Origin of the sequence: Pseudomonas shirazensis (assembly GCF_050496565.1) — a bacterium.
In the GTDB taxonomy this organism is placed as follows: Bacteria; Pseudomonadota; Gammaproteobacteria; order Pseudomonadales; family Pseudomonadaceae; genus Aquipseudomonas; species Aquipseudomonas shirazensis_A.
Genome location: NZ_JBNWAE010000002.1, coordinates 224,237 through 278,347 on the forward strand (window position 1 = coordinate 224,237; position 54,111 = coordinate 278,347).

The following is a 54,111-nucleotide window of genomic DNA, read 5'->3' on the forward strand; positions in this document are numbered from 1 at the left end:
GGGACGAGCGCCCTGGGCACAGCCTGCAAGGGCGCCAGGTGCTGATCGTTGGCACCGGGGATATCGGCCAGCGTGTGGCGGAGTTCCTCGTGCCATTTGGCGTGACCCTGTACGGTGTTGCCAGCAGCGCCCGCGAGCAGGCGCCGTTTGTTGAAGTGGTTGGGCTCGATCAATTGCCACAGCGAGTCGAGCAGGCTGATTACGTAATCAACCTGTTGCCTGATACCCCGGCCACCCATGACCTGTATAACGCCGCGCTGTTCAAACGCTTCAAGCCCAGTGCGCTGTTGATCAACGCTGGCCGTGGTGTTTCGGTAGTGGATGCCGACCTGGTTGCAGCGTTGAAGGAAGGCCATCTGGCCGGCGCGGTGATTGACGTATGCCGGCAGGAGCCGTTGCCGCAGCAGCATCCGTTCTGGACGGCGTGGGGTTTGCTGCTGACCGGGCACAGCTCCGCACCGACCTCGCCGACGGCGATGGTGCGTTTGTTTGTCGATAATCTGCGCGACTATACCGCAGGGCAGGCACTGCGCGGCGAGGTGGATTTCCAGCGCGGCTATTGATCGGTAGCGCGGGACGCGTGTAGCAAGCGCCGCCCCGCGCTGCGGGCAGATCAGAGGCTGAAATCGCCTTCTGCGGCCAGCTCGGCCAGCGGCTTGCGCGGGCTAGGTACTTCACGGGCCTGCAGGCCTTCGGCGAGAGTAGCCTTGTCGCCCAGCTTGCCGATCGCGACCATCGCTTGCAGCTCATAGCCTTCGGGGATCTTCAGTTGTTCGCGGGCGAGCGCCTGGTCAAAGCCGGCCATGCCATGAGTGTGCCAACCGCTGAGGCTCGCTTGCAGCGCCAGGTGGCCCCAGGCCGAACCGGTATCAAAGGCGTGCCACAAGGCTGGCGATTCTTCGGTGGCGCCGGGGGCGGTGAAGCTGGTCTTGGAAATCACCAGCACCAGCGCCGAGGCATGCTGAGCCCAGCTGCGGTTGAACGGTACCAGCAGCTCCAGGTAGCGCTGCCAGTTTGGCGTGTCGCGACGGGCATAAAGGAACCGCCACGGCTGCGAGTTATAGGCCGAAGGCGCCCAGCGCGCGGCTTCAAAGAAGCTCAGCAAGGTTTCTTCACTGATCGGCTCGGGGTTGAATGCGCGGGGCGACCAGCGATTGATGAACTGTTCGTTGATGGCGTAATCGGCAACGCGTGGGTTGGCGCTCATGACAGCTCCTGCAAGACACAAGGGGGAGCCGGCACGCTACTGCGTCTGGCCACCCCTGACAAGCGGTCTGGCTTTGCCCAAGGCCAGGCTCTAGACTGGCGCCGCCGCCTGCTGCGGCCCAAGAACAACTGCGAGAAACCGTGTGATGATGGCCCCGACTGCGCCCTTCTGGCAGCGCAAGACCCTCGATCAACTCGACCCGCAAGAGTGGGAATCACTCTGCGATGGCTGCGGCATGTGCTGCCTGCAGAAACTAGAGGACGAGGACGACAACAGCGTCTACTACACCCGCATTGCCTGCAAACTGCTCGATCTGAACAGTTGCCAGTGCAGCGACTACCCCAATCGCTTCAAGCACGTGCCCGACTGCATTCAGCTCACGCCGGGCAAGGCCGATCAATTCAAATGGTTGCCGCCGACCTGTGGTTATCGGCTGGTCAGCGAAGGCAAGGACCTGCCTGCCTGGCACCATCTGGTCTGTGGCGACCGCAGCCAGGTGCATGAGCAACGTATTTCGCAGTCCGGGCGCATGCTCAGCGAGAACGATGTGGCTGAAGACGACTGGGAAGACCATTTGATTTTTCGCGCCGGCTGAGCTGCGCGGTGACTGGCCTGTGCCGAACAAGGAGTTTGTCTATGCGTTGCCCTGTGCTGCTGGTTCTGGCGCTGGCTTGTTCGCCAGCCTGGGCCAAGAAGGTCGATCTGGATTATCAGGTGCGCCTGCTGCCCAGCAGTGGCCAGGCCGAAGTGCGCCTGACCCTGGCGGATGGCAGCGCGGTGCGTAGCCTGGATTTTGCCTTGGGTAAGGCCAATGCCTACAGTGGGTTTCAGGCCGATGGCCAGTGGTCGCAGCAGGGCGAGCGCGGTGTGTGGCGCCCGGCAGCGGGCAAGACCAGCCTCAGTTACCGCGTGCGGCTCGACAGTACTGCGCCGGGAGGTGCCTTTGAGAGCCGCATGACCGCGCATTGGGCGGTGTTCCGTGGCGACCAACTGGTGCCGCCGGCACGCCTCGATCAACAGGACGGCACCGAGCTGGTGGCGCGCCTGGCAGTCGAGCTGCCGCCGGGCTGGAAGAGCGTGGAAACGGCCTGGCCGCGGATCGGCCCGCACAAGTTTCGCATCGATGATGTCTCGCGCCTGTTCGATCGGCCGACCGGCTGGATGCTCGCCGGTAACCTCGGCAGCCGCCGCGCGCGCCTGGGCGAAACCGACGTCACCGTCGCGGCGCCGCAAGGGCAGGGCATGCGGCGGATGGATACGCTGACGCTGCTGACGTTCGTCTGGCCTCAGCTACAAGCGGTGTTCCCGCGCAATCCACCCAAGCTGTTGCTGGTTGGCGCACGCGATCAGATGTGGCGGGGTGTGCGTGGCGAGCACAACTCATTGTTCATCCACAGCAACCGCCCCTCGATCAGCGAAAACGGCAGCAGCCCATTGCTGCGTGAGCTGGTCCAGTTGTTTGCGCAGATCAAGGTGCGCGATGACAGCGACTGGATCAGTGAAAGCCTGACCGACTATTACGCGACCGAACTGCTGCGCCGCGCCGGCGGCATCAGTGATGATCGCTATGAAGCCTGGCAGGCACGCCTGCACAAGCAAGGGGCCAAGGTCATTCGGCTGGTGGCCAGGCAGGCTAACGCCGGGCAGATCGCACGCGGCGTGCAGGTGTTGCAGGCACTGGATCGGGAGATCCGCCTGCACACCCAGAACAAGCGCTCACTGGACGACGTCACCCAGGCGTTGATGCGCATGCCGAGTGTGAATACTGCAGAGTTCATCCAGATCAGCGAGAGCGTGCTTGGCCGCAGCTCTGACGTGCTGCAGAGCAAGCTACTACGCTAGCCCTGCTTCCACGCGGTTTGTGTAGGAGCGGCCTTGTGTCGCGAAAGGGGCGCGTAGCGGCCCCAAAAATTTTGAATCACTCCCAAATCGCCGGGCCAGCTTCGCTGGCCTTTCGCGACACAAGGCCGCTCCTACACAGGGCGCGGTGTTACAACTTGGGGGTGTGGATGCCGTCGTTAACGGTGACAGTTGCACCGCGGGTAGCAGCGTCGGCACTGGCGCGGAGCACTTCCAGCTCGGCGGCGCCACGGTCAATATCACCCTTCAGACGCTGGTATTCCTGACGATGACGCAGCCACCAGGCCTTGGTCGCACAACGGCCCTTGACCCCGCGTGCCAGCGCCAGGCCGCCAACGGCAACCTGCAGCAGGCCGATGACGCCGCCATGGCGCATACCTTTGCTGATCATCAGCGCGCCACCGGCCAGGGAACTGGCGCGTTCCCAGCCATGCACGTTCTTTTCCTCGGAATGGGCATTGGAATCTAGATCAAGCATGAGCAAAGCCTCCAGGTAGGTTGGTAAATAACTGACCCTGGCTGTTGTCGCGCCGTTCATTTCATATGCCCAGCGGCCTGCCTGTTACTTGAATTTAGGCCCCGAGCGGGTGTTCAGGCCCTTGGCCAGGCGGTCGTAAAGCACCACGTTGACGGTTGCCGCAAGGTTCATGCAGCCTTCGGTGGGGATATAGATGGTTTCTTCGCACCAGGCGCGCACATTCTCGTCGAGGCTGCCGTCTTCCGGGCCAAAGATATAGATGGCGCGATCAGGGTGGGTGTATTCCGGCAGCGGGCGGGCGCCCTCGACCAGCTCCACCGCCACCGGCGTGCAGCCCAGCGGGATGATGCGCTGCAGGTCGTCGATGCCGATCAGCGGAATGTCGTAATGCACCCGCTTGGTGTCGGTGACGAAATCACGCGCGCGCTCGTAGCGCTTGCCGGTGTAGAACACCGAGCTGACGCCGTAACAACCCGCAGCGCGCATTACCGAACCGACGTTCTCTGCAGACTTGGGGTTGAACAGGCCGATGCAACTGTACCGTTTATTCGCCACGTGCCGGGGCCCTTCGCAAAAAAGACGCGATTATACGGGGTTGCCCGGCCGCTGTGGGGTCAGTCTTTCTTGAGCAGGCCGGCCAGCCCGGCGAACGGGTTGTGCGTGGCCTTGGCGATGCTCGGGGTGGCCGTCGAGCCTTCGCTGAAGTACTGCTGATCGGTGTAGCGCGAGTGCTCGTTGTCGTGACAGTACAGGCACAGCAGCTCCCAGTTGGAGCCGTCCTGGGGGTTGTTGTCGTGGTTGTGGTCGCGGTGGTGCACGGTCAGCTCGCTCAGGCGCTTGCCGGCGAACTCACGGGCGCAGCGGCCGCAGACATGCGGGTACATCTTCAGGGCCTTGTCGCGATAGCCCATTTCCTTGTCGCGCTTGGCGTCGGCGATGATGCGGTCCAGGCGGGCGGTGGCGGAGAGGGTGGAACTCATGGTGTGACCTTTCTTGTAATCAGGCTGATGACGGTTATGGCGTTGAGTCTAGCGTGGTTACAGGCCAGGCGGACAGGCAAAAACCTGCAGATGGGCGTAGCCTGTAGATGAATTTTCGACAGGAGGTTGCCGATGCTCCACGCGATCCTCAGCGCACTGATCCTGCTGGCCGCGCCGCTGGCCGAAGCTGCCGGGCAACAGCCACGTATCAGCACGCCGGTGCCCGGTGCTCCGGGTACCGCCACGCCGACGCCTTACCCGCAGATCACCCCGAGCACGCCACCCAAAGCCTACGACAATCAACCTGGTGGCCCGCTGTTGCCACCGATGCCGCTGCCTAGTCCGCGCCGGGACGAGCCGCTGCCCGGCTTGCAGCAGGACGCGCCCAGGCCGCAGGGCAAGGACGACTAGACCTGCGCCAGGCGCTGGCCGTCCTGCATGCGCAGGCGTTTCGACAGCGCCACGGCGAGTGCGCGAATGATCCGCGCAGCGATGCGCGGTGCTTCGTTGAGCATCTTCTCCAGCGAATCCTTGCCTAGCGTCAGCAGCTGGCATTCGCTGGCCGCTACGCAACTGGCCGAGCGCCGCTCGCCGTCGAGCACCGCCATTTCGCCAAAGGCGCCACGGCGCAATACGGCGATTTCGACGGCCCGGCCAGTGCTGTCGGTCTTGCGCACCGACACCTGGCCGCGGTGCAGGATGCACATGAACGTGCCGGCGTCGCCCTCGGCAAAGATAGTCTCGCCGGCGCTCATGTTGCTCAGGCTGAAATACCCGGCAGCGGCAGCAAATTCGCTGGCCTGCAAGGAGTCGAACAGGCCGCAGTCCATGAGCATGTCGCGGATTTCGGCATTGAGGTGGGAATGGTCGGACATGGTCTGGTCTTCTGCGCTTGGCGCGGCGGCGTTGATCACGCGGCCACGCAAGATTGTTCACGGTTGTGCATAGGACAACAGAAACCCCGGTTTACACCACGCCCAGCTCATTGAGTACGAACGCATATTCCAGCGCCACATCGCGCAGGCCTTGATAGCGTCCGCTCATGCCGCCATGGCCTGCACCCATCTCGGTCTTGAGCAGCAACAGGTTGTTATCGGTCTTGAGCGTGCGCAGGCATGCGACCCACTTGGCTGCTTCCCAATACTGCACGCGGCTGTCGTTGTAGCCGGCCACTACCAGCATTGCCGGGTAGGCCTGAGCCTTGACGTTCTCATAAGGCGCGTACGCCTTGATCCGCGCGTGCACCTCGGGCTCTTCGGGGTTGCCCCACTCGTCGTACTCGGTCACAGTCAGCGGCAGCTCAGGGTCGAGCATCGTGTTGAGCACATCGACGAACGGCACCTCGGCAATCGCGCAGCGGAACAGCTGCGGGCGCAGGTTGAGCACCGCGCCGATCAGCAATCCACCGGCGCTGCCGCCGCTGATCGCCAGTTGTTGCGGGCGGCTGACACCGGTTGCGATCAGGTGCTCGGCGCAGGCGATAAAGTCATCGAAGGTATTCTGCTTGTGCTCTTGCTTGCCGGCGCGGTACCAGGCTTCACCCAGCTCGCCACCGCCGCGCACATGGGCAATGGCAAAGGCCACGCCGCGCTCCAGCAGGCTGAGCCGCGCATGGGAGAACCATGGGTCGAGGCTTTCGCCGTAAGCGCCATAGCCATAGAGGTAGAGCGGCACCGTCTTGCCGACGTCTTCGCGGCGGCGCACCAGGCTGATCGGCACCTGGGTGCCGTCGTTGGCGGTAGCCCACAGGCGTTCGCTGACGTAGGCGTCGGCGTCAAAGGCACCGAGCACCGGGGTTTGCTTGAGCACCGTCTGCGCACCGCTGGCCAGCTCCAGCTGACGCACCTGGGCCGGGCGATTAAGCGCTTCGTAGCGCAGGCGGATGCGCGTGCTGGCGAATTCCAGGCTGTCTTGCACGTACAGGCTGTAGGCCGCATCCGGCAGCTCGACGCGGTAGGGCGCCAGACCTTGCGGGCGTACTTCGATGATCGGCAGGCCGCCTTCACGCAGGCTCAGCGCCAGGGCACTGGCGTTCAGGCTGAGGCCTTCGAGCATGATGTAGTCGCGGTGGGCTACCAGCACCTGCCACTGGGCACGGCTGGGCACTGCCACAGAGGGCGCCTGATACAGGGCGAAGTTGATGCCGTCCTGGTTGCTGCGGATGAACCAGCGCCAGTCGCCATCGAGCTGGCCGTGATCGGGGAAGTATTCATGACCCTCTTCACGCGCGGCCAGGCAGGTGAACTCGGCCAACGGCGTCTCGGCATCCAGCACCCATGCTTCGCTGGTGGTCTTGCTGTTGAGCAGCAGGATCAGCTGGCGCTCGGAGCTGGCTCGGTAGCAGTGCAGAAAGAAGCGCCCGTCGTCTTCTTCGAACACGGTATGCGCGTCAGCCTCGCCCAGGCTGAAGCGGCGCAGGCGGCAGGGGCGATGGGTGTCGTCGAGCTCGGCGAAGAACAGCGTGCGGCTGTCGTTGGCCCAGGTCATGCTGCCGTCGCAGTCTTCGAAGGGCAGGGTGGTGATGGCGCCGGTGGCCAGGTCCTTGACATACAGGGTGTAGGTTTCTTCACCGTTGGTGTCGAGGCTGTAGGCCAGCAGTTGGTGGTCGGGGCTGACATTGAACGCGCCGAGCGACAGGAAGCCGCCGGCCGCCAGCTCGTTCGGGTCGAGCAGCAGCTGTTCGGCGCTGGCGTCGACCGTGTTGGAGTCATCTGTCGGGCGCGGGCAGCGGTAGTGGCGCGGGTACTCATCGCCAGCGGTAGTGCGGGTGTAGTACAGCCATGGCCCCCACGGCGAGGGCAGCGACAGGTCGGTTTCCAGAATGCGCCCTTTGATTTCCTCGAACAGCTGCTCGCGCAACGGCGCCTGATCGGCCAGGCAGGCCTCCTGATAAGCGTTTTCGGCCTGCAGGTAGGCGAGCACTTCGGCGCTGTCGCGCTGCTGCAGCCAGGCGTAGGGGTCGTTACCGGGGGCTTGCTGGGCAATCGGGGCAGTAATAGCGGGCATGTAAGGTCTCTGGCGAAAGCGAATAGGGCCGGGCGACAGTGGCGCCGGTGGTGACGGGCAGACAGGCGCCTGTGCCTAAAAGTGTTTATCATAGGCATCTCTTCGCCTGGCTTGCACGAACACCATGACCGAGAACGACTATACCCTTGCCTGGGGCCTATACGCGGTGGCCGCCATCGGCTGCCTGCTGGTGACCTTCAAGCTGACTGGCTGGATGTGGCGCTGGTTGCGTGAACCGCTGCGGGTGCTGGTTGCAGTGCTGCTGCTGACGCCGACGATTGTCGACCCAGTCAAGGAAAGCTTCGCCCCGGCCATTGCCATCAGCGCGCTGGATATCGCCTTCAAGGTTGGCAACAACGCCTGGCGCGCGGCGTCCGATCTGGCCATGTACGGCATGATCGCCTTTGCCTTGTATCTGTTGTTCGTGCTGTTGCGCTGGCCGCTGGAAAAACGCGCCCGTGAGCGCCGCGAGCAAGCCGAAGCGGCTGCCAAGCGCCAAGCCGCAGAAGACAGCGAAGTGCTGGTCGAGGCGCCGGTTGCCGCCGATCGTAACGACCGTTATCGCAATGATCCGCCGGCACCGGCCGCGCCTGGCCGTGGCCGGGTCGAGCCACGTCTCTGAGGGGAGCTGCAAGGCATGTGCGAATTGCTCGGCATGAGTGCCAACGTCCCTACTGATATCGTTTTCAGTTTTTCCGGGCTGATGCAGCGCGGCGGTCGCACCGGGCCGCACCGCGATGGCTGGGGCATCGGCTTTTACGAAGGGCGCGGCCTGCGCGTGTTTCAGGACCCAGCAGCGAGCAGCGAGTCGGAAGTCGCCAAGCTGGTGCAGCGCTACCCGATCAAGAGCGAAGTGGTTATCGGCCATATCCGCCAGGCCAACGTCGGCAAGGTCTGCCTGAGCAACACCCACCCGTTCGTACGTGAGTTGTGGGGGCATAACTGGTGCTTCGCGCACAACGGCCAGTTGCCGCAATTCAGTGGCCAGCGCACCTTCTACTGGCCGGTTGGCGATACCGACAGCGAAGCGGCCTTCTGCGACCTGCTCAACCGCGTGCGCGATGCCTTCCCCGAGCCGGTCGAGGTCGAGCAACTGCTGCCGGTGCTGGTCGAGGCCTGCGCCGAGCACCGCAGCAAGGGCGTGTTCAACTGCCTGCTGAGCAACGGCGACTGGCTGTTCTGCTTTTGCTCGACCAAGCTGGTGCACATTACCCGCCGCGCGCCGTTTGGCCCGGCCCGGCTCAAGGACGTCGACATGATCGTCGACTTTCAGGCCGAAACCACGCCCAATGATGTGGTCACGGTGATCGCCACCGAGGCCCTGACCGAGAACGAAACCTGGAACCGCTACGAGCCCGGCCAATGGGCCTTGTGGCGGCATGGCGAATGTATCGCCCACGGGCAAAGCTAAGGACGCGGCATGTTCAGAAGTTATCTGCGGTTGCTGTTGTTCACCTGCGGCCTGCTGGCGGGCATTCAGGTCCCCGGTCTCGTCAAGGACTACGGCCAGCGCGTCGAGGCCCGGGTGATGGAGTCACGCGAGGCGTTGTCCGGCTTCCAGGACACCGCCCAGCGCTTCTTCAAAGGCGACCTGCAGGCACTGCTGCAGCATTACCGCACCAGCGAAGATCCGGTCTTTATCAGCGATGCCAACAGCATCGAGAGTCTGCTGATCCGCAACCAGTTGTTGGAACGCGAGTGGCAGGCCATGCAGGGCTCGTGGTTGAGCCAGAGCTGGCACGTGCTGGCGCAGGCTGACCCGCAATTGCGTGAAGAGACCTTGAACAGCTACAGCTACCAGATTCTGCTGGTGCCCGAAGCCATCGGCTGGGGCCTGAGCGCAGGCTTTGTGCTGGCGTTCGTGGTCGAGAGCATGCTGGTGCTGCTCGGCTGGGTGATCCTTGGCGGGCGGCGCAAGGTGGTCAAGGAAAGCTGGCGGTAAGCGGATTCCTGCCACCAATGCTGGGGGCCGCTGCGCAGCCCCGACGTACTCAAGCCAATTTCAATTTCCAGCAGACCTTGCAATCCATCGGCGGTAGGCTGGCTGCTTGCCCCGGCGCTATGTGTCATACCCTGTTCAACTCGACTCGGGAGTCCGCCAGATGCAAACCCTGCTTCTCAACTGCGACATGGGTGAAAGTTACGGCATCTGGCGCATGGGCCTGGATGCCGAGGTCATGCCCTACATCGACTGCGCCAATATCGCCTGCGGCTACCACGCGGGCGACCCGAGCATCATGCGCCGCACCGTGGCCCTGGCCCTGCAGCATGGGGTGACCATCGGCGCGCACCCGGCCTATCCGGATCTGGTCGGCTTTGGTCGGCGCTCGATGGCCTGCAGCAATGAAGAAATCCGCGATCTGCTGCACTACCAGATCGGTGCACTGGATGGCATCTGCAAGGTGCAGGGCGGGCGCGTGGCGTATGTCAAACCGCACGGCGCGCTGTACAACGACATGATGGCTGACCCAGTCAAGCTGCGTGCCGTGCTCGAAGCTGTAGCGGCCTACGACAGCAGGCTGCCACTGATGCTGATGGCCACTGCGGATGACCGTGCGGCGCAGCAGATGGGCGAGGAAATGGGTGTCACCTTGTGGTTCGAAGCATTTGCCGACCGTGCCTACACGGCCAGCGGCCACTTGCTGTCGCGGCGCCTGCCAGGGGCGGTGCACCACGAACCTGCGTTGATCATCGAACAGGCGCTGCGCCTGGCCCGTGGCGAGGCATTGCGGGCAGACGATGGCAGCGCGCTGCAACTGAACGCCAGCACCTTGTGCGTGCACGGCGACAACGACAGCTCGCTGGCGGCGGTGCGGCAGATTCGCGAGGCCCTGGATGCGCTGGTGCAGCCATGAACCTGCGCCTCGAGGCGGTGGCCATCGACAGCCTGATGGTGCGCCTGTTCGACCGCATCGATGAAGCCAACATGCCGTGGATCCTCGCGGCCAGCCAGCGCCTGAGCAGTGCCTTGGGCGCCGATCTGGTCGACCTGGTGCCGTCCTATACCACCGTGATGGTGCAGTTTCGGCAGTCACCGACTGCGGCGCGAGGGCGTATTATCGAAGCCCTGCAAAATCTGCAGCCGGATGCAGGCGCGGCGGGGCGCAGGCACGAAATCGCCGTGTGGTATGACTCCAGCGTCGGCCCCGAATTGCCAGTGCTGGCCGCGCGCAGCGGGCTGTCCGAGGCTGAGGTGGTGCGTCTGCACAGTGAGCGCGAATACCCGGTGTTCGCCCTTGGCTTTGCCCCGGGTTTCGGTTTCATGGGGCTGGTCGACGAACGCCTGGCCACACCACGGCTGAGCACCCCGCGCAAGCGCGTGGCCGCAGGCAGCGTCGGCATTGCCGAGCGCCAGACGGCGGCCTACCCGGCAGTGTCGCCGGGCGGCTGGAACCTGATCGGGCGCACACCAGTACGCTTGTTTGACCGCGACCGCGAGGGCTACAGCTTGTTGCAGCCGGGAGATCGTGTGCGTTTCATCGCGGTGGACCACGCCGAATTCATCAGCCTGGGTGGCGACGACAGCCCGCTGGAGGGCCAGGCATGAGTCTGTTGATCGAGGCCAGCACGCCGCTGTGTCAGCTGCAGGATGGCGGGCGCTTTGGCGTGCGCCAGCTCGGCGTGACCCAGGGCGGGGCGCTGGATTGGGTGGCGCTGCACTGGGCCAACTGGCTGCTGGGTAACGCCTTGCAGGCGCCGGCGGTGGAAGTCCCCTTGGGTGGCTTCAGCGTGCTGGCCCAGCGTGACTGCTGCCTGGCCTTGGCGGGCGCTGATCTGGATGCACGAATCGATGGCCAGCCGCTCAAGCCCTGGCGCAGTTTTCATCTGCGTGTGGGCCAGCGCCTGAGCTTTACCCAGCCTCTGCAGAGTGCTCGCGCTTATCTGGCTGCACTGGGTGGTTTTCAGGCCGAGGCGGTGCTGGGCAGTTGCGCCACGGTTGTGCGCGAACAGCTGGGCGGGCTTGATGGCCACGGTTCGGCGTTGGCCAAGGGGCAGTTGCTGGCATGCGCCGAGGGCCTGCCGGCCGAGCGCGAGGTGCCGGCACAATCACGGCCGGTGTACGCCGCCAAGCCAGTGCTGGATCTGGTCATGGGTGCACAACTGGGACAGTTCAGCGGCACTAGCCTGTTCGAGGCGTTCAACCGAGACTGGACCCTGGACAGCCGCGCTGACCGCATGGGCATGCGCCTGCTCGGGCCGCAACTGGTCTACCAAGGCGAGCCGATGATATCGGAGGGGATTCCACTGGGCGCGGTGCAGGTGCCACCCGATGGCCAACCGATCGTGTTGTTGAACGACCGGCAGACCATTGGCGGCTACCCGCGTCTGGGTGCATTGACGCCCTTGGCGCTGGCGCAGTTGGCCCAGTGCCTGCCGGGGGGCCAGGTGCGCTTCAGGGCGGTGCTGCAGGAGATGGCGTGGCAGGAACAGCAAGCGTACCTGCAGCGCTGGAGCTGATCTGAACCGCGGGGCTATTTGGCCAAGTACTTCATGGCGTCCTCCAAGCCTTGCAAGGTCAGCGGGTACATCTTGTCTTCGATCAGTTCGCGGATCAGGTGGGTCGACGTGGTGTGCTCCCAGGCCTGCTTGGGATATGGATTGATCCACACCACCTTCTTGAATTTCTCCTTGATCCGCCGCACCCAGACATACCCGGCTTCCTCGTTCCAGTGCTCGACGCTGCCGCCGGGCTGGGTAATTTCATAAGGCGCCATGGCCGCGTCGCCGACGAACACCACCTTGTAGTCATCGCCGTACTTGTGCAGCAGGTCGAACGTGTTGAAGCGCTCGGCATTGCGCCGCAGGTTGTTCTTCCACACCGACTCGTACACGCAGTTGTGGAAATAGTAATACTCCAGGTGCTTGAACTCGGTCTTGCACGCCGAAAACAATTCCTCGCAAATGCGCACGTGGGCATCCATCGAGCCGCCGATGTCGAACAGCAACAGCAGTTTCACCGTATTACGCCGCTCCGGGCGCATCTGGATATTAAGCAGGCCGGCGTCGCGGGCGGTGTGGTCGATGGTGCCGTCGATGTCGAGCTCTTCGGCGGCGCCCTGGCGCGCGAACTTGCGCAGGCGGCGCAGGGCCAGCTTGATGTTGCGCGTACCCAGCTCGACCTGATCATCGAGGTTTTTGTATTCGCGCTGCTCCCAGACCTTGACCGCCTTGCCGCGGCGCTCGCCGGCGTCGCCAACGCGAATGCCTTCAGGGTTGTAGCCGCCTGAGCCGAACGGGCTGGTGCCACCGGTGCCGATCCACTTGTTGCCACCGGCATGGCGTTTTTTCTGCTCTTCGAGGCGTTTCTTGAATTCTTCGATGAGCTTGTCCAGGCCGCCCAGCGACTGGATCTGCGCGCGCTCCTCGTCGGTCAGCGAACGCTCGAACTCCTTGCGCAGCCAGTCTTCAGGAATCAGCGCTTCAAGGTGCCGGTCGAGGTTTTCCAGGCCCTGGAAGTACGCTGAAAAAGCCCGGTCGAACTTGTCGAAGTGGCGTTCATCCTTGACCAGAATGGTCCGCGCCAGAAAGTAGAACTCGTCCATATCGGCGAACACCACCCGCTGCTGCAGGGCATTGAGCAGGTCGAGCAGTTCACGTACCGACACCGGCACCTTGGCCGCGCGCATTTCGTTGAACAGGTTGAGCAGCATGACCGGCTCCTGTCAGCGATTACCGCGCCGGCTCATGAACGCCAGGCGCTCGAGCAACTGCACGTCCTGCTCGTTCTTGACCAAGGCGCCGGCCAGCGGCGGGATGGCCTTGGTCGGATCACGCTCGCGCAAGACCGCTTCGCCGATGTTGTCGGCCATCAGCAGCTTGAGCCAGTCGACCAGCTCGGAGGTCGAGGGTTTTTTCTTCAGGCCCGGCACCTTGCGCACATCGAAGAACACATCCAGCGCCTCGCTGACCAGCGACTGCTTGATGTTCGGGTAGTGCACATCGACGATCTTCTGCAGGGTGTCGCGATCAGGGAAGGCGATGTAGTGGAAGAAGCAACGGCGCAAAAATGCATCCGGCAGCTCTTTCTCATTGTTGGAGGTAATGATGATGATCGGGCGCTGCTTGGCCTTGATCGTCTCGTCGATTTCGTAGACGTAGAACTCCATCTTGTCGAGTTCTTGCAGCAGGTCATTGGGGAATTCAATGTCGGCCTTGTCGATCTCGTCGATCAGCAGAATGACCCGCTCATCAGCCTCGAAGGCTTCCCACAACTTGCCCTTTTTAAGGTAATTGCGCACATCGTGAACCTTGTCCACACCCAGCTGCGAGTCACGCAGGCGGCTGACCGCATCGTACTCGTAAAGGCCTTGATGGGCTTTGGTGGTGGATTTGATGTGCCAGGTGATCAGCTTGGCGCCAAACGATGCCGCCAGTTGTTCGGCGAGCATGGTCTTGCCGGTGCCGGGCTCGCCCTTAATCAGCAGCGGGCGTTCGAGGGTAACTGCCGCGTTGACCGCCAGTTTCAGATCATCGGTGGCGACGTAGTCGCGGGTGCCTTCGAACTTCATCAACCAATCCTCTGCAAGTGTCTGGGCCGGCCCAGGCAAGGCTATCTAAATGTGTACTGGACTATACGCCGCACCTGGGCAGCTGCAAACGCAGACCGGGTATTCAGTCTCTGAATGGTGCGTCGTGCCGCCGTTCATTCAGTGTCAGGCGCGGGCCTTTCATAGCGCGCACTGAACGCCTGGATGAAGCCATTGCGCAGAATCTGCAGAAACGCCTCGAAGCCGTTGATGTTCTGCTGATGCACACTGCCGCTGAGCTCGACGCGGGTGGCGAACTGATTTTCCGGCTGGTTTTTCAGCACCGTTTCAGTGGCGCCGACGACTGCTTCCCAGATCGAACGGAAAAAGCTTTTGTCTTTATTCTCGACGTCTTGCTGCCAGTTGAATACCTCCACATTGCGCAGCAAGGGTTTGATGTAGCCCTTGAGTCGACCTTTCTCGGCCTGAGCCTCGATCACCACGTCGCCGTTGCCAGCGTTGAAATCGAACTTGCCATAGGCACTGGCGAAGTCATTCATCTTGCGCAATTCAATGCCAGTGGCGCGCAGGCGGAACTCGAAATCATCGAAGTCGCTGAATGGATCAAAGGTTGCCTTGCTTTCGACCTTGGCATCGCCGAGCAGGCGCGCGGTGCCTTCGAAGCTGGCGTCGCGCCGGCCCTCGGCATCGCGCACATTGGTCAGGTTACGAATGCTCGCCTGCAACTGCGTGGCCTTGAGCGTTACCGGCGGCTTGGAGTTGAAGTTACGGAAGGTCAGTGTGCCGTCATCGATGCGTACTTCGTTAAGTGTGATCGGCAGCAGTTTTTCCAGCTGTTGGCGCCAGTCGGTGCCTTGACCGGTCTGCGAGTTTTGCTTGTTGCCACCGTCGACGAAGTTAAGCTCTGGGCGCAGGAAGGTCACTTCGGCCACCACCGCATGGTCGTACCACAAGGAATGCCAGCTCACCGAAAAATCGATTTTTGGCGCATCGACGAACGGCACCGGCACCTTGCCAGTGGTCTTGACAATCTTCAGGCCGTTGATCTGGTAGGCGCCGCGCCACCACGCCAGGTCGACGTCGCTGATCTGGCCGCGGTAGTCGCCCATGTCGGCCAGTTTTTCGTTGAGGTAGTCGCGCATCAGGTAGGGCAGGGCCAGGTGCACACAAAGCAGTATCACGAGCAGGCTGACCAGGGCGACCAGTGGCCGGCGATAGCGGGCTGTCATGAGGGCTCTCCAAAGCAGGTTGAGCGGTTGACCGCAGGCATCGCCGGGGAGTTCGAACGGGCTTTACGCTGCTGGCGGGCAAGCTTACCCTTGAGGCTTTCCCCGCTCGGTTAAGGACCCTGCCAATGAGCCGTATCTACGCAGACAACGCCCATTCCATCGGCAACACGCCGCTGGTGCAGATCAACCGCATCGCCCCGCGCGGGGTGACCATCCTGGCCAAGATCGAGGGGCGCAACCCCGGCTACTCGGTCAAATGCCGGATCGGCGCGAACATGGTCTGGGACGCCGAAGGCAGTGGCAAACTCAAGCCGGGCATGACCCTGGTCGAGCCGACTTCGGGCAACACCGGTATCGGCCTGGCGTTCGTCGCCGCCGCCCGTGGCTACAAGCTGCTGCTGACCATGCCCGCGTCGATGAGCCTTGAGCGGCGCAAGGTGCTCAAGGCGCTGGGCGCCGAGCTGGTGCTGACCGAGCCTGCGCTGGGCATGAAAGGCGCCATCGACAAGGCCAACGAAATCGTTGCTTCGGACCCGCAGATGTATTTCCAGCCTGGCCAGTTCGACAACCCGGCCAACCCGGCTATCCATGAAAAAACCACCGGCCCGGAAATCTGGAACGACACCGATGGCGCGGTTGACGTGCTGGTTGCAGGTGTCGGCACCGGCGGCACCATCACCGGGATTTCCCGTTACATCAAACACACCCAGGGCAAGCCGATCCTGTCAGTTGCGGTCGAGCCGGTGGCCTCGCCCCTGATCACTCAGGCGCTGGCCGGGCAGGAGCTCAAGCCCAGCCCGCACAAGATTCAGGGTATTGGCGCCGGGTTCATCCCGAAAAACCTTGATCTGTCGATGGTCGACCAGGTCGAGACTGTCAGCGATGACGAAGCCAAGGCCATGGCCCTGCGCCTGATGCAGGAGGAGGGCATTCTCTGCGGTATCTCTTGTGGTGCAGCGATGGCGGCGGCCGTGCGTCTGGCTGAAAAACCGGAGATGGCCGGCAAGACCATCGTGGTGATCCTGCCTGACTCGGGTGAGCGCTATCTGTCGAGCATGCTTTTCTCTGACCTGTTCACCGAGCAGGAAAACCAGCAGTAGGGTCTGGGCTTTTTTTGGCGTCTGGGAGATAGCTGGGGGCGCTTTGCGCCCCTATCGCGACACAAGGCCGCTCCTACACAGACCGCGTATGACCTGCTTGCGCGGTCGCTGTAGGAGCGGCCTTGTGTCGCGATAGGGCCGCGCAGCGGCCCTAGCTATCTCAAGCCTTACGCGCGTTTCGCTGACCCCGCGCAATACCCCCAGAAAGCCTTTATTACAAAATCTTCAACATTGCTATCCGGCGCCAGATGTTTTTACCACGGGCGGATGGGTTTATGATGTTCGGCTATCTGCAAGTGATGGCCTGATTTCCTACTCCAAGGAGTGTTGCATGAGCTTTTCCTTCGTCGCCAAGGCGGGTGTCCTGCTGGTGTTCTTCGGCAGCGTGCTGTACGTCCATTTGCGCGGCAAGGCGCGCTTGCCCGTGCTGCGCCAGTTCGTCAACCACTCGGCGCTGTTCGCCCCCTACAACAGCCTGATGTACCTGTTCTCCGGCGTGCCGTCCAAGCCGTATCTGGACCGTCAACGCTTCCCTGAGCTGGATGTGCTCAAGGACAACTGGCCGGTGATCCGTGAAGAGGCCATGCGCCTGTTCGACGAGGGCTATATCCGCGCCGCCGAAAAAGACAACGACGCAGGCTTTGGCTCGTTCTTCAAGAAGGGCTGGAAGCGCTTTTACCTGAAGTGGTACGACAAACCACTGCCGTCGGCCGAGGCGCTGTGCCCGAAGACCGTCGAGTTGGTCAGCAGCATCCCCAGCGTCAAGGGCGCGATGTTTGCCTTGCTGCCGGGTGGCAGCCACCTGAACCCGCACCGCGACCCGTTCGCCGGTTCGCTGCGCTATCACCTCGGCCTGTCCACACCCAACTCCGACAAGTGCCGCATCTACGTCGATGGCGAGCCGTATGCCTGGCGTGACGGGGAAGACGTGATGTTCGACGAGACCTTCGTGCACTGGGTCAAGAACGAGACCGACGTTACTCGGGTGATCCTGTTCTGCGACATCGAGCGGCCGCTGACCAGCCCGTTGATGACCCGCCTCAACCGCAAGGTCAGTGCCTTCCTCGGCCGTGCTACTGCACCGCAGAACACCGATGACGAGCGTGTCGGCGGGATCAACCAGGCCTATGCCTGGAGCAAGCGTTTCAGCAACAAGCTCAGCACCCGGGTCAAGCAGTTCAAGCGCGCCAACCCCAAGGCCTACCGCATTCTGCGGCCAATCCTGGCCGTACTGGTGGCCTACCTGCTTTATCGCTGGTTGTTCTGACTCAGCGAAACTCTTCGGGGATGGCGTGGCGTAACACGCCTTCCTCGAACTCCAACGTTCCAGCTTCGCGCTGGGTCAGCAGGTAATAGAGCAAGGTGTCGAGCGACTGCTTTGGCGGCACCTGCACCGCCAGCATCTTCACTGCCTGCTCCACTTCGCTGGGGCAACCGAACTCGCTCAGCGCTGCGCGGACCTGCTCCAACGCACCCGTCAACTTGACCAGCACGCGAAACACGCTGGCGCCGCCACTCTTGCTCAACGCCGCAAACCACGCCTCGCCATCAGCTTGGCTGACACTGATCAGGTCGCCGGGGGCGATGCCGTAGGCGTAGAACGGGATGCTGTCGATCAGGTAGCCAGCCTCTGTCTGCTGCGCCCACAGGCCTTCCACCGAAGCCGGTGGGTAGCCTTGCGCATCCTGCTCCAGGCGGAACAAAACCTTTTTGAACACCGGCGAGTGCTCCGTGCTCATGAACGCGCCTGCGCCAGCGCGCGCGGTGCAGGCCTGAGTACCAGCCACAGCGCGACGCCGATCAGCAGCCCGCCGTACAGGTGGCCCATCGACAGCGACTCATCCAGCAGCCAGGCGCCCCACAGTACGCCGAACACCGGAATCAGGAAGGTCACCGTACTGGCCTTGACCGGGCCGATTTCGGCCAGCAGGCGGAAGTACAGGATGTAGGCGAACGCCGTGCACAGCAGGCCCAGCCCGAGCAACGACAACCATACCTGCCAGCCGCCCCAGCTGGCAGGGGGCTGGCTGAGGGCGCTCCAGGCGAACAGCGGGCTCAACAGCAAGGTTGCGCCGAGCATGCTGCCCAGGGCCGACAGGCGGCTATCCAGGCCGCTGATCCAGCGCCGCGCCAGGTAGCCGGCAAAGCCGTAGCAGGTGGTCGCGGCCAGGCACGCCAGCGCGCCTTGCACCAGGGCCAGGTCCAGAGCCACCGGGCCGGCGCCGCTGAGGATGCCGACGCCGAGCAGGCCAAGGAAGATCCCCGCCAGCTTGCTGACGGTCATCGGCTCATGGAAGAACAGCGCGCCGATCAGCACGCCCATCAGCGGCGTGGTCGCGTTGAAGATCGCCGAGTAACCCGCAGGCAGCACCTGCGCCGCTACCGAGTAGAACGTCGCCGGGATGCCCGAGTTGATCATGCCCAGCAGCAGGCAGGCGCCGAGCTTGCCGTTAAACTGCCATGGCACCCGCGCCACGGCCAGGATCACGATCAAGCCCAGGCACGCGATCGAGACCCGGAAGAACGCTGTCGGCACGGTGCCGAGCTCCGGGGCGATGATGCGCATGAACAGGAAACTGGCCCCCCAGACAGCGGCAAGGGTCAACAGGCGGGCGAGGGCGATGGGGCTCACGGGGGTCTCCAGAATCAGGGCAGGGTGGGAGTGTACGTGAGTGCGCTGGGCAGGTTCTTGTCCTTTCTTGCTGCACAACTAAGCTGAGCGCTTGAACCCTGCAGAGGCATCGATATGTCCCAGCACTGGCCGGCCAGCGAAATCGCCCGCAGGGTACTCGATGGCTTCGATGACTACCGCGAGCACTTCCGGCAGATAACCCTGGGGGCGCGCGAGCGATTCGAGCGCGCTGACTGGCACGACAGCCAGCGGGCGGCTGCAGCGCGGATCAGTTTGTATGAAGAGAAGGTCGTCGAGGTCAACGGCTGGCTGCGCGAAGGATTTGCCGAGGCGGTATTGCTCGATGTCGCACAATGGCCGTTGGTCAAAAGCGCATACATTGGGCTCATCAACCCGCGGCTGGACGATGAGCTGGCCGAGACCTGGTACAACTCGCTGTTCTGCAGCTTGTTCAGTCATGACCTGATCAGCGACAGCTGCATGTTTATCCACACCACCCGGCCGGCCCTGCGCGACCATCAGCGCGCTGCACAGACGCGCATTTATCAAGCCAACGGCAGCTTGAGCGGGTTGTTGTACCGGGTGTTCGCCGTTTACCGATTCAGTGTTGACTATGCGGACTTGCCCAGCGATGTCAGCCGCCTTGAACAGCAACTGCGCAGCAGCTTGCCCGACTGGGTGTGCAAGGACCCGAGCCTCGCACTGGAGCTGTTTGCGCCGGTGCTGTATCGCAACAAGGGTGCCTATCTGGTAGGCCGTTTATACACCCGGGATGAGCAGTGGCCACTGGTGATCCCACTGCTGCACCGCGAAGGTCATGGCCTCGAGGCGGATGCGGTGATCACCGACGAAGCCGAGGTGTCGATCATCTTCTCTTTCACCCGTTCCTATTTCATGGTGGATGTGCCGGCGCCAGCGGAGTTCGTCAGCTTTCTCAAGCGTATTCTGCCCGGCAAACATGTTGCCGAGCTGTATACCTCGATAGGCTTCTACAAGCATGGCAAGTCGGAGTTCTATCGGGCGCTGATCAATCATCTGGCCAGCAGCGACGACCGCTTTGTCATGGCGCCAGGTGTGCGCGGCATGGTCATGAGCGTGTTTACCCTGCCGGGCTTCACCACGGTGTTCAAGATCATCAAGGACCGTTTCGCACCGTCAAAAACAGTCGACCGCGCCACGGTGATCGACAAATACCGCTTGGTAAAAAGCGTCGATCGTGTCGGGCGCATGGCCGATACCCAGGAGTTTGCTGACTTTCGCTTCCCGCGGGAAAAGTTCGACGCAGCGTGCCTTGCCGAGTTGCTGGAAGTGGCCCCGTCCACTGTGGTGATGGAGGGCGATACGGTGCTGATCCGTCACTGCTGGACCGAACGGCGGATGACACCGCTGAATCTGTATCTGGAGCAGGCCAGCGACGCCCAGGCCCTGGAAGCGTTGGAAGATTACGGCCTGGCGATCAAGCAACTGGCGGCGGCCAATATCTTCCCCGGTGACATGTTGCTGAAGAACTTCGGCGTGACCCGCCATGGGCGAGTGGTGTTTTACGATTACGACGAGATCTGCTTTCTCGATGAGGTCAACTTTCGCCATATCCCGCCGCCGCGTTATCCCGAAGACGAGATGTCAGGTGAGCCGTGGTATTCGATCGGCATCCATGACGTGTTCCCGGAAGAATTCCCGCCGTTCCTGTTCGCCGATATCGGCCAACGCCGCCTGTTCAGCAAGCTGCACGGCGAGCTATACGACGCCGATTACTGGAAAGGGCTGCAGACGGCCATCGCCGGCGGCAAAGTCATCGATGTGTTCCCTTATCGACGCCAGCCGCGCGCGTGATCGTCAGCCCTTGAGGCATTTCAGTTCACTGAAGCTGGTGCGCACCTTGCTCAGGCGCTCTTGCAGGAACTGACGCTGAGCGGGTGTGCTGTCCTTGATCAGGTCGACCAGCAGGCTGCGCGCCTGCAGTTCGGTGTTGTTGAACGCCTTGCGGTAGTCCTGCGTCCACAAGCTCTCCTTGTGCTGCAGCAACTGCGCGACCCGCGGTTCGAAGCTGGGCGTGGCCCGTTGCTGCATGGCCAGCAGCAACTGTTGCTGCCAATGCGCGCGGTTGGCGATCCACTGGCGGTTCTGGTCGCCCAAGGCTTGCGACCAAGTTTGCACGCGCAGGCGCTGGGCGGCGTTGAGCTCGCCGAGCCAGGGCTTGATGCGTTTTTCCATGCGTTCGGCGCGCTTGCTGATCTGCTTGGCCAGCGGCGTGTCGACGTAGGTGCGCTGGCGCTCGCGGATGTCATCGGCGAATGCCTGACGCATCTCTTCGACCTGCTGATCATCCATGCCGCGCAGCAGTTCGACGGCGGAGGGGGTGATCGCTTCGGTGACCCGGGCAATCGCCTCGCGGGCCTCTGCGGTGCGCTGCTGCAAGGCCTGATCGGTGACTTGATCCTCGGCGACCATCGCACGCATGCGGTCGAGCCAGTCGAGGTAACCGGGCAACTGCGTGGTGCAGTGCCAGGCCAGGTGCGCCTGCAAACGCTGGTCGAGCCAGTTTTTCTGCTCGCGGTTCATGTCCAGGTAATCGCCCAGCGACCACGGCACCAGCGTGTCGAGGTTGCGATAGGCAAGGTCGATGCGACTGCAACCGAGCAGGCTGGCGGTGCAGAGCAGGGCGACAAGGCTGAAGCGCAGGGCGTTGGTCAGGCAGACAGGCATGAGCGAATCCTTGCAAGAGCGTGCCAGCAATAGACGCAGCGGCGTGTTGGCAGTTCAGTCGAACCAGCGGTCGGGCGAGGCGGCGGGTTCAGGTGTAGAATAGCCGCCTTGTCTTGAGGAACATCGGAAATGGCTCTACTTGGGCGTTACAACAGTTTGCAAATCGTCAAGCACGTCGAATTCGGCCTGTACCTGGATGGCGGCGCCGACGGCGAAATCCTCCTGCCGCGGCGTTACATCCCCAAGGATACGCCCACCGAGCTCGATGACTGGCTCAACGTGTTCATCTATCTGGACAGCGAAGACCAGCTGATCGCCACCACCGAGAAGCCCAAGGTGCAGGTCGGCGAGTTCGCCAGCTTGAAGGTAAAAGATATCAACGGCGCTGGTATCTTCCTCGACTGGGGCCTGAGCAAAGACTTGCTGATGCCCTACTCGGAAGAGAAGCGCTCGCTGAAGATCGGCGATTACTGTGTTGTCCACGTTTACCTGGACAAACGCACCCGCCGCATCACCGCCACCGCGCGGCTGGACCGCTACCTCGACCTGACCCCGGCCGCGTATACCGCAGGCCAGCCGGTCGAATTGCTGGTAGCCGATGAAACCGACCTTGGCTTCAAGGCGATCATCAACAACCGTCATTGGGGCCTGATTCACAAGAACGAGATATTCAAGTTCCTGCGTTCGGGCATGCACGAGAAGGGCTTCATCAAGGAAGTGCGCCAGGACGGCAAGATCGCCCTGAGCCTGCAGCCGGTTGGTCAGGCCCTGGCCGATGGCCTGCAAGAGCAGATCATGGCCAAGCTGGAAGCCGCCGGTGGCACTCTGGCAGTGTGTGACAAGAGTGATCCGCAGGTGATCAGCAGCCTGTTCAACGTCAGCAAGGGCAACTTCAAGAAAGCCATTGGCGCGTTGTTCAAGGCCGGCCGTATCGTCATCCTTGACGATCGCATCGAGCGGGTCTGATCAGTCCTGCACGAAGGTGCGAAAGTCCAGCTGCTCGCCACCCGGCCGGGTGTCGCGCAGCAGCGAATCGCGGTCAGCGCTGAGGGCCAGGCTAATGGTCGAACGGCGCTTGCCGGCGTTGCGCACTTCCAGTTGCTCCTGGTGCGCACGCAGGTAGTTGATCGGCACTTTCAGGTGCTGCAGCTCGTCTGACTCCGGGCTGTGCAGCAGCAGGTTGACCCAATCGGGCTGGCCTTTGACCAGCAGCCGCATCGGGATGTCGAACCACCACAGGTTGCGCTTGGGGTCGAGAATGGCAAACAGGCAGTTGTCACTGGTCAGCACCGGCCGTGCCAGCGCTTGGTTGCGCCGGGCGATGGCGGCGGGTTTGTCGAGTTTCATGCAGGTTCCTGCGGGTTGACGCTTGAGATGACCTGACATTGTGCGGGGTGGCGGTCAGGCGAGCAAGGCCTGCACAAGCTGTTGTCGTTTTACCCGGCTGCCTGCAAAGGGCGGCTGTTTGCCGATGTTTCAGCGCCTGATGGTTTGGCGCGCAAGGCAATGATCGAGAAAAAAATGAAACTCTGGGCAAACGCCACCGGTCGATTCGTATGTCGACGCGGTTATCTCGCGTCTTTGCCTAAAAGGAACTTCCCCATGAGTGGCACCAAAGACAAAGCGAAAGGCTTGGCCAACGAAGCGGTAGGTAACATCAAGCAAGGTGTTGGCAAGGTAACCGACAACGACAAGCTGCGCGCAGAAGGCAAGGCGCAGGAAGTCAAAGGCGAAGCACAGCAGAAAGTTGGCGAAGTCAAAGACGCTGTGAAAAAGCCATAAGCGCTGATTACTTAGGAAAACGGCTACCCGAGGGTTGATGCCGCTAAGTTAAGGTTTGAATGCTGATTTTGGGGCTGCTCTGCAGCCCTTCGCGGCGGTCCGGCGTCCCGGCAAGCCCGCTCCCACAGGTACAGTGCTGGAGTCAGACTGTACGCGATCCTGTGGGAGTGGGCTTGCCGGGACGCCGGACCGCCGCGAAGGGCCGCAGAGCGGCCCCAATTGGCTTTGATGAGCAATGAACAGCAACGCGCCTGGCGTGGTCTATTAGACTTGCATGCATACCATAAGGCCTGTCGCATTGTCGGCCGGCAGCCAAGATGATCGAGCGGCGAAAGGAGACGCTATGATTTTTAACGCCCTGCAGGGCCTTCCCCTGCACCGTGTGCTGGTGCGCACCGTCAGTGAGTTTCTCGATGACGAGATGTCCACCTACGCGTCGGCTCTGGCCTACCAGATGCTGTTTTCGCTGTTCCCGTTCCTGCTGTTCCTGATTGCCCTGATCGGTTTCCTGCACCTGCCGGACTTCTTCTCGTGGCTGCGCTTGCAGTCCGAGCTGGTGCTGCCGCCGCAGGCACTGGAACAGGTCAATCCGGTGATCGACCAGCTGCAACAATCCAAGGGTGGCCTGCTTTCGGTGGGTATCGTGATTGCCCTGTGGACCGCCTCGGCCGGTGTGCGCTTGATGATGAGTGCGATGAACGCCGCTTACGACGTACCGGAAGGGCGCCCGGTGTGGAAGCGCATCCCGCTGTCGATCTTCTACACCATCGGCATTGCCGGCATGCTCCTGGCTGCGGCGGCGCTGATGGTGCTTGGACCGCAGGTGATGGAGTGGATTGCTGCGCAGGTGGGCATGCAGGAGTTCATCGTTACTCTGTGGACGATCGTGCGCTGGCCGGCGATCGTCGTGCTGATGATGGTCGCAGTGGCGTTGATCTACTACGTCATGCCGGACGTGAAACAGAAATTCAAGTTCATTACCCCAGGCTCGGTGCTGGCAGTGGTGGTGTGGATCATCGCCTCGTTGGGCTTCGGCTATTACGTCAAGACCTTCGCCGACTACAACGCCATGTACGGCAGCATCGGGGCAATTATCGTACTGCTGCTGTACTTCTACATTTCAGCCGCCGTACTCTTGCTCGGCGCCGAGATGAACGCGGTGATCGAGCACATGTCTGCCGAGGGCAAAGACCCTGGCGAGAAGGACTTTGACGGCAACAAGCCGCAGGAGACCGTGTCTGTGTTGGGTCATGAGCGTCCGGTCGCGACCGAACCCCCGAGCCCAGAGCCGAACCGCTGATGATCCGTGACATTCTGAAGATGGGCGATGAGCGCCTGCTGCGCATCGCCCCGCCTGTTCCCGAACACCTGCTTGGCAGCGCCGAACTGCAACAGTTGATCGCCGATATGTTCGAGACCATGCACCACGTCGGTGGCGTTGGCCTGGCCGCGCCGCAGATCGGGGTCGACCTGCAGCTGGTGATCTTTGGCTTCGAGCACAGCGAGCGCTACCCGGACGCCGAGGCAGTGCCGCAGACCATTCTGCTCAACCCGGTCATCACGCCGCTGTCGAGTGAGACCGAGGAGGGCTGGGAGGGCTGTCTTTCGGTGCCGGGCTTGCGCGGTGTGGTGCCACGCTTCTCGCGCATCGGCTACAGCGGCATCGACCCTGAGGGCAACCTGATCGAGCGCGTCGCTGAAGGTTTCCATGCGCGGGTCGTGCAGCATGAGTGTGATCACTTGATCGGTCGCCTGTACCCCTCGCGGATCCAGGACTTCTCCCGGTTTGGCTACACCGAGGTGTTGTTCCCGGGGCTGGACGCCGGCGACGACTGATCACGAGCGAGCGCGATCAGGCTTTTGCTGCGTTGATAACGCGCCAGACGCATGCTCAGCGCTTCGGGCAGATCATGCGCGGGGCCAAAGCCCAATCGCTGATAGAACGGCAGTAGCTCCGGATGGCAGAACAGCCACACGGGGCCCGATGCAGTTGCCAGCGAGGCCTCGATCAACTGCCCAGCGATGCCACGGCCACGCCACTGTGGGGCGACCAGCAGCCCGGTCAGCCACAGACCGTGGGCTACCGGGCTCAAGCTCATCCCCGCAACGATTGCGTCCGCACGCGCTACCCACAGCGCGCCACCGGCGGCCGAGCGCATGCGCGAGCCTTGCTGGCGATAGAAGTGATCGAGCAGGCGTTGCTCCAGTGCGCTGAGGGACGAGTAAGTCAGGGCAGTCATCGCATGTTCCAGTTCAGCGGTAGCGGGCGCTGCGGGTTGTCGCAGACTGTTGCATATTGCGCAAGGCTGTATGTCCTACCATGGGGTTCAAGTATTGCGTAACAGGCGTAAAATTGTCTCATCCCCTCAGCAGTACGACAAAGCGGGACCGGTACTTCGTGCCATCGATGCACTCGATGACAACTTCTCCGCGCCAATGACGGCGGACTGAAGTCAATCGCTCAGCTTGATTGCCTCAAGGCCAAATCTCATGAAAGCTCTACTGATTCTTGCACTGGTCGGTGTGTCCTCGTTCGCCTTCGCCAAAGAAGTTCAACCGGTGTCCAGCCCACCTGTAGCGGTGCAATATGAATACGGTACCAACCTCGACATCAAACGCGTGATCAGCCTGTCGGCCCTGCCCAATGTCTGTGCTGTAGTGCCTGCCACCATGGTCTACGAGGATCATCAGGGTCAGGTCCACACCCTGCAGTACCGGGCGATGGGTGAGGGCTGCAGCCAGAGCTGATCAGGCTTCGGCCAATGCTTGACGGATGGCCTCCAGACCTTGCTTGAGCTGTGCTCGGCTGGTGGCTGCCGACAGGCTGATGCGCACTGCCTTGACCTCATCCACACCAATCGCGAAAACGTTGCCGGGGACGATCTCGACCCCGCGCCTGCGGCAATCAGCGGCCAGCGCCTCGGCGCCGGCCGGTGCCGCTACCCACACGTGGGGAGAGGCCTGCTGGTCATCCAGCAGTGCCGCACCCAATACACTGCGGGCCAGTCGCCAGCGCTCGGCGGTCTCCTGGCGGTTCCAGGCCAAGCGGCGGGCGGCAGTACCGTCCGCGATCCACTGGCAGGCAATGTGCAGGTCCAGCGGCGACACCGACCAGTGACTCGCCTGGCTGTGCGGCTCGATCTGCGCGAGCAGGGCCGGCTGGGCCACGATCCAACCCACGCGCAAGCCGGCGGCAACCGTTTTCGACAGGCTGGTTACCAGAATCCCGCGACCCTCAAGCAGGGGGTACAGCGGCGGCTGCTCGGTCAGCGCGCCGTACACATCATCTTCGATCAGCAACAGCTGATGGCGTTTGACCACCTCGGCGATGGCCTGGCGGCGTGCCGCGTCCATGCAGGTTGAGGTCGGGTTGTGCAGGGTCGGGGTGATCACCAGCACCCGGGCGCCGCTGGCACGCGCGACGCGGTCCAGCTCATCCGGGCGCAGGCCGTGCTCATCCAGCGCCACGCCGTGCACTGGCAAACGCAATTGCCGGCACGCCGCCTTGATCCCCGGCGCCGTCAGCGCCTCGACCATCACCGCTTCCCCGTCTTCGCACACCGACTGCAACACGCAGTTCAGCGCATATTGCGCGCCGGCACACAGCAGCAGTTCGTCGGTCGCGAGAGTCAAGCCGCGTCCGGCCAGCCAGCGTGTCCCGTGCAGACGTCCCGCGAGCAGTTGCTCAGGTCCCAGGTAATGCTCGAGCAAGCCCGACTGTTCGAGCTCGAGCAGTTTGTGCAGGCTGGCCTGCAAGTCGCGATTGTCCGAATCAACTACCGGCACGTTGGTCGAAAGGTCGATGACTGCTTGCTCTGCATCGTGGCGCTTAAGGCGGAACAGGGTGGCTTCCTTGCTGCCCGCCAGCACATAGGTACCACGCCCCACCGCGCCGGCGACCAGATGACGGGCAGCGGCCTCGCGGTAGGCCTGTTGGGTGGTGCTGGGGTTGAGCCCGAGCGCCCAGGCCAGGCGCCGCTGCGGCGGCAGGCGCTGGCCGACCTTGAGCTCACCGCGCTCGATGGCGTCGGCGATGGCATCGACCAGCGCTAGATAGCGCGGCTGATCGCTGGCGGTCAGCGTCGGGATCCACATGAAATTGCCACCCATGCAATATATCGATTTACCCATACAATGCCCCGCGCCTAGGATCAGGGCAACTCACACGATGAAGGAGGATCGTCATGTTCGACCTGGCCGCACTGCGCGAAGCCGCTGATTTCGTCCACCAACACCTGCCAGCAACGCCGCAGCATGTTTGGCCGCTGCTGGCCGAGCGGGCCGGCTGCGAGGTGTGGGTCAAACACGAGAACCACGCCCCGACTGGCGCGTTCAAGGTGCGCGGTGGCCTGGTCTACGTGCGTTCGTTGCTGGCGCAGGGCCAGCCGCCGCAAGGGTTGGTCACAGCCACGCGCGGCAATCACGGCCAGAGCATGGCGTTGGCCGCGCGCCAGGCGGGTATCCCGTTGGTGATCGTGGTGCCGCAAGGCAACTCGCGGGAGAAAAACGCCGCCATGCGGGCCTTGGGCGCCGAGCTGATCGAGCATGGCGCCGACTTCGACCTGGCCCGCGAAGAGGCAGCGCGGCTGGCCGATGAGCTGGGCTACCAGATGGTGCCGTCGTTTCACCCGGAGCTGGTGCGCGGCGTCGCGACCTATGCCCTGGAGCTGTTCGATGCGGTTGCCGCGCTGGACTGCGTTTACGTGCCGATCGGCATGGGCTCGGGCATCTGCGGGCTGATTCAGGCGCGCAACCTGCTGGGGCTCAAGACCGAAATCGTCGGCGTGGTCTCGACTGCCGCCGACGCCTACGCGCAGAGTTTCGAACAGGGCCGCATCGTCACCACCGCCACAGCCAACACCTTTGCCGACGGCATGGCCTGCCGGATGCCGCACCCCGATGCCTTCGCCCTGATCCATCAGCATGCCGCGCGGATCGTGCGGGTGACCGATGACGAGATCGCCGAGGCCATGCGCATTTACCACGAGACGACTCACAACACCGCTGAAGGTGCAGGCGCTGCAGGTTTGGCTGCGCTGCTGCAAGAACGTGAGCGCCAGAAAGGCAAGCGCGTGGCGGTGGTGCTCAGTGGCGCGAATATTGATCGTCAGCGTTATGCGCAGGTTTTGGCGGGCACGGAAAAATTTTGAATGGTTATACCGGAAACGGTGCTATCTTATTTTGATAGCATCGTTGGATGAACACTCGATACCGCAAGATTTACGACAGCATTTTCCGGACGCCGACTACGGCGTCTTTGGCCTTTTCCGATATCGAAGCTTTGGTGATTCATCTCGGCGGGCAGGTGCTGGAGCGGCAAGGGTCCAGGGTAAAACTGGTGCTTGGTAATTTCACCTGGAGATGCCATCGGCCCCACCCAGGTAAAGAAGCCAAGCGGTATCAGATTGAGGAAGCCCGCGAGTTTCTTTCGCAGGCAGGAGTTGGAAAATGAGTTGCATCCGTTACAAGGGCTACGTCGCCCGTGTCGACTTTGATGAGCGCGACGACATTTTTGTCGGCCGCGTGCTCGGCATGCGCGACATCATCAGCTTTCACGCCAGCTCCGTACCGGAGTTGCACGAGGCATTTCGTGGCGCGTTGGAAGACTATCTGGCCGATTGCGCCGAGCAAGGTATCGCGCCTGAAAAGCCGGCCTCGGGCAAGGTCATGTTGCGCATCCGCCCTGAGGTGCATGCGGCGGCCAGCATCGCCGCTCGCGCAGCGGGCAAGAGCCTGAACCAGTGGGCCGATGAAGTGTTTGAGCAGGCTGCAATGGCCTGAGCAGGCAATTTCTTCCAATACCGGCACCGTTGGCCTGTGGCTTAATCAGCGCCATCTGAATTGTCGCGTAGCCATTAACCATGCCTTTTTCCAATGGATTTCTGCTGAGCCTGTCGCTGTGTCTGGACATCGGCATCGCCAATATCGCCATGATCACCCTGGCCATGCAGCGTGGTTTTCTGCAGGGATTCTGGTTGGGCCTGGGTACCTGCGTAGGTGACCTGATCTACGCTATCGCTGCATTGGCCGGGATGACCGTGCTGCTGCAGTTCGAGAGTGTGCGCTGGGTGCTGTGGCTCGGCGGTTCGGCGTTGTTGATCTGGTTTGCGCTCAAGATGCTGCTGGCCGCCTGGCGCGGTGGGCATCTGGAGGCGCGTGTCGAGGTGGTGGTCGAGTCGGGCTGGCGCGAGTTTGCGCGAGGGGTGTTTCTGGCGATGTCATCGCCGAGCGCGATTCTCTGGTTCGCAGCGGTGGGCGGTGTGTTGATCTCTCGCTCAGGCGCGGGCAGCTTGCTCGATGCTGTTGTGTTTCTCAGCGGTTTCTTCGCGGCCGGCCTGCTCTGGTGTGTGAGCTTGTGCGGTATCGCCAGCCATGGCGGGCGCCTGCTCGGTGACCGCTTGCTGACCTGGTCTTACCTGCTGTCGGCAGCGATATTCTGCTACTTCGCGTTTTACGTGATCGTTTCCGGCTACCGCGAATTCATTCTTGCCGCCGCGTAGTGTTGCGGCGTCACGCCATGCACCCGGCGAAATGCTGTAATGAAGTGGCTCTGGTCATAGAAGCCCAGGTCCAGCGCCACGTCCTGTGCGTGCTGGCCAAGGCGTAATCGGTGCCGCGCTTCGATCAGGCGCAGTTGCATGTGGTACTGCAATGGGCCCAGACCGGTGGCCTTCTTGAAGCAGCGTACGAAGTGATATTTGCTCAAGCCGGCGACGTGCGCCAGTTGCTCAAGGGCCAGCCGTTGCTGCAGATGCTCGCGCATGAAGGCCTGGCTGATGGCGACGGCCGTTGACTGCTCATGGGCGGCGCTGGCGGGGTGCTCCAGTAGTTGCGCGAGTAACAACAGCTCGGCCTGTTCGCGTTGTTCGTCACCGGCCCAGGCTAGTTCCAGCAAGGCGGCAAACAGCTGCGGCCGCTGCAGTACGCCTTGCTCCAGTCGTGGCGCGGTGGCGGTCGAGCGCAGATTGTTGGCGCTGATCGTTTGCGTGATCGCCGCCGGCGCCAGGTGCAGGCTGATGTATTCCACACCTGTCGCGGCAAATTCCGAGCCCTGCACAGCCAGCGGGTTGTACAAAGTCACCTGGCCTGGCGCCACCTCCAGCTCGCGGCCATCGAGCCAGATCCGCTCCTGGCCATTAAGGTTGGCGCCGATCACGTATTCGTCATGGGTATGCCGCGGGAAGCTGGCAGCGCTTTGCGCGCGCACCCAGCTCAGCTCGAAATGTGGGCTGGCAGGCAGGGTTTCGCTGGTCAAAGGCATGGTGATACCCACAGGCGGCAACAGAAGTGCAGTGGCCAATGGTACCTGCCGATCAGTCTCGGCAAAATATTTTTCAGTGCCTGTCGATTTCGCCTTTCGCCATTCGACTACTCATGAAGGCGCTGGATGATCCTGCGCTGCCTTGGTCGAGAGCCCAATAATGACTACCTCAACCGAATCGCAACTGCGTCAACAGATCGACAGCTGGATGCAGGCCGTGCGCGAGCGTGACATCGATGCAATCGTTGCTCCCTACGCCGAAGACGTCGTCGCTTTCGACGCCATCCAGGCCCTGCATTTCAAGGGCAAGTCCGCCTACCGTGCGCACTGGGAAATGTGCATGGGCATGTGCTCGGGCGAGATGGTGTTCGAGATCCATCAACTGACCCTGCATGTCGATGCCAACCTCGCCCTGGCGTACTGGCTCAATCGCTGCGGGCCGGCAGATGACGACAGCCAGTGCGGCTTCATGCGCGTCACGGTCGGCTATCGTCGTAGTGGCGCGCAGTGGCAGGTCATCCACGAACATTGGTCGGCGCCGTTCGACATGCAAACCCAGAAGGCGCTGTTCAACCTGCAACCTTGAGCTGAGCGCGCCTGTTGTTATCGCCAAACGCACTGTCCGTTTACGCTGGAGGCAATCATGAAATACCTGTGCCTGGTCTATTGTGACGAGGGGCTGCTGCACAGCTTGCCCGACAGCCCCGCCGATGCCGAATGCCAGGCCTATGCGCAGGCATTGGAGGGCAGCGGTCGCATGCTCGCCGCGCAGGCGCTGCAGTCTGTCCAGGCCGCGACCACGGTGCGCGTGCGCAATGGCCAGATGAGCCTGACCGACGGGCCATTCGCTGAAACCAAAGAACAGCTCGCCGGTTTCTATCTGGTCGAAGCGCGAGACCTCAATGAAGCGTTGAACATCGCCAAAGGCATCCCCGCCGCCCGCGTCGGCAGCGTCGAGGTCCGCCCGGTGCGCGAACTACAACCCTGAACGTGGAGCACAACAACAATGACACACGCACACGCAGGCTCTGCAGTGGCCGAACATGAACTGTCCATCACTCGCCTGATCGACGCCCCGCCGGCGAAGGTATTCCGTGCCTGGAGCGAACCGCAATGGCTGATGAAATGGTGGGGGCCGCACGGCATGACCACCCCGGAATGCGAAATGCAGCTGTGGGTTGGCGGCTTGTTCCGCACCTTGATGCGCACCGCGGACGGCACCGAATACGACAACCAGGGTGTCTTCCTGGAAATCGTGGCGCCACGTCGGCTGGTCTTCACCGATGCGTTTCGGCCGGGCTGGGTCCCCGCCGCCAAGGCCTTCATGACCGCAGTGGTGACCTTCGACGATGAACACGGCAAGACCCGCTATACCGCCCGTGCGCTGCACTGGAACGCCGAGGATTGCCGCGCCCACGAAGAAATGGGCTTTCACCAGGGGTGGGGACAAAGCCTGGACCGCCTGGTGGAGGTAGTCACTCAACAGATGCCAGACTGATGCTCGGCGAGCAGCTGCGTGAGGTGGTAGATGAGCTCTACCGACGAGACTCGCGGCGCAGTCTGGCCACCTTGATTCGCCTGCTGGGTGATTTTGACCTGGCCGAGGAGGCCATGCACGAGGCGTTTTTCATTGCGGTCGAGCGCTGGCAGCGTGACGGCATCCCCGCCAACCCAAGGGCCTGGCTGGTGTCGACCGGGCGCTTCAAGGCCATCGATCTGTTGCGCAGGCGAGCGCGTTTCGATCATGCCCAGGCGGATCTGATCATGCTTGCGCCCAGCGATGACGACCCTGGTGATGAAGCGCTGCTCGGCGATGACCGCTTGCGCCTGATCTTCACTTGCTGCCACCCCGCACTGGCCGCCGATGCCCAGGTGCCGCTGACCCTGCGTGAAGTCTGTGGCCTCAGCACCGAGCAGATTGCCAGTGCCTTTGTCCAGCGCCCGGCAACCATTGCCCAGCGCATCGTCCGCGCCAAGGCGAAGATCCGCGATGCCGCCATCGCCTATCAGGTTCCCGAGCAGGCCGAGCTGCCAGGGCGGCTGGACAGTGTCCTACGGGTGATTTACCTGGTCTTCAACGAAGGCTATTCAGCCAGCTCGGGGGAAGCGGTGGTGCGCCGTGAGCTGTGTGATGAGGCGATTCGGCTGGGTCGACTGCTGCTGCAACTGCTACCAGCCGCGCAGGTAATCGGCCTGTTGGCGCTGATGCTGCTGCAAGCTTCACGGCAGGCGGCGCGCAGTGACCTTGACGGTAATCTGGTGCTGCTCGATCAACAGGATCGGCGCCTGTGGAATCACCAGCAGATCGCCGAAGGCTGCCAGTTGGCGGAGCAGGCGCTGCGCGCTGGCCCGGCCGGTATCTACAGCCTGCAAGCGGCAATCGCGGCGCTGCATGCAGAAGCGCTACGCCCGGAAGATACCGACTGGGCGCAGATCATTGGCTTGTACGATGTATTGCAGCGCCACTGGCCGTCACCGGTGATCGAACTCAACCGCGCCGCAGCTCTGGCCAGACGCGATGGCCCGCAGGCGGGCTTGGTGCTGATCGAAGCGCTGTTGCAGCGCGGCGAACTGCTCGACTATCACTTGGCGCACGCCGCCTGTGCAGAACTGCACGGCCAACTGGGCCAGACCGAGCAGGCTCGCTCAGCCTGGCAGCGAGCCCTGAATCTCACTCAGCAAGGGCCCGAGCGGCGCTACATCGAGCAGCGCCTGCGCGAACTGCAGGGCCGCTAGTGGTCAGGCTTCGGAAACGCTCGCCTCGAAGGTCGGCGGTGTCACCAGTTGCACGGTCTGCTGCTTGCGCGGCGCGAGGATTTCGGCCTCGCCAGAAATCACCAGCTCATCGTTCTGGTTGTAGACATTGGTGGCGATACGCACCTTGAACTTGGGCAGCTTTTCGAGGATTTCCAGGCGCACGGTCAGTGTGTCGCCGATCTTTACCGGCTTCTGGAAGCTCATCTGCTGGCCCAGGTACACCGTGCCTGGGCCCGGCAGGTTGCAGGCGACCGCCGCGCTGATCAGGGCGCCGGTAAACATGCCGTGGGCAATCCGCTCGCGGAAGATGGTCTTGGCGGCGTACTCGGCATCGAGGTGGACAGGGTTGTGGTCACCGGACATGGCGGCGAAGAGCTGGATATCGCGCTCTTCGACGCGCTTTACGAACTCTTCATTTTTCTGACCCACTTCGAGGGCTTCGTAGGGGGTATTGGTGACCTGGGTCATCAGGGCTTCCTTGTTGGCGGACGGGGCCTGGCTATCATTCACTGCGAGCGGGGCGGCCAAGGGCCAGCGCTTGCTCGAGCCAGCCGAGAATGTCGGCGGTAACCTCGTCGCGATTGGTTTCATTGAGCAGTTCGTGGCGCGCCTGCGGGTACAAGCGCAACTGCACATGCCGGTTGCCGGTCGCGCTCAAGGCGACGGCCAGATCACTGAGACGCTTGCCGGCACTCACCGGATCACATTCGCCGCCAATTATCAGTATCGGCAGGTTTGGATCGACCTGGGCGAGGTTGCTCGGCCGGCTGATTTGCGCCAGGCCCCGGAGCAGATCGAGCCACAACTGATTGCTGCAGCGAAACCCGCACAGCGGGTCGGCGATGTACTTGTCGACTTCTGCTGCATCGCGGCTTAACCAGTCGAATGGCGTGCGGGTAGGCTTGAAGGCATTGTTGAAGCTGCCGAACGACAGCTTGTCGATCAGCGCGCTGCTGGCCTCGGCGCCCTGACGCCAGGCCTCGGCGCGGGCGATCAGCGCTGCGGCGCGGTACAGCCTGGGCGGCTGCAGGTTGGAGCCGCTGAGAATCGCCCCGTGGACGCTGGCGCTGTGGTGCAGCAGGTAGGCCTGGACGATGTAACTGCCCATGCTGTGGCCGAACAGAAACAGTGGCGTGCCCGGAAAGCGCTGGCCGATGTGCTGGCTGAGCAGGCCGAGGTCGTTGACCACGGCATTCCAGCCATCCTTCGGGGCAAACAGGCCCAGACGACCGTTCTCGGCGGTCCGGCCATGGCCACGCTGATCAGGCGCGAGCAGGGCAAAGCCGGCGGCGCTCAGTGCCTGCCCCAAGCGCTGGTAGCGGCCGCCATGCTCGGCCATGCCATGCGCCAGCAGCACCACCGCCTTGACCGGTGTGGCCGGCAGCCATTGGTGCAGGTACAGGTTGCTGTGCTCACTGGCGGCAACCCAGAGCGCATCGTAAGCCATGACCGCGTCCTTTTCTGTGCATGTTCCCCGACAGTGTACGCACTACCGCTGAAATTGCAGGACGGGCACAAATAAGATTCACAATGTTAATGGCGGCCCTTGGCGTGTTTGCCACCTTCCACTTACCTGCTAACGTCGGCTCAACGCCTGTTCGCCCCGTGCAGCAGGTCAAGGACGCTCCAGGCCAAGAGGAACAATAATAAATGCATGCCGACTTCTGGAATGACAAACGCCCGGCGGGCGTGCCTTCCTCCATCGATATCAATGCCTACCGCAGCGTGGTCGATGTGTTCGAGCGCTCCTGCAAGCGCTTCGCCGACCGCCCGGCCTTCAGCAACCTCGGCGTAACCTTGAGCTACGGCGAGCTCGAACGCCACTCGGCGGCCTTCGCCGCCTGGCTGCAGGCCAATACCGACCTGGCGCCCGGCGATCGCATTGCCGTGCAGATGCCCAACGTGCTGCAGTACCCAATCGCGGTATTCGGTGCGCTTCGGGCCGGGCTGATCGTGGTCAACACCAACCCGCTGTATACCGAGCGGGAAATGCGCCACCAGTTCAAGGACTCGGGTGCGCGTGCGCTGGTGTACCTGAACATGTTTGGCAGAAAGGTGCAGGAGGTGCTGCCCGATACCGGCCTTGAATACCTGATCGAAGCGAAAATGGGTGATCTGCTGCCTACGGCCAAGGGCTGGCTGGTCAATACCCTGGTCGACAAGGTCAAGAAGATGGTCCCGGCCTTCGATCTGCCGCAGGCAACGTCGTTCAAGCAGGTGCTGCGTGAGGGCAGGGCGCTGAGCCACACGCCGGTGCCGCGCAGCCTCGATGATGTCGCCGTGCTGCAGTACACCGGCGGCACCACCGGCTTGGCCAAGGGCGCCATGCTGACCCATGCCAATCTGGTCGCCAACATGCTGCAGGTGCTGGCGTGCTTCTCCCAGCACGGCGCCGACGGCCAGAAGATGATCAAGGAAGGCCAGGAGGTGATGATCGCGCCGCTGCCGCTGTATCACATCTATGCGTTCACGGCGAACTGCATGTGCATGATGGTCACCGGCAACCACAACGTGCTGATCACCAACCCACGTGACATCCCAGGGTTTATCAAGGAACTGGGCAAGTGGCGTTTCTCGGGCTTGATCGGCCTCAATACGCTGTTCGTCGCGCTGATGGACCACCCCGGTTTCAAGTCGCTGGATTTTTCCGTGTTGAAGGTCACCAACTCGGGTGGCACCGCGTTGGTCAAGGCCACCGCAGAGCGTTGGGAGAGCCTGACCAAGTGCCGCATCGTCGAAGGCTACGGCCTGACCGAAACCTCGCCTGTGGCCAGCACCAACCCTTATGGGCAACTGGCGCGGTTGGGCACGGTGGGCATCCCGGTAGTAGCGACGGCATTCAAGGTCATCGATGACGATGGCAACGAGTTGCCCTTGGGCGAGCGCGGCGAGCTGTGTATCCAGGGCCCGCAAGTGATGAAAGGCTATTGGCAGCAGCCCGAAGCAACGGCGCAGGCGCTGGACAGTGAAGGCTGGTTCAAGACGGGTGATATCGCCGTCATCGATCCTGATGGTTACACGCGGATCGTCGACCGCAAGAAAGACATGATCATCGTCTCGGGCTTCAACGTGTACCCGAACGAGGTCGAGGATGTGGTCATGGCCCATCCGCAGGTCGCCAACTGCGCCGCGATTGGTGTGCCGGACGAGCGTTCCGGCGAGGCGGTGAAGCTGTTTGTGGTGGCCCGTGAAGGGGGCGTCAGCGTCGAAGACCTGAAGGCCTACTGCAAGGCCAACCTCACCGGTTACAAAGTGCCAAAGCAAATCGTGCTGCGCGATTCGCTGCCGATGACACCGGTCGGCAAGATCCTGCGGCGCGAGCTGCGCGACATCGCCTGACCCATCTGGCCCAGGCACTGCAGAGGCAAGCAGCGGCGACGCGCTTGCCTCTCTTTATATGCACAGTCAGGTAGATCCAGCGAGAGGAGCCGGTTTGCGACATTTTGGCTAATTACTCTAAATATGACTTATATAATTCATTGAGTCATATTTGTGACCGTTTGGCCTGTTTTGGCCTCTAGTCGACCCCTGGCAAAGCTGGTACTCTCGGCCCGCTTTCAGAGGATACGGTTTGCAATGAACCGGCGCCTTCTATCAATAATAAACGCATAAACGCGTATAAAGAATTCGCTGTTGCTCAAGGAGTTGGCTTTCCATGATCGAAAATTTTTGGAAGGATAAGTACCCAGCCGGGGTAGCGGCGCAAATCAATCCTGATGAATTCCCCAATATCCAGGCGGTGCTCAAGCAATCCTGCCAGCGCTTTGCCGACAAGCCGGCCTTCAGCAACCTGGGTAAAACCCTGACCTATGGCGAGCTGTATACGCTGTCCGGCGCGTTTGCCGCGTGGCTGCAGCAGCATACCGACCTCAAGCCAGGCGACCGCATCGCGGTGCAGCTGCCGAACGTGCTGCAGTACCCGGTGGCGGTATTCGGCGCCATGCGCGCTGGCCTGATCGTGGTCAACACCAACCCGCTGTACACCGCGCGGGAGATGGAACACCAGTTCAACGACTCTGGCGCCAAGGCGCTGGTGTGTCTGGCCAACATGGCCCACCTGGCCGAAAAAGTAGTGCCCAAGACCCAGGTCAAACACGTCATCGTCACCGAAGTGGCCGACCTGCTGCCGCCGCTGAAACGGTTGCTGATCAACAGCGTCATCAAGTACGTGAAGAAGATGGTCCCGGCCTATCACCTGCCCAAGGCCGTGCGTTTCAACGACGCCTTGGCCAAGGGCGCCGGCCAGCCGGTCAACGAAGCCAACCCGCAGGCCGACGATGTTGCCGTGCTGCAGTACACCGGCGGCACTACCGGGGTGGCCAAGGGCGCCATGCTCACCCACCGCAACCTGGTCGCCAACATGCTCCAGTGCCGTGCGTTGATGGGCGCCAACCTGCATGAAGGCTGCGAGATCCTGATCACGCCGCTGCCGCTGTACCACATCTATGCCTTTACCTTCCATTGCATGGCGATGATGCTGATCGGCAACCACAACGTGCTGATCAGCAACCCGCGCGACCTGCCGGCGATGGTCAAGGAGCTCGGCAAGTGGAAATTCAGCGGCTTTGTCGGCCTTAACACGCTGTTCGTTGCCCTGTGCAACAGCGAAGGCTTTCGCGCCCTGGACTTCTCGGCACTGAAAATCACCCTGTCCGGTGGCATGGCCCTTCAGTTGAGCGTCGCTGAACGCTGGAAGGCCGTGACCGGCTGTGCCATCTGCGAAGGCTACGGCATGACCGAAACCAGCCCGGTGGCAGCGGTCAATCCGGCCGAGGCCAACCAGGTCGGCACCATCGGCATTCCGGTGCCGTCGACGCTGTGCAAGATCATCGATGACAGCGGTCAGGAGCTTGCCCTGGGCGAGGTTGGCGAGCTGTGCGTCAAAGGCCCGCAGGTGATGAAAGGCTACTGGCAGCGCGAAGACGCCACCGCCGAGATTCTCGATGCCGATGGCTGGTTGAAGACTGGCGATATCGCCTTGATCCAGACCGATGGCTACATGCGCATCGTCGACCGCAAGAAGGACATGATTCTGGTGTCCGGCTTCAACGTCTACCCGAATGAACTCGAAGACGTGCTCGCCGGCTTGCCGGGTGTGCTGCAGTGCGCCGCGATTGGTGTGCCGGACGAGAAGTCGGGCGAGCTGATCAAGGTGTTCATCGTGGTCAAACCGGGCATGACCCTGACCAAGGAACAGGTGATGGAGCATATGCGCGCCAACGTCACCGGCTACAAGGTGCCGCGTTATATCGAGTTCCGCGATGCCTTGCCGACTACCAACGTCGGCAAGATCCTGCGCCGCGAGCTGCGTGACGAAGAGCTGAAGAAGCAAGGCCTGAAAAAGACCGCCTGATCAGGTGGCGACTGCGCGGCAGCTCATGCCGGCGCAGTCGCCGCTGCAGCTGTCAGCGCAGCTTTTCCAGCATCTGGTAGTACCACATCCCCGCCGCCAATAACGGATTGCCGAGCAGGTCGCCCATGGGCACCTTGATGTGCTTGCAGCCGGCAAAGGTATCGAACTTCTCCAGCGTCCCGGTCACCGCCTCGGCCATGATTTCACCCATGATGTGGCTGGTTGCAACGCCGTGCCCGGAATAACCCTGGCAGTACCAGACGTTGTCCGAAAGCTTGCCCAGCTGCGGAATGCGGTTGACCACGATGCCCATCGCGCAGCTCCACTGGAACTCGATCGGCACGCCCTTGAGAGCCGGGAAGGTGCGCTCGATGCACGGCCGCAACTCGCCGGCGATATCCCGTGAATCCTTGCCGGAATAGTTGGCGCCACCGCCGAACAACAAGCGCTTGTCGGCGGTCAGGCGGTAGTAGTCGAGGACGAAGCGGCAGTCATACACCGCCAGATCCTCCGGGTTGATCTGCTCGGCCAGTTCACCCAGTGGCGCGGTGGTGACGATGCCGCCCATGGCCGGGAAGATCTTGCCCTTGAGCTGGCGCTTTTCCAGCTTGTGATAGACATCGCCGGCGAGCATCACCTGGCGCGCTTCGATCCGGCCCTGGGCAGTGACCACTGCAGGGCGCGGGCCGTGAACGATGTCGAGTACTTCGGAATTCTCGAAAATCAAGGCGCCCAGCGCATGCGCCGCGCGCGCTTCGCCCAGGCACAGGTTGAGCGGGTGCAGGTGCAGGTTGCGCATGTTCTTCAAGCCGCCCAGGTACAGCGGGCTCTGCAGGTGGCGGGCAACCCCGTCGCGATCGAGCAACTCGAGCTGATTACCCATGCCACGGCGTTGCGCCTCGGCCTGAAAACTCTGCAGCTCGGCCATGTGCGATGGCTTCATCGCGGTGTGCAGGTGGCCGCGCTTGAGGTCGCACTCGATGCCGTAGCGTTGCACCCGTTGCTCGATGATCTCGTGGCCGCGCCAGCGCAGTTGCCAGATGAAGTCATCGACTTCGCTGCCGAGGCGCGCGCTCATCTGTTCGCGCATGGCCTCGTCGCCGGACAGGCTGCCCGTCACCTGGCCGCCGTTGCGCCCGCTGGCGCCCCAGCCGATGCGATTGGTTTCGACAATGGCCACCTTGAGCCCACGTTCGGCCAGCTCGACTGCCGTTGCTACGCCGGTAAAGCCGCCGCCGATGATCGCCACATCGACCTGGTGCGTACCCTGCAGGATTGGGTACTGGCTATGGTCGTTGACAGTGGCGCTGTAGTAGGACGGCGCGCGCTGGGCCGAACCCTTGTTCAGTGCTGCGTTCATGCGAATTCCTTGAGATGAAAAGGGTAGGGCTCAGGCCTGGTGCAGGTACCAACGCCAGTCCTGCTCGCCGACTTCGGCCATGAACTGGCGGTACTCGGCGCGCTTGACCTTGAGGTACACACCGAGAAAATCCTGGCCGAGAGCCTCTTTAGCCCAGGTCGACTGCTCCAGTGCATCGAGCACGGTCAGCCAGTCGGTGGGCAGGTGTTCGGTGGCCTGGGCATAACCGTTGCCCGTCACCGGCGCGCCGGGATCGAGCTGTTCACGGATGCCCTGATGGGTGGCGGCGAGTATTGCTGCAGCCGCCAGATACGGGTTGGCGTCGGCGCCGCAGATACGATGTTCGATGTGCCGGCTGTTGGCCGGGCCACCCGGCACGCGCAGGCTCACGGTGCGGTTGTCTACGCCCCAGGTCGGCGCCAGCGGCGCGTAGCTGTTGGCCTGGAAGCGGCGGAACGAGTTGGCGTTGGGGCAGAACAGCAACAGTGATTCATGCAGATGGCACAGCATCCCCGCGACTGCCTGGCGCAACAGCGGCGTGCCGGCCGGATCTTCACTGGCAAACAGGTTGCGACCCTCGGCGTCGGCCAGGCTCAGGTGCATGTGCATGCCGGTGCCGGCCAGTTCGGCAAACGGCTTGGCCATGAAGCACGCCTGCATGCCGTGGGCGTGGGCAATGCCCTTGACCAGGCGCTTGTAGCGCACGGCCTGGTCCATCGCCGCCAGTGCGTCCCCGTGTTCCAGAGTTATCTCGACCTGACCTGCGGCGTACTCGGAAATCGCCGTGCGCGCAGGGATGCCCTGGGCTTTGCAGGCGGCGTAGAGGTCAGCCAGAAATGGCTCGATCTGTTCCAGTTCGCGCAGGCCGTACACTTGAGTGGCACGCGGGCGGCCGCCGTCGTTGTCCAGCGCGGGCTGCGGCCGGCCGTGGGCATCGCGCTGCTGGTCGAGCAGGTAGAACTCCAGTTCGCAGGCCATCACCGGGTGGTAGCCGTCGGCCTTTAGCGCTTCGATGGTGCGTAGCAGGACGTGGCGTGGGTCGGCAACACTGGCCGGCAGGCCTTCACGCGGGTGCATGCTGACTTGCACCGCAGCGGTTGGCACCCGCCGCCACGGCAGGCGCACCAGGCTGCCCTGCAGGGGATAAGCGCGACAGTCGATATCGCCGACGTCCCACACTAGGCCGGAGTTTTCCACGTCGTCGCCATTGATGGTCAAGCCAAGAATGGTGCTCGGCAGCGGCCTGCCGCTTTGGTACACCGCCAGCAGTTCGTCACGATGCAGCAGCTTGCCGCGCGGCACACCGTTGGCATCGAGGATGAACAGCTCGATCAGGTCGATATCAGCGTTATTGGCCAGAAACTGTTCGGCCTGCTCAAGGGGAGCAAAGTGCATGGTGAATTCGCTCGCGGCTCATTGCTGAGGCGCACGGACCTGCGCGCAATGGGCGCCAGGCCGGACTGGGTAAACCGGCGCAGAGACGCCGGGTCTGATCAGTGCAACGCGGGCGAGAAATCGGGCGGGCGAGCGTGGCGGCAGTGCCACAGCGCCCAGAAGGCGAGGATGATGTGCACCAGCGGATTTTCGCCGACACAGGCCCGGGCCTTCGGCAGCGAAGGGCGGGACGGCGGGCGTGCGGTGCGGGTGGGGACGCTCATGGGTGGATACTCCCATGCGCTGTAAGGTTGATTAAATCAGCGAATGGCTACCTTAAGTTAGCGACTGGCTAAACATTCGCGGCGGTCATGTGCGCTTAGGCTGCGATAACCCGTGGCCGGCGCTGAAAGCAAAGATGCGGCAAATCTGCGACAATCGCCCCTCTTCGAATGCCAATCATGTACCAGCAGGCTCACCTGCATCATTAAAAAGCCCCATGACTGATAACGCCATCGACCAGCTGCTGAACAATCTCGACCACGCCATGATCGCCGACCGTCATCGTCTGCGCCGGCAACTGCACGAGCTGCGCAAGCGCCCGGACGAGGCCAAGCTGGCCTTGTGGGCAGAAAAGGTGCAAGCCTCGTTCGACAAGGTCAGCGCGCGCCAGGCAAGTGTGCCGAGCATCCGCTACGACGACAGCCTGCCGATTGCGGCCAAGCGTGACGAGATCAAAAAAGCCCTGAGCAAACACCAGGTGCTGATCATCGCCGGTGAAACCGGCTCGGGCAAAACCACCCAGCTGCCGAAGATCTGCCTGGAACTGGGCCGCGGCAGCCACGGCCAGATCGCCCACACCCAGCCGCGGCGGATCGCTGCGCGCAGCGTGGCCGCGCGGGTTGCCGAAGAGCTCGGTACGCCGCTGGGGGCGTTGGTCGGCTATCAGGTGCGCTTCGAAGACCAGAGCGATGCCAACACCCTGGTCAAGCTGATGACCGACGGCATCTTGCTGGCTGAAACCCAGCATGACCGCTTTCTTGATCGCTACGACACGATCATCGTCGACGAAGCTCACGAACGCAGCCTGAACATCGACTTCCTGCTCGGCTACCTGAAGACCTTGCTGCACCGTCGACCCGAGCTGAAGGTGATCATCACCTCCGCGACCATCGACCTGGAGCGTTTCTCCAAGCATTTTGACGATGCGCCAATCATCGAGGTGTCTGGCCGCACCTATCCGGTCGATACCTGGTACCGGCCGCTGACCAGCGAGCATGACGAGGAAGGCAACCAGGTCGAAGAAGACCTCAGCGTTGACCAGGCGATTCTGGCCACCCTCGACGAGATCGCTGCGCACGAGCGCAGCGCCGGCAAGGGGCCGGGCGATGTACTGGTGTTCTTGCCGGGTGAACGGGAGATCCGTGACGCCGCCGAAATGCTGCGCAAGGCGCAGTTGCGCCATACCGAAATCCTACCGCTGTATGCGCGGTTGTCGCCGGCTGAGCAACAGAAGATCTTCCAGTCGCACCCGGGGCGGCGCGTAGTGCTGGCAACCAACGTTGCCGAAACCTCGTTGACCGTGCCCGGCATCCGCTACGTGATCGACAGCGGCACCGCGCGCATCAGCCGCTACAGCTACCGGGCCAAGGTCCAGCGCCTGCCGATCGAGGCGGTGTCGCAGGCCAGTGCTAACCAGCGCAAGGGCCGCTGTGGCCGGGTCGAGCCGGGCATCTGCATTCGCTTGTACAGCGAAGAGGACTTCAATGGCCGGCCGGCGTTTACCGACCCGGAGATTCTGCGTACCAACCTCGCCGCGGTGATCCTGCAGATGCTGCATCTGCGCCTGGGCGATATCGATGCCTTCCCGTTCATCGAGCCACCGGATGGCAAGGCCATCAGCGATGGCTTCAACCTCCTGCAAGAGCTGTCGGCGGTCAATCGCGAGAACCAGCTGACCCCGCTCGGGCGGCAATTGGCACGCCTGCCGATCGACCCACGGCTGGGGCGTATGCTGCTCGAAGGCGCACGCCTGGGCAGCCTGCAGGAAGTGCTGATCGTCACCAGTGCGCTGTCTGTGCAGGACCCGCGTGAACGTCCACCGGAGCGTCAGCAGGCGGCCGATCAGGCCCATGCGCAATGGAAGGACGTCGACTCCGACTTCGCCGGGCTGGTGAATTTGTGGCGCGGCTTCGAAGAGCAGCGCCTGGCGCTGACCGCCAACCCGCTGCGCAACTGGTGCCGCAAGAACTTCCTCAACTACCTGCGCCTGCGCGAGTGGCGTGATGCCCATCGCCAGCTGGCGTTGATCTGCCGTGACCTGCAACTGACCGTGAACAAAGAGCCGGTCGATTATCAGCGCATGCACAAGGCTATCCTCAGTGGCCTGCTCAGCCAGATCGGGCAGAAGACCGAAGAGGGTGATTACCTCGGTGCGCGGCAGCGTCGCTTCTGGATTCATCCGTCGTCCGGCATTGGCCGCAAGCGCCCGCAGTGGGTGATGGCCGCCGAGCTGGTCGAAACCACCAAGCTGTATGCGCGCATGGTCGCCAAGATCGAACCGGACTGGATCGAGCCGTTGGCCGGCCACCTGATCAAGAAGAACCACTTCGAGCCGCACTGGGAGAAGAAGCGTGGCCAGGTGGTCGCCTTCGAGCAGATCACCCTGTATGGGCTTATTCTGGTTGGTCGCCGCCCTGTGCATTACGGCCCGATCGATCCGGTGGTTTCGCGTGAGCTGTTTATCCGCGAAGGGCTGGTTGGGGGCGAAATTCAGTCGCGGGCCAAGTGCCTGACGGCGAACAAGCGCTTGCTCGAGCAGCTCGACGAACTCGAGGCCAAGGCCCGCCGCCGGGATATTCTGGCCGACGAAGAAACCCTCTACGGCTTCTACGAAGCACGCCTGCCGGCAGAGATCCACCAGACCGCAACCTTCGATGCCTGGTACCGCATGACCAGCCAGAAGGATGCCAACCTGCTGATCATGCGCGAAGAGGATGTGCTCGCCCGCGAGGCCAGTGAAGTGACTGCCGCGCAGTATCCGGACACCTTGAAGATCGGTGACCTGAGCCTGTCGCTGAGCTATCACTTCGAGCCCAATCATCCCCGTGACGGCGTCACCGTGCGGGTGCCGGCGCCGCTGCTGCCGAGCCTGCCGGGCGAGCGTCTGGAGTGGCTGGTGCCGGGCTTGCTCGAAGCCAAGTGCATTGCCCTGGTGCGCAGCTTGCCCAAGGCGCTGCGCAAGAATTTCGTGCCGGTGCCGGACTTCGTCAAAGCTGCACTTTCGCGCATGACCTTCGGCCAGGGCAGCCTGCCTCAGGCGCTTGGCCAGGAGTTGCTGCGCATGACCGGTGCGCGCGTCTCGGATGAAGCCTGGGCCGAAGCTGTCGAGCTGGTCGAGAGCCATCTGCGGATGAACATCGAAGTGGTCGACGGCGAGGGCAAGTTCCTCGGCGAGGGCCGCGACCTGGCCGAACTGACTGCACGCTTTGTTGCCGCGAGCCAAGCGGCGTTGGCCATGCCGCGCACCGAAAAATCCGACCAGCCAGTGCAGGCCAAGGCCTTTACCCCGGTAGCCGAGACCGCCCAGCAGAAGATCGCCGGGCTGTCGATGACGGTGTATCCGGCGCTGGTCGAGGACAAGGGCGCGGTACGCGAAGGGCGTTTTTCGACCCATGCCGAAGCCGAGTTCCAGCACCGCCGGGCATTGCAACGGTTGCTCCTGCAGCAGTTGGCCGAGCCGGCCAAGTTCCTGCGCAGCAAGCTGCCGGGGCTGACCGAGCTGGGCTTGCTGTACCGCGACATGGGCCGGGTCGAGGCGTTGGTCGAGGATATTCTCCTGGCCAGCCTCGACAGCTGCATCCTCGACGGCGAGGCGCAGTTGCCGCGCGATGGCGCCGGGCTTGCGTCGTTGGCCGAGCGCAAGCGCGGCAGCTGGGCGGAGCATGCCGAGCGACTGGCGCGTCTGAGCCTGGAGATCCTCAAGTTGTGGCATGGCCTGCAAAAGCGCTTCAAGGGCAAGATCGACCTGAGTCAGGCGGTTTCGCTGAACGACATCAAGCAGCAGTTGGCCAACCTGGTGTATCCAGGGTTTATCCGCGAGACGCCGGCGCAGTGGCTCAAAGAGCTGCCGCGTTACCTCAAGGCGATCGAGCTGCGCCTGGAGAAGCTGGGCAGCCAGGTGCAGAAGGACCGGGTCTGGAGTGGCGAGCTGACCAACCTCTGGGCGCAGTACAAAACCCGCGCCGACAAGCACGCTCAGGAAGGCAAGCGCGATGAGCAGTTGGTGCTGTACCGCTGGTTGCTGGAAGAGTACCGGGTGTCGTTGTTCGCCCAGCAGTTGGGGACCAAGGTCGCGGTTTCGGACAAGCGCCTGAGCAAGCAGTGGAGCCAGGTGGAAGGCTAAATTGCTGGAGTTGTGGCAAACTCGCTGCAGGTTTCGCGGCAAACAATTACAGGTTCAACTTGGTACCAAGGTGCCATTAGCCAAACCCTATTTCGGCCAACGCCCCAGCGTGATGGCCTTCGACCAGAGGAACGATCGTGCATAACGTCGTGATCAGCGGCACCGGCCTGTTTACCCCGGCCCAGAGCATTTCCAATGAAGAACTGGTGGAGTCGTTCAACACCTGGGTGCAGCAATTCAATGCCGATAACGCCGACGCCATCGAGCGTGGCGAGGTCGAGGCGCAGGCCGAATCCAATGCGGCCTTTATTGAGAAGGCTTCGGGCATCAAGAGCCGCTTCGTCATGGACAAGGCCGGCATCCTCGACCCACAGCGGATGAAACCGCTGTTGCCTGAGCGCAGCAACGACGAACAGTCGATCCTCTGCGAAATGGCCGTGAGCGCGGCGCTGATGGCGCTGGAGCGCGCCGGGCGCACCGCGGCCGATGTCGACGGCGTCATCGTTGCATGCTCGAATCTGCAGCGGCCGTACCCGGCGATCGCCATCGAAGTACAGGCTGCGCTGGGCATTCAGGGTTTTGCCTTCGACATGAACGTGGCCTGCTCCTCGGCGACCTTCGGCATCCAGACCGCCGCCAACAGTGTGCAGCTGGGGCAGGCGCGGGCGGTGCTGATGGTCAACCCGGAGGTGTGCACCGCGCACCTGAACTTCCGTGATCGCGACAGCCATTTCATTTTTGGTGACGGCGCCACGGCCGTGCTGATCGAGCGTGCCGACCTGGCGACCTCGGCGCACCAGTTCGAGATCGTCAGCAGCAAGTTGCTGACCCAGTTCTCCAACAACATCCGCAACAACTTCGGCTTCCTCAACCGTACCGCCGAAGACGGTGAAGGTGCTGCCGACAAGCTGTTCGTGCAGGAAGGCCGCAAGGTGTTCCGCGAAGTGTGCCCGATGGTGGCCGAGCTGATTGCTCAGCATCTGGCCGAGAACGATCTGCAGGCCAGTGACGTGCGGCGGTTCTGGCTGCATCAGGCCAACCTGAGCATGAACCATCTGATCGTGAAGAAGCTGGTCGGCCACGAGGTGGCTGAAGAGGATGCGCCGGTGATTCTGGATCGGTATGCCAATACCAGCTCGGCGGGCTCGGTGATTGCCCTGCATTTGTATCAGGATGATCTGCCCAAGGGCGCGTTGGGTGTGCTGAGTTCGTTTGGGGCGGGGTATTCGATTGGCAGCGTGATTTTGCGCAGGCTGTGATGTAGAAAAGCGGGGCCGCTTTGCGGCCCTTTCGCGACACAAGGCCGCTCCTACAGACGACCGCGCATGACTGTCTAGCGCGGTCTCTTGTAGGAGCGGCCTTGTGTCGCGAGAGGGCCGCAACGCGGCCCCAAATTACCCGATCAGAACTTGGCTTCCAGGTCCACCTGCAGGGTGTCGACATCGGCGTTGCTGTTCGGCAGCTGCGACAGGTCGGTCTTGGCCATCAGGTAAGCAGCGCCCACCGAGAAGTTCTTGTCGATTTCGTAACCGACCTTGAACTTGTGCCCACGCGAGCCGGTGTAGCCGTTGCCGAAGTCAGAGTCGGTGAACAGGCTGACCACAGCGTTGCGCTGCACGTCGCGGTAGTTGTAATCCAGGCTCCAGGCGCCCAGCTTGGTCTTCAGACCCGCCAGCCAGGCCTGGTCTTCACCATCGGTGCTGTCGGTGTTCTTCACGTACTGACCATAGGCCGACAGTGGCAGCGCCAGGCCGGTCAGGTCGATCTGGCCAAAGCCTTCAACCAGGTTGAACTCGTTGGTGGTGTTGCCGAACGAGCGCAGGATGGTCGCTTCCTTGTCGTTGTCGTAACCGTAAATGCTGGCACCGACGGTGACCTTGAGCGTGTCTGCCGGAGCGAAGCGTGCACCCAGCTGGCCGTGGTAGACCTGCGCGTCATGCTTGTACTGCACACCGTCGCCGTCGACGTTGTCCTTGAGGGTGTACTGACCGGCACTGGCAAACACCTCGGCGCCGCCCAGGTCGGTCTTGTAGGTTGCCGCCACGCCTTCCGGGTTGATGTCGCTGTCCCAGATGATGTCGCCCATGCTCACCCACGGCTGAGCCATTTTACCGCCGATCAAATGCAGGCCGGGCAGGGCAGTCGGGTGCCAGTCGAGGTAAGCCAGGTCGACCCAAAGCGACTTCTTGTCGAAGTAGTTGTCCAGGCTCTGGTTGGTCGAACGGCGGTCGGCGCTGCTGCCGGTGGCGATGCGCACGCCTGCATCGACCTGTGGGTTGATCTCGCTGTAGAAGCCGACGCGAGCACGCACGCGCTGACGGTCCTGGTTGCCGCTGGAGGCGTTCGGGTCGTCGACGTTGACGTCTTCGTAGCGCAGGCGCACATCGCCTTTGACCTGGGTCTTGGCCGCCCAGGCGACTTTTTGTTCAAAGGAGCTCATGCGTTCGGCCTGGGCTTTCTGCGTGGCTTTTTCCTTGGTTTCCTGAGACAGGTCGGCCTGCAGCTCGTTGTACTGTGCCTGGTTGATCGAACCATTGGCGCGGAGCATCTCGAGCAGCTTGGCGTCGACTGCAGCACTGGCTGGAGTACTCAGAGCCAGCATCAGACCGCTCAGGCTCACCCCAGTTAGTGTAGAAACAAGACGCATAAAGTTCTCCCGTGTTGAGCAATATGGGGAGGCTTGGACGCCCACCCCCGAGTTGGCAATTCTGCGCAAAGCGCCTGAATAGACAGGTCGCCGCGGTTTCGAAAACAGGCGCAAGTATTGCGGGGGGCAATGACAGAATAATGTCTATTTAGTGGCACTGCGGTTAAACAGTCGGCCTGGATTTGTCAGTGGCGCCATCCTTGCCGGATACTGGCGGCCACCTCGACGAGCGCATATATCGTGATCAGCTTGTACAGCCTTGCCCACATCCGCGACCTGCCTGCCGCCACCTGGGACGCGCTGGTACCTGCCGGCCAACCGTTCCTGCGGCATGCCTTTCTCAGCGCGATGGAAGACAGCGGCAGTGTGGTGCGGGCCACCGGCTGGGCCGCCGAGCATCTGGTGCTGGAGCGCGACGGCGAGGTGCGCGCGCTGCTGCCGGCCTATCGCAAGTGGCATTCGTTTGGCGAGTATGTGTTCGACCACGGCTGGGCGGATGCCTGTGCCCGAGCGGGTATCGGCTACTACCCCAAGCTGCTCGGCGCGGTGCCGTTCAGCCCGGTCAGTGGCCCGCGCTTGCTGATGCAGGACGCCGCCGACGGCTTGCTGTTGTTGCAGGCGTTGCCTGAGTACCTGAACAAGGGCGGGTTGTCTGGCGCGCACATCAACTTCACCGACACCGCGCTGGATCAGACCATTGCCGGCTTGCCGGGATGGCTGGAGCGCCTCGGTTGTCAGTTTCACTGGCGCAACCACGGCTATCGGGATTTCCAGGACTTTCTCGACACGCTCAGCTCGCGCAAACGCAAGCAGATGCGCAAGGAGCGCGAGCAGGTGGTTGGCCACGGTATCGACTTCCAGTGGTACTGCGGTGATCAGCTAAGCCAGCTGCAGTGGGACTTTGTCTACCTGTGCTACGCCAACACCTACACCATCCGCGGGCGGGCGCCGTATCTGACCCGTGAGTTCTTCAGCCTGCTGGCCGAGCGCATGCCCGAGGCCATCCGCGTGGTAATTGCCCGCCAGGCCGGCCGCGATGTGGCCATGGCCTTGAGCCTGGTCGGCGGCGACAGCCTGTTCGGGCGCTACTGGGGCTGCCTGGATGAGTTCGATCGGCTGCACTTCGAGACCTGTTTTTACCAGGGCATGGACTTCGCTATCGCCGAAGGGCTGCAACGTTTCGATGCTGGCGCGCAGGGCGAACACAAGCTGATTCGCGGCTTTGAGCCGGTCATCACCCGCTCGTGGCATTACCTGCTGCATTCAGGCTTGCGGGAGGCGGTTGCGCAGTTTCTTCAGCAGGAGGGGGAGGGCGTCAGAGCTTATGCCGAAGACGCGCGGAGCATGCTGCCTTACCGGCAGGAGTAGAGGTCAGGAAGGTGCGCCGAGCCTGTGCAGGACCGGCGCGGTATTGCGGTCAGTCGACCCCGACGAAGCCGCCCGTCTGGTGGTGCCACAAGCGTGCATACAAGCCCTGATGGGCGAGCAGTTCGGCGTGGGTGCCGGTCTCGACCACATGGCCCTGGTCAAGCACGACCAACCGATCCATGCGCGCGATGGTTGACAGCCGGTGGGCAATGGCGATCACCGTCTTGCCCTGCATCAGCGTCTCCAGGCTCTCCTGAATAGCGGCTTCCACCTCCGAGTCGAGCGCCGAGGTGGCTTCGTCCATGATCAGGATCGGCGCGTTCTTCAACAGAACTCGGGCAATCGCGATGCGCTGGCGCTGGCCGCCCGACAACTTGACCCCGCGCTCGCCAACATGGGCATCGAAGCCGGTCCGCCCCTGCGAGTCGGACAACTGGCCGATGAAGTCGTCAGCCCTGGCCCCGCGCACGGCGGCCCAGACTTCCTCGTCGGTCGCGTCAGGCCTGCCGTACAGCAGGTTGTCGCGGATCGAGCGGTGCAGCAAGGAAGTGTCCTGGGTGATCATGCCGATCTGCGCGCGCAAGCTGGCCTGGTTGACCTCGGCGATGTTCTGCCCGTCGATCAGGATGCGCCCGCTTTCAACGTCGTACAGACGCAGCAGCAGGTTGACCAGAGTCGACTTGCCGGCGCCGGACGGGCCGATCAGGCCGATCTTCTCACCCGGCCGAATATCCAGATTCAGCCCATCGATGACCCTGCGACCCTTGCCGTAGTTGAAGCCGACGTTGTCGAAGCGCACCGCGCCGCGCGTCACATTCAGCGCTGGCGCCTGCGGCTGATCGGTGACCGTGACCGGCTGGGCAATGGTCTGCAGACCGTCCTGGACCATGCCGATATTCTCGAAGATGCCGTTGACCACCCACATGATCCAGCCCGACATGTTGACGATGCGGATTGCCAGGCCGGTCGCGAGGGCAATGGCACCCACGGTAATCAGCGAGTTGCTCCACAGCCACAGCGCCAGGCCGGTGGTGGTGACAACCAGCAAACCGTTGAGCGTGGTGATGACCACATCCATGCTGGTGATCACGCGCGAGGCCAGCTGGGTTTTCTCGGTCTGCTCGCTGATCGCTTCACGGGCGTACTGCTGCTCGTAGTCGGTATGGGCAAACAGCTTGAGGGTAGTGATGTTGGTGTAGCCATCGACGATGCGCCCCATCAGCTTGGAGCGGGCATCCGAAGATACTACCGCCCGCGCCTTGACCCGCGGCACGAAGTAGTAGAGCGCGCCGATGTAGCAGACGATCCACACCAGCAACGGCACCATCAGGCGCCAGTCGGCTTCGGCGAACAGCACCAGCGCACTGATGGCGTAGATCAGCACATGCCACAGCGCATCCACCGCCTGCACCGCTGAATCGCGCAGCGAGTTGCCGGTCTGCATGATGCGCTGGGCGATGCGCCCGGCGAAGTCGTTCTGGAAGAAGTTCATGCTCTGCTTGAGCACGTAGTTGTGGTTCTGCCAGCGGATCATGCTGGTCATGCCCGGGCTGATGGTCTGGTGCACCAGCAGGTCATGCAGGCCGAAGAACAGCGGCCTGATCAGCAGCACCACCACCAGCATCCACAGCAGCTCGGCGCCGTGCAGGCTGAAGAAGTTCGGGTCCGGGGTGCCTTGGGCGAGGTCGATGATCCGGCTCAGGTAGCCAAACATCGCCACCTCGATCAGCGCCGCAACCAGGCCGACGATCAGCAGGGCAACGAAGCTTGGCCAGACCTGACGCAGGTAGTACAGGTAGAAGGCCCACACCGTACTGGGTGGAGCCTCGCTCGGGGCGTCACGGAAGATATCGATGAGCTTTTCGAAACGGCGGTACAGCATGGGCATTGCAACTCCTGTTCTACCCGACCGCAGGCAGTATCACGTCCCTGTGAAACCAGCGGTCAGTCGATGCGTTTGGCGGACTTGATGAATACCGGGTCAGCCGGGACATCACGCATGCCTTTTTTCACGGTGGTCTGCGAATTGACGATCTGATCGACCACTTCCATACCCTTGGTGACCTTGCCGAACACTGCGTAGCCAGCGTCACGGCCCGGGTCGAGGAAGGCGTTGTCATTCACGTTGATGAAGAACTGGCTGGTGGCCGAGTTCGGGTTGGACGTGCGCGCCATCGACAAAGTGCCGCGGGTGTTGCGCAGGCCATTGCTGGCTTCATTCTTGATTGGGTCTTTGGTGTCTTTCTGCACCATCTGCTCGGTGAAGCCACCGCCCTGCACCATGAAGCCCGGAATGACCCGGTGGAAGATGGTGTTGTTGTAGAAGCCGCTGTCCACGTACTGCAGGAAGTTCTTGGTGCTGACCGGCGCTTTTTCTGCGTTCAGCTCGATTTCGACCGGGCCGAAGCTGGTATCGAGCAGCACGTGCGGGGTCTTGTCCGAGGCCAGGACGCTAGTGGCAAAAGCAACCGAACAGGCAGCGAGCAGAATTTTTTTCAGCATGGGCTCAAAGATCCTTGAGAGGTGGAAACGCTAGTGAGGAACTGCAGCAGGGTCTGGTTGAAGACCTCGGCTTGATCAAGCGGCGTAGCGTGCCGCGAATCTTCGATTACCGCCAGCCTGGCGTGCGGGATCCGCTCGACGTAACGCTGTTTTAGTTGTACCGGGGTGTAATCGTGGTCGGCGGCGATCACCAGGGTGGGACACTGGATCTGGCCGATGCGTTCCGCCACGCCCCAGTCGACGATGGCGTCGAAGCTCTTCAGGTAGGCGCGCTTGTCGTTGCGCGCCCAGCGCTGGCTCATCTTCTCCCGCAGGTCAGCCTGCTCGGGTTTGGGGAACAGGCGCGCGGCCAGGCCTTTGCCCACTGTCTCGACGCTCAGGGCGCGGGCCAGGGCCCAGCGCTTGGCCCACCAGACCCAATCGCTGCGGGTACGCCGTTTGACCTCCGGGGCACTGTTGACGATGCACAGGCTGCGCAACCAGCGCGGGTGATCGACGGCGAACTGAAAGCCGATCATGCCCCCCATCGACAAGCCAACCAGGTGCACCGGGCCGGTCTGCAGGTGTTCGAGCAGGGCCAGCAGATCTTCGCTGAAGGTTGCGATCTGGTAGCCGCCGGCGGGTTTATCCGAGCGGCCATGGCCGCGGCTGTCGAGCAGGATCACCCGGTAGTGCTGGCTCAGCAGCGGCACCTGCAGTTCCCAGTCGAGGCTGCTCGAACCGAGGCCATGCAACAGCACCAGCGGTTCGCCCTGACCGTATTGCTGATAATGCAGGGTGCAGCCTTCGTGTTCGAAATAGGCCATGGGCGCGGGCTTCTCAGGCTTGTGGAGGGGCGGCGAAAGGCACGTCCAGCGGCGCGGTGTCGAAGCTGCGCAGCAGATCGATGAGGATCTGCGTGGCTGGGCCGAGGGCTTTCTCTTTGCTCGAGTAAAGGTAGAACAGTGGGTGGCGACTGCCACCTTGATCCAGCTGCAATGGCTTGAGCAGTCCCTCGCGCAGCTCGCGCTCGATCATGTGCCGCGGCAGCCAGGCAAAGCCCAGGCCACTGCCGACAAAGGTCGCGGCGGTGCCCAGGCTGCCGACTGTCCAGCGCTGCTCGGCGCCGAGCCAGCCGACGTCTTTCGGCTGCGCCCGACCAGAGTCGCGGATCACCACCTGCAACTGGCTTTCCAGATCCTGGAAGGTGATCTCGCGGCCCAGTCGGTGCAGGCTGTGTTCCGGGTGAGCGACGGCGATGAACTCGACCGAACTCAGCTCGGTGCCCAGGTAACCGCCGATGCTGAAGCTGCTGATGGCAAGGTCGGCGATGCCTTCGTGGAGCACTTCTTCGACCCCGGACAACACCTCTTCGCGCAGGCGCACGCGGCAGCCGCGGCTTTGCGGCATGAACGCGCTAAGTGCGCGCACCAGGCGGGCGCTGGGGTACGCTGCATCTACCACCAGGCGCACCTCGGCTTCCCAGCCTTGTTCCATATGGTGGGCCAGGTCTTCGAGCTGACTGGCCTGCTTGACCAGGTGCCGCGAGCGGCGCAGCAGCACGTTGCCGGCCTCGGTCAGCACCGCCTTGCGGCCATCGATGCGCAGCAGCGGCACGCCGAGTTGCTCCTGCATGC

57 protein-coding genes (2 of these 57 only partly in view) are annotated in these 54,111 nt (G+C 62.6%); 31 read left to right on the forward strand and 26 right to left on the reverse strand.

Features of this window, described 5'->3' with window-relative positions:
- A protein-coding gene (locus ACQZ2L_RS05025) for a D-2-hydroxyacid dehydrogenase (RefSeq protein WP_430324915.1) crosses the window boundary here: on the forward strand, window positions 1-563 show its 3' portion. 370 nt of this gene lie to the left of the window's left edge; the window shows 563 of its 933 coding nt (coding positions 371-933); its start codon lies beyond the left edge, outside the window; the stop codon is at window positions 561-563.
- A 50-nt stretch (window positions 564-613) separates the two neighbouring features.
- Here ACQZ2L_RS05025 and ACQZ2L_RS05030 read toward each other — a convergent pair whose 3' ends face one another.
- A complete protein-coding gene (locus ACQZ2L_RS05030) occupies window positions 614-1,207 on the reverse strand; it encodes a nitroreductase family protein (RefSeq protein WP_430324916.1) in 594 nt (197 codons plus the stop codon).
- A 145-nt stretch (window positions 1,208-1,352) separates the two neighbouring features.
- On the opposite strand from ACQZ2L_RS05030, the gene ACQZ2L_RS05035 reads away from it, so the two are divergent.
- Window positions 1,353-1,802, forward strand: a complete 450-nt coding sequence (locus ACQZ2L_RS05035; protein ID WP_314876045.1) for a YcgN family cysteine cluster protein — start codon at window positions 1,353-1,355, stop codon at window positions 1,800-1,802.
- Window positions 1,803-1,843: 41 nt separating this feature from the next.
- The gene (locus ACQZ2L_RS05040) at window positions 1,844-3,049 is read left to right on the forward strand and encodes a hypothetical protein (protein ID WP_430324918.1); all 1,206 of its coding nucleotides are present in this window, start codon (window positions 1,844-1,846) and stop codon (window positions 3,047-3,049) included.
- Between the two features lie 148 nt (window positions 3,050-3,197).
- Here ACQZ2L_RS05040 and ACQZ2L_RS05045 read toward each other — a convergent pair whose 3' ends face one another.
- From ACQZ2L_RS05045 to ACQZ2L_RS05055, 3 genes are all read right to left on the reverse strand, one after another.
- Window positions 3,198-3,545: a DUF2892 domain-containing protein gene (locus ACQZ2L_RS05045; protein WP_430324920.1), complete on the reverse strand. Its 348-nt coding sequence runs from the start codon at window positions 3,543-3,545 to the stop codon at window positions 3,198-3,200.
- A gap of 84 nt (window positions 3,546-3,629) precedes the next feature.
- A complete protein-coding gene (locus tag ACQZ2L_RS05050; RefSeq protein WP_103436478.1) occupies window positions 3,630-4,100 on the reverse strand; it encodes an RNA methyltransferase in 471 nt (156 codons plus the stop codon).
- Between the two features lie 59 nt (window positions 4,101-4,159).
- Window positions 4,160-4,525: a YajD family HNH nuclease gene (locus tag ACQZ2L_RS05055; RefSeq protein ID WP_101317496.1), complete on the reverse strand. Its 366-nt coding sequence runs from the start codon at window positions 4,523-4,525 to the stop codon at window positions 4,160-4,162.
- Window positions 4,526-4,657: 132 nt separating this feature from the next.
- Here ACQZ2L_RS05055 and ACQZ2L_RS05060 point away from each other — a divergent pair, with 132 nt between their 5' ends.
- Window positions 4,658-4,936 carry a hypothetical protein gene (locus tag ACQZ2L_RS05060; RefSeq protein ID WP_430324922.1) on the forward strand — a complete coding sequence of 93 codons (279 nt, stop codon included), beginning with the start codon at window positions 4,658-4,660 and terminating at the stop codon, window positions 4,934-4,936.
- Here the strand turns inward: ACQZ2L_RS05060 and ACQZ2L_RS05065 are convergent.
- Entirely contained in the window at window positions 4,933-5,400 is a 468-nt protein-coding gene (locus ACQZ2L_RS05065; RefSeq protein ID WP_430324924.1) for a cyclic nucleotide-binding domain-containing protein, read from the reverse strand. The genes ACQZ2L_RS05060 and ACQZ2L_RS05065 overlap by 4 nt on opposite strands.
- A 91-nt stretch (window positions 5,401-5,491) precedes the next feature.
- A complete protein-coding gene (locus ACQZ2L_RS05070) occupies window positions 5,492-7,531 on the reverse strand; it encodes a S9 family peptidase (protein WP_430324926.1) in 2,040 nt (679 codons plus the stop codon).
- Between the two features lie 124 nt (window positions 7,532-7,655).
- Between ACQZ2L_RS05070 and ACQZ2L_RS05075 the strand changes: the two genes are divergently transcribed.
- From ACQZ2L_RS05075 to ACQZ2L_RS05100, 6 genes are all read left to right on the forward strand, one after another.
- Complete coding sequence (locus ACQZ2L_RS05075) at window positions 7,656-8,153, forward strand: MFS transporter (protein ID WP_430324928.1); 498 nt, start codon at window positions 7,656-7,658, stop codon at window positions 8,151-8,153.
- Window positions 8,154-8,168: 15 nt separating this feature from the next.
- Window positions 8,169-8,942 carry a class II glutamine amidotransferase gene (locus ACQZ2L_RS05080; RefSeq protein ID WP_430324930.1) on the forward strand — a complete coding sequence of 258 codons (774 nt, stop codon included), beginning with the start codon at window positions 8,169-8,171 and terminating at the stop codon, window positions 8,940-8,942.
- Between the two features lie 9 nt (window positions 8,943-8,951).
- Complete coding sequence (locus tag ACQZ2L_RS05085) at window positions 8,952-9,473, forward strand: DUF2937 family protein (RefSeq protein ID WP_430324932.1); 522 nt, start codon at window positions 8,952-8,954, stop codon at window positions 9,471-9,473.
- Between the two features lie 160 nt (window positions 9,474-9,633).
- Window positions 9,634-10,386 carry a 5-oxoprolinase subunit PxpA gene (locus ACQZ2L_RS05090; protein WP_430324934.1) on the forward strand — a complete coding sequence of 251 codons (753 nt, stop codon included), beginning with the start codon at window positions 9,634-9,636 and terminating at the stop codon, window positions 10,384-10,386.
- Window positions 10,383-11,078: a 5-oxoprolinase subunit PxpB gene (gene pxpB / locus ACQZ2L_RS05095; protein WP_430324936.1), complete on the forward strand. Its 696-nt coding sequence runs from the start codon at window positions 10,383-10,385 to the stop codon at window positions 11,076-11,078. Before ACQZ2L_RS05090 ends, pxpB begins: the two co-directional genes overlap by 4 nt.
- Window positions 11,075-11,989, forward strand: a complete 915-nt coding sequence (locus tag ACQZ2L_RS05100) for a biotin-dependent carboxyltransferase family protein (protein WP_430324938.1) — start codon at window positions 11,075-11,077, stop codon at window positions 11,987-11,989. The genes pxpB and ACQZ2L_RS05100 overlap by 4 nt, the downstream gene beginning before the upstream one ends.
- Before the next feature lie 14 nt (window positions 11,990-12,003).
- Here ACQZ2L_RS05100 and ACQZ2L_RS05105 read toward each other — a convergent pair whose 3' ends face one another.
- The 3 genes from ACQZ2L_RS05105 to ACQZ2L_RS05115 all read right to left on the reverse strand — a co-directional run bounded on the left by ACQZ2L_RS05105 (window position 12,004) and on the right by ACQZ2L_RS05115 (window position 15,248).
- Window positions 12,004-13,182: a vWA domain-containing protein gene (locus tag ACQZ2L_RS05105; protein ID WP_430324940.1), complete on the reverse strand. Its 1,179-nt coding sequence runs from the start codon at window positions 13,180-13,182 to the stop codon at window positions 12,004-12,006.
- Window positions 13,183-13,194: 12 nt separating this feature from the next.
- Window positions 13,195-14,040, reverse strand: coding sequence for an AAA family ATPase (locus tag ACQZ2L_RS05110; RefSeq protein ID WP_430324942.1), 846 nt, complete (start codon window positions 14,038-14,040; stop codon window positions 13,195-13,197).
- A 134-nt stretch (window positions 14,041-14,174) separates the two neighbouring features.
- Window positions 14,175-15,248: a DUF748 domain-containing protein gene (locus ACQZ2L_RS05115; RefSeq protein ID WP_430324944.1), complete on the reverse strand. Its 1,074-nt coding sequence runs from the start codon at window positions 15,246-15,248 to the stop codon at window positions 14,175-14,177.
- Window positions 15,249-15,373: 125 nt separating this feature from the next.
- On the opposite strand from ACQZ2L_RS05115, the gene cysK reads away from it, so the two are divergent.
- Together cysK and ACQZ2L_RS05125 are read left to right on the forward strand one after the other, a co-directional pair.
- Entirely contained in the window at window positions 15,374-16,348 is a 975-nt protein-coding gene (gene cysK / locus ACQZ2L_RS05120; RefSeq protein WP_430324946.1) for a cysteine synthase A, read from the forward strand.
- Between the two features lie 331 nt (window positions 16,349-16,679).
- Window positions 16,680-17,615, forward strand: coding sequence for an aspartyl/asparaginyl beta-hydroxylase domain-containing protein (locus ACQZ2L_RS05125; RefSeq protein ID WP_430324948.1), 936 nt, complete (start codon window positions 16,680-16,682; stop codon window positions 17,613-17,615).
- 1 nt (window position 17,616) lies between these two features.
- Here ACQZ2L_RS05125 and ACQZ2L_RS05130 read toward each other — a convergent pair whose 3' ends face one another.
- Window positions 17,617-18,087, reverse strand: coding sequence for a DUF4265 domain-containing protein (locus ACQZ2L_RS05130; protein WP_430324950.1), 471 nt, complete (start codon window positions 18,085-18,087; stop codon window positions 17,617-17,619).
- Window positions 18,084-18,980 (reverse strand): DMT family transporter, encoded by an 897-nt coding sequence (locus ACQZ2L_RS05135; protein ID WP_430324952.1) that lies wholly within the window; start codon window positions 18,978-18,980, stop codon window positions 18,084-18,086. Before ACQZ2L_RS05135 ends, ACQZ2L_RS05130 begins: the two co-directional genes overlap by 4 nt.
- 114 nt (window positions 18,981-19,094) lie before the next feature.
- Between ACQZ2L_RS05135 and aceK the strand changes: the two genes are divergently transcribed.
- The gene (gene aceK, locus ACQZ2L_RS05140; RefSeq protein ID WP_430324954.1) at window positions 19,095-20,813 is read left to right on the forward strand and encodes a bifunctional isocitrate dehydrogenase kinase/phosphatase; all 1,719 of its coding nucleotides are present in this window, start codon (window positions 19,095-19,097) and stop codon (window positions 20,811-20,813) included.
- A gap of 3 nt (window positions 20,814-20,816) precedes the next feature.
- Here aceK and ACQZ2L_RS05145 read toward each other — a convergent pair whose 3' ends face one another.
- Window positions 20,817-21,686, reverse strand: a complete 870-nt coding sequence (locus tag ACQZ2L_RS05145; RefSeq protein WP_430324956.1) for a DUF6279 family lipoprotein — start codon at window positions 21,684-21,686, stop codon at window positions 20,817-20,819.
- A gap of 129 nt (window positions 21,687-21,815) precedes the next feature.
- On the opposite strand from ACQZ2L_RS05145, the gene ACQZ2L_RS05150 reads away from it, so the two are divergent.
- Window positions 21,816-22,652 (forward strand): CvfB family protein, encoded by an 837-nt coding sequence (locus ACQZ2L_RS05150; protein WP_430324958.1) that lies wholly within the window; start codon window positions 21,816-21,818, stop codon window positions 22,650-22,652.
- On the opposite strand, the gene ACQZ2L_RS05155 is transcribed toward ACQZ2L_RS05150, so the two are convergent.
- A complete protein-coding gene (locus ACQZ2L_RS05155; protein WP_150571494.1) occupies window positions 22,653-23,033 on the reverse strand; it encodes a hypothetical protein in 381 nt (126 codons plus the stop codon). It lies immediately after the preceding gene.
- Window positions 23,034-23,288: 255 nt separating this feature from the next.
- Here ACQZ2L_RS05155 and ACQZ2L_RS05160 point away from each other — a divergent pair, with 255 nt between their 5' ends.
- The 3 genes from ACQZ2L_RS05160 to def all read left to right on the forward strand — a co-directional run bounded on the left by ACQZ2L_RS05160 (window position 23,289) and on the right by def (window position 25,304).
- Complete coding sequence (locus tag ACQZ2L_RS05160; protein WP_314876024.1) at window positions 23,289-23,468, forward strand: CsbD family protein; 180 nt, start codon at window positions 23,289-23,291, stop codon at window positions 23,466-23,468.
- Window positions 23,469-23,811: 343 nt separating this feature from the next.
- Window positions 23,812-24,768 (forward strand): YihY/virulence factor BrkB family protein, encoded by a 957-nt coding sequence (locus tag ACQZ2L_RS05165; RefSeq protein ID WP_430324960.1) that lies wholly within the window; start codon window positions 23,812-23,814, stop codon window positions 24,766-24,768.
- Window positions 24,768-25,304: a peptide deformylase gene (def, locus tag ACQZ2L_RS05170; RefSeq protein ID WP_430324962.1), complete on the forward strand. Its 537-nt coding sequence runs from the start codon at window positions 24,768-24,770 to the stop codon at window positions 25,302-25,304. Before ACQZ2L_RS05165 ends, def begins: the two co-directional genes overlap by 1 nt.
- Here def and ACQZ2L_RS05175 read toward each other — a convergent pair.
- On the reverse strand, window positions 25,259-25,708 hold the full coding sequence (locus tag ACQZ2L_RS05175; protein ID WP_430324964.1) for a GNAT family N-acetyltransferase: 450 nt from the start codon (window positions 25,706-25,708) through the stop codon (window positions 25,259-25,261). The two genes, def and ACQZ2L_RS05175, sit on opposite strands and share 46 nt — an antisense overlap.
- Before the next feature lie 250 nt (window positions 25,709-25,958).
- Here ACQZ2L_RS05175 and ACQZ2L_RS05180 point away from each other — a divergent pair, with 250 nt between their 5' ends.
- Window positions 25,959-26,216, forward strand: a complete 258-nt coding sequence (locus ACQZ2L_RS05180; protein ID WP_430324966.1) for a DUF2790 domain-containing protein — start codon at window positions 25,959-25,961, stop codon at window positions 26,214-26,216.
- Here ACQZ2L_RS05180 and ACQZ2L_RS05185 read toward each other — a convergent pair whose 3' ends face one another.
- Window positions 26,217-27,563 (reverse strand): PLP-dependent aminotransferase family protein, encoded by a 1,347-nt coding sequence (locus ACQZ2L_RS05185; protein ID WP_430325162.1) that lies wholly within the window; start codon window positions 27,561-27,563, stop codon window positions 26,217-26,219.
- 89 nt (window positions 27,564-27,652) lie between these two features.
- Here ACQZ2L_RS05185 and ACQZ2L_RS05190 point away from each other — a divergent pair, with 89 nt between their 5' ends.
- From ACQZ2L_RS05190 to ACQZ2L_RS05205, 4 genes are all read left to right on the forward strand, one after another.
- A complete protein-coding gene (locus ACQZ2L_RS05190) occupies window positions 27,653-28,618 on the forward strand; it encodes a threonine dehydratase (RefSeq protein WP_430324968.1) in 966 nt (321 codons plus the stop codon).
- A 47-nt stretch (window positions 28,619-28,665) separates the two neighbouring features.
- Window positions 28,666-28,920, forward strand: coding sequence for a type II toxin-antitoxin system HicA family toxin (locus ACQZ2L_RS05195; protein ID WP_430324970.1), 255 nt, complete (start codon window positions 28,666-28,668; stop codon window positions 28,918-28,920).
- On the forward strand, window positions 28,917-29,249 hold the full coding sequence (locus ACQZ2L_RS05200; protein WP_430324972.1) for a type II toxin-antitoxin system HicB family antitoxin: 333 nt from the start codon (window positions 28,917-28,919) through the stop codon (window positions 29,247-29,249). The genes ACQZ2L_RS05195 and ACQZ2L_RS05200 overlap by 4 nt, the downstream gene beginning before the upstream one ends.
- Before the next feature lie 80 nt (window positions 29,250-29,329).
- Window positions 29,330-29,968 carry a LysE family translocator gene (locus ACQZ2L_RS05205; protein ID WP_430324974.1) on the forward strand — a complete coding sequence of 213 codons (639 nt, stop codon included), beginning with the start codon at window positions 29,330-29,332 and terminating at the stop codon, window positions 29,966-29,968.
- Here the strand turns inward: ACQZ2L_RS05205 and ACQZ2L_RS05210 are convergent.
- Complete coding sequence (locus ACQZ2L_RS05210) at window positions 29,938-30,729, reverse strand: helix-turn-helix domain-containing protein (RefSeq protein ID WP_430324976.1); 792 nt, start codon at window positions 30,727-30,729, stop codon at window positions 29,938-29,940. The two genes, ACQZ2L_RS05205 and ACQZ2L_RS05210, sit on opposite strands and share 31 nt — an antisense overlap.
- Window positions 30,730-30,889: 160 nt before the next feature.
- On the opposite strand from ACQZ2L_RS05210, the gene ACQZ2L_RS05215 reads away from it, so the two are divergent.
- The 4 genes from ACQZ2L_RS05215 to ACQZ2L_RS05230 are packed head-to-tail and all read left to right on the forward strand — an operon-like array spanning window position 30,890 to window position 33,465.
- Window positions 30,890-31,315 (forward strand): YybH family protein, encoded by a 426-nt coding sequence (locus tag ACQZ2L_RS05215; protein ID WP_430324978.1) that lies wholly within the window; start codon window positions 30,890-30,892, stop codon window positions 31,313-31,315.
- Window positions 31,316-31,372: 57 nt separating this feature from the next.
- Window positions 31,373-31,717 (forward strand): YciI family protein, encoded by a 345-nt coding sequence (locus ACQZ2L_RS05220; protein ID WP_430324980.1) that lies wholly within the window; start codon window positions 31,373-31,375, stop codon window positions 31,715-31,717.
- Between the two features lie 18 nt (window positions 31,718-31,735).
- Window positions 31,736-32,227 (forward strand): SRPBCC family protein, encoded by a 492-nt coding sequence (locus ACQZ2L_RS05225; RefSeq protein WP_150571501.1) that lies wholly within the window; start codon window positions 31,736-31,738, stop codon window positions 32,225-32,227.
- On the forward strand, window positions 32,227-33,465 hold the full coding sequence (locus ACQZ2L_RS05230; protein ID WP_430324982.1) for an RNA polymerase sigma factor: 1,239 nt from the start codon (window positions 32,227-32,229) through the stop codon (window positions 33,463-33,465). The genes ACQZ2L_RS05225 and ACQZ2L_RS05230 overlap by 1 nt, the downstream gene beginning before the upstream one ends.
- Window positions 33,466-33,468: 3 nt before the next feature.
- Here ACQZ2L_RS05230 and ACQZ2L_RS05235 read toward each other — a convergent pair whose 3' ends face one another.
- Both ACQZ2L_RS05235 and ACQZ2L_RS05240 read right to left on the reverse strand, forming a co-directional pair.
- Window positions 33,469-33,954 carry a MaoC family dehydratase gene (locus ACQZ2L_RS05235; RefSeq protein WP_430324984.1) on the reverse strand — a complete coding sequence of 162 codons (486 nt, stop codon included), beginning with the start codon at window positions 33,952-33,954 and terminating at the stop codon, window positions 33,469-33,471.
- A gap of 34 nt (window positions 33,955-33,988) precedes the next feature.
- Window positions 33,989-34,933, reverse strand: coding sequence for a lysophospholipase (locus ACQZ2L_RS05240; RefSeq protein WP_430324986.1), 945 nt, complete (start codon window positions 34,931-34,933; stop codon window positions 33,989-33,991).
- Between the two features lie 203 nt (window positions 34,934-35,136).
- Here ACQZ2L_RS05240 and fadD2 point away from each other — a divergent pair, with 203 nt between their 5' ends.
- On the forward strand, window positions 35,137-36,825 hold the full coding sequence (gene fadD2, locus ACQZ2L_RS05245; RefSeq protein WP_430324988.1) for a long-chain-fatty-acid--CoA ligase FadD2: 1,689 nt from the start codon (window positions 35,137-35,139) through the stop codon (window positions 36,823-36,825).
- 316 nt (window positions 36,826-37,141) lie between these two features.
- On the forward strand, window positions 37,142-38,839 hold the full coding sequence (gene fadD1 / locus ACQZ2L_RS05250) for a long-chain-fatty-acid--CoA ligase FadD1 (RefSeq protein WP_430324990.1): 1,698 nt from the start codon (window positions 37,142-37,144) through the stop codon (window positions 38,837-38,839).
- A 52-nt stretch (window positions 38,840-38,891) separates the two neighbouring features.
- Here the strand turns inward: fadD1 and ACQZ2L_RS05255 are convergent, their stop codons facing one another.
- From ACQZ2L_RS05255 to ACQZ2L_RS05265, 3 genes are all read right to left on the reverse strand, one after another.
- The gene (locus ACQZ2L_RS05255; protein ID WP_430324992.1) at window positions 38,892-40,199 is read right to left on the reverse strand and encodes an NAD(P)/FAD-dependent oxidoreductase; all 1,308 of its coding nucleotides are present in this window, start codon (window positions 40,197-40,199) and stop codon (window positions 38,892-38,894) included.
- 30 nt (window positions 40,200-40,229) lie between these two features.
- The gene (locus ACQZ2L_RS05260) at window positions 40,230-41,594 is read right to left on the reverse strand and encodes a glutamine synthetase family protein (RefSeq protein ID WP_430324994.1); all 1,365 of its coding nucleotides are present in this window, start codon (window positions 41,592-41,594) and stop codon (window positions 40,230-40,232) included.
- A gap of 98 nt (window positions 41,595-41,692) precedes the next feature.
- A complete protein-coding gene (locus ACQZ2L_RS05265) occupies window positions 41,693-41,857 on the reverse strand; it encodes a hypothetical protein (protein WP_430324996.1) in 165 nt (54 codons plus the stop codon).
- Between the two features lie 215 nt (window positions 41,858-42,072).
- Between ACQZ2L_RS05265 and hrpA the strand changes: the two genes are divergently transcribed.
- Both hrpA and ACQZ2L_RS05275 read left to right on the forward strand, forming a co-directional pair.
- Window positions 42,073-45,978, forward strand: a complete 3,906-nt coding sequence (hrpA, locus tag ACQZ2L_RS05270; protein WP_430324998.1) for an ATP-dependent RNA helicase HrpA — start codon at window positions 42,073-42,075, stop codon at window positions 45,976-45,978.
- Between the two features lie 137 nt (window positions 45,979-46,115).
- On the forward strand, window positions 46,116-47,237 hold the full coding sequence (locus ACQZ2L_RS05275) for a beta-ketoacyl-ACP synthase III (RefSeq protein WP_430325000.1): 1,122 nt from the start codon (window positions 46,116-46,118) through the stop codon (window positions 47,235-47,237).
- A 143-nt stretch (window positions 47,238-47,380) separates the two neighbouring features.
- Here ACQZ2L_RS05275 and ACQZ2L_RS05280 read toward each other — a convergent pair whose 3' ends face one another.
- The gene (locus ACQZ2L_RS05280; RefSeq protein ID WP_430325002.1) at window positions 47,381-48,625 is read right to left on the reverse strand and encodes a putative porin; all 1,245 of its coding nucleotides are present in this window, start codon (window positions 48,623-48,625) and stop codon (window positions 47,381-47,383) included.
- A 240-nt stretch (window positions 48,626-48,865) separates the two neighbouring features.
- Between ACQZ2L_RS05280 and ACQZ2L_RS05285 the strand changes: the two genes are divergently transcribed.
- Complete coding sequence (locus ACQZ2L_RS05285) at window positions 48,866-49,993, forward strand: GNAT family N-acetyltransferase (protein ID WP_430325004.1); 1,128 nt, start codon at window positions 48,866-48,868, stop codon at window positions 49,991-49,993.
- A gap of 49 nt (window positions 49,994-50,042) precedes the next feature.
- Here the strand turns inward: ACQZ2L_RS05285 and ACQZ2L_RS05290 are convergent, their stop codons facing one another.
- The 4 genes from ACQZ2L_RS05290 to ACQZ2L_RS05305 form a co-directional block, all read right to left on the reverse strand.
- On the reverse strand, window positions 50,043-51,875 hold the full coding sequence (locus ACQZ2L_RS05290; RefSeq protein WP_430325163.1) for an ABC transporter ATP-binding protein: 1,833 nt from the start codon (window positions 51,873-51,875) through the stop codon (window positions 50,043-50,045).
- A 62-nt stretch (window positions 51,876-51,937) separates the two neighbouring features.
- Window positions 51,938-52,495, reverse strand: a complete 558-nt coding sequence (locus tag ACQZ2L_RS05295; RefSeq protein ID WP_314876000.1) for a peptidylprolyl isomerase — start codon at window positions 52,493-52,495, stop codon at window positions 51,938-51,940.
- Entirely contained in the window at window positions 52,489-53,301 is an 813-nt protein-coding gene (locus ACQZ2L_RS05300; RefSeq protein WP_430325007.1) for an alpha/beta fold hydrolase, read from the reverse strand. Before ACQZ2L_RS05300 ends, ACQZ2L_RS05295 begins: the two co-directional genes overlap by 7 nt.
- Window positions 53,302-53,314: 13 nt before the next feature.
- Window positions 53,315-54,111 carry the 3' portion of a LysR family transcriptional regulator gene (locus ACQZ2L_RS05305; RefSeq protein WP_101317581.1) on the reverse strand. It continues 127 nt past the right edge of the window, so the window shows 797 of its 924 coding nt (coding positions 128-924); the start codon falls outside the window, past its right edge; it ends in the stop codon at window positions 53,315-53,317.

Coding starts and splice junctions, on each gene's coding strand:
- ACQZ2L_RS05300 (WP_430325007.1), bottom strand. CDS start 53,301: ATGGCCTATTTCGAACACGAAGGCTGCACCCTGCATTATCAGCAATAC.
- ACQZ2L_RS05160 (WP_314876024.1), top strand. CDS start 23,289: ATGAGTGGCACCAAAGACAAAGCGAAAGGCTTGGCCAACGAAGCGGTA.
- ACQZ2L_RS05045 (WP_430324920.1), bottom strand. CDS start 3,545: ATGCTTGATCTAGATTCCAATGCCCATTCCGAGGAAAAGAACGTGCAT.
- ACQZ2L_RS05035 (WP_314876045.1), top strand. CDS start 1,353: ATGATGGCCCCGACTGCGCCCTTCTGGCAGCGCAAGACCCTCGATCAA.
- ACQZ2L_RS05075 (WP_430324928.1), top strand. CDS start 7,656: ATGACCGAGAACGACTATACCCTTGCCTGGGGCCTATACGCGGTGGCC.
- ACQZ2L_RS05260 (WP_430324994.1), bottom strand. CDS start 41,594: ATGCACTTTGCTCCCCTTGAGCAGGCCGAACAGTTTCTGGCCAATAAC.
- ACQZ2L_RS05210 (WP_430324976.1), bottom strand. CDS start 30,729: ATGCCTTTGACCAGCGAAACCCTGCCTGCCAGCCCACATTTCGAGCTG.
- ACQZ2L_RS05265 (WP_430324996.1), bottom strand. CDS start 41,857: ATGAGCGTCCCCACCCGCACCGCACGCCCGCCGTCCCGCCCTTCGCTG.
- ACQZ2L_RS05080 (WP_430324930.1), top strand. CDS start 8,169: ATGTGCGAATTGCTCGGCATGAGTGCCAACGTCCCTACTGATATCGTT.
- ACQZ2L_RS05230 (WP_430324982.1), top strand. CDS start 32,227: ATGCTCGGCGAGCAGCTGCGTGAGGTGGTAGATGAGCTCTACCGACGA.
- ACQZ2L_RS05105 (WP_430324940.1), bottom strand. CDS start 13,182: ATGCTGCTCAACCTGTTCAACGAAATGCGCGCGGCCAAGGTGCCGGTG.
- ACQZ2L_RS05240 (WP_430324986.1), bottom strand. CDS start 34,933: ATGGCTTACGATGCGCTCTGGGTTGCCGCCAGTGAGCACAGCAACCTG.
- aceK (WP_430324954.1), top strand. CDS start 19,095: ATGTCCCAGCACTGGCCGGCCAGCGAAATCGCCCGCAGGGTACTCGAT.
- ACQZ2L_RS05295 (WP_314876000.1), bottom strand. CDS start 52,495: ATGCTGAAAAAAATTCTGCTCGCTGCCTGTTCGGTTGCTTTTGCCACT.
- ACQZ2L_RS05155 (WP_150571494.1), bottom strand. CDS start 23,033: ATGAAACTCGACAAACCCGCCGCCATCGCCCGGCGCAACCAAGCGCTG.
- ACQZ2L_RS05150 (WP_430324958.1), top strand. CDS start 21,816: ATGGCTCTACTTGGGCGTTACAACAGTTTGCAAATCGTCAAGCACGTC.
- ACQZ2L_RS05125 (WP_430324948.1), top strand. CDS start 16,680: ATGAGCTTTTCCTTCGTCGCCAAGGCGGGTGTCCTGCTGGTGTTCTTC.
- ACQZ2L_RS05070 (WP_430324926.1), bottom strand. CDS start 7,531: ATGCCCGCTATTACTGCCCCGATTGCCCAGCAAGCCCCCGGTAACGAC.
- cysK (WP_430324946.1), top strand. CDS start 15,374: ATGAGCCGTATCTACGCAGACAACGCCCATTCCATCGGCAACACGCCG.
- fadD1 (WP_430324990.1), top strand. CDS start 37,142: ATGATCGAAAATTTTTGGAAGGATAAGTACCCAGCCGGGGTAGCGGCG.
- ACQZ2L_RS05130 (WP_430324950.1), bottom strand. CDS start 18,087: ATGAGCACGGAGCACTCGCCGGTGTTCAAAAAGGTTTTGTTCCGCCTG.
- ACQZ2L_RS05290 (WP_430325163.1), bottom strand. CDS start 51,875: ATGCTGTACCGCCGTTTCGAAAAGCTCATCGATATCTTCCGTGACGCC.
- ACQZ2L_RS05145 (WP_430324956.1), bottom strand. CDS start 21,686: ATGCCTGTCTGCCTGACCAACGCCCTGCGCTTCAGCCTTGTCGCCCTG.
- ACQZ2L_RS05195 (WP_430324970.1), top strand. CDS start 28,666: ATGAACACTCGATACCGCAAGATTTACGACAGCATTTTCCGGACGCCG.
- fadD2 (WP_430324988.1), top strand. CDS start 35,137: ATGCATGCCGACTTCTGGAATGACAAACGCCCGGCGGGCGTGCCTTCC.
- ACQZ2L_RS05115 (WP_430324944.1), bottom strand. CDS start 15,248: ATGACAGCCCGCTATCGCCGGCCACTGGTCGCCCTGGTCAGCCTGCTC.
- ACQZ2L_RS05200 (WP_430324972.1), top strand. CDS start 28,917: ATGAGTTGCATCCGTTACAAGGGCTACGTCGCCCGTGTCGACTTTGAT.
- ACQZ2L_RS05280 (WP_430325002.1), bottom strand. CDS start 48,625: ATGCGTCTTGTTTCTACACTAACTGGGGTGAGCCTGAGCGGTCTGATG.
- ACQZ2L_RS05185 (WP_430325162.1), bottom strand. CDS start 27,563: ATGTGGATCCCGACGCTGACCGCCAGCGATCAGCCGCGCTATCTAGCG.
- ACQZ2L_RS05055 (WP_101317496.1), bottom strand. CDS start 4,525: ATGAGTTCCACCCTCTCCGCCACCGCCCGCCTGGACCGCATCATCGCC.
- hrpA (WP_430324998.1), top strand. CDS start 42,073: ATGACTGATAACGCCATCGACCAGCTGCTGAACAATCTCGACCACGCC.
- ACQZ2L_RS05235 (WP_430324984.1), bottom strand. CDS start 33,954: ATGACCCAGGTCACCAATACCCCCTACGAAGCCCTCGAAGTGGGTCAG.
- ACQZ2L_RS05030 (WP_430324916.1), bottom strand. CDS start 1,207: ATGAGCGCCAACCCACGCGTTGCCGATTACGCCATCAACGAACAGTTC.
- ACQZ2L_RS05065 (WP_430324924.1), bottom strand. CDS start 5,400: ATGTCCGACCATTCCCACCTCAATGCCGAAATCCGCGACATGCTCATG.
- ACQZ2L_RS05060 (WP_430324922.1), top strand. CDS start 4,658: ATGCTCCACGCGATCCTCAGCGCACTGATCCTGCTGGCCGCGCCGCTG.
- ACQZ2L_RS05110 (WP_430324942.1), bottom strand. CDS start 14,040: ATGAAGTTCGAAGGCACCCGCGACTACGTCGCCACCGATGATCTGAAA.
- ACQZ2L_RS05220 (WP_430324980.1), top strand. CDS start 31,373: ATGAAATACCTGTGCCTGGTCTATTGTGACGAGGGGCTGCTGCACAGC.
- ACQZ2L_RS05225 (WP_150571501.1), top strand. CDS start 31,736: ATGACACACGCACACGCAGGCTCTGCAGTGGCCGAACATGAACTGTCC.
- ACQZ2L_RS05165 (WP_430324960.1), top strand. CDS start 23,812: ATGATTTTTAACGCCCTGCAGGGCCTTCCCCTGCACCGTGTGCTGGTG.
- ACQZ2L_RS05205 (WP_430324974.1), top strand. CDS start 29,330: ATGCCTTTTTCCAATGGATTTCTGCTGAGCCTGTCGCTGTGTCTGGAC.
- def (WP_430324962.1), top strand. CDS start 24,768: ATGATCCGTGACATTCTGAAGATGGGCGATGAGCGCCTGCTGCGCATC.
- ACQZ2L_RS05090 (WP_430324934.1), top strand. CDS start 9,634: ATGCAAACCCTGCTTCTCAACTGCGACATGGGTGAAAGTTACGGCATC.
- pxpB (WP_430324936.1), top strand. CDS start 10,383: ATGAACCTGCGCCTCGAGGCGGTGGCCATCGACAGCCTGATGGTGCGC.
- ACQZ2L_RS05190 (WP_430324968.1), top strand. CDS start 27,653: ATGTTCGACCTGGCCGCACTGCGCGAAGCCGCTGATTTCGTCCACCAA.
- ACQZ2L_RS05255 (WP_430324992.1), bottom strand. CDS start 40,199: ATGAACGCAGCACTGAACAAGGGTTCGGCCCAGCGCGCGCCGTCCTAC.
- ACQZ2L_RS05085 (WP_430324932.1), top strand. CDS start 8,952: ATGTTCAGAAGTTATCTGCGGTTGCTGTTGTTCACCTGCGGCCTGCTG.
- ACQZ2L_RS05175 (WP_430324964.1), bottom strand. CDS start 25,708: ATGACTGCCCTGACTTACTCGTCCCTCAGCGCACTGGAGCAACGCCTG.
- ACQZ2L_RS05040 (WP_430324918.1), top strand. CDS start 1,844: ATGCGTTGCCCTGTGCTGCTGGTTCTGGCGCTGGCTTGTTCGCCAGCC.
- ACQZ2L_RS05180 (WP_430324966.1), top strand. CDS start 25,959: ATGAAAGCTCTACTGATTCTTGCACTGGTCGGTGTGTCCTCGTTCGCC.
- ACQZ2L_RS05100 (WP_430324938.1), top strand. CDS start 11,075: ATGAGTCTGTTGATCGAGGCCAGCACGCCGCTGTGTCAGCTGCAGGAT.
- ACQZ2L_RS05215 (WP_430324978.1), top strand. CDS start 30,890: ATGACTACCTCAACCGAATCGCAACTGCGTCAACAGATCGACAGCTGG.